Origin of the sequence: Janibacter alkaliphilus, assembly GCF_013408565.1 — a bacterium.
Classification (GTDB): domain Bacteria; phylum Actinomycetota; class Actinomycetes; order Actinomycetales; family Dermatophilaceae; genus Janibacter; species Janibacter alkaliphilus.
In genome coordinates, this window is record NZ_JACBZX010000001.1 from 1,732,913 (window position 1) to 1,787,874 (window position 54,962).

At 70.3% G+C, this 54,962-nt stretch carries 59 protein-coding genes (2 of these 59 running past the window's edge); 34 read left to right on the top strand and 25 right to left on the bottom strand.

Features of this window, described 5'->3' with window-relative positions:
* A protein-coding gene (meaB, locus tag BJY28_RS08460) for a methylmalonyl Co-A mutase-associated GTPase MeaB (protein ID WP_179462623.1) crosses the window boundary here: on the top strand, nt 1-216 show its final stretch. It extends 801 nt beyond the left edge of the window; 216 of the gene's 1,017 nt are visible here — the last part of the coding sequence; its start codon lies off the left edge, out of view; it ends in the stop codon at nt 214-216.
* 96 nt (nt 217-312) lie between these two features.
* On the opposite strand, the gene BJY28_RS08465 is transcribed toward meaB, so the two are convergent.
* Both BJY28_RS08465 and BJY28_RS08470 read right to left on the bottom strand, forming a co-directional pair.
* The gene (locus BJY28_RS08465) at nt 313-2,037 is read right to left on the bottom strand and encodes a BCCT family transporter (protein WP_179462624.1); all 1,725 of its coding nucleotides are present in this window, start codon (nt 2,035-2,037) and stop codon (nt 313-315) included.
* Between the two features lie 210 nt (nt 2,038-2,247).
* Nucleotides 2,248-3,759, bottom strand: coding sequence for a CPBP family intramembrane glutamic endopeptidase (locus tag BJY28_RS08470; RefSeq protein ID WP_179462625.1), 1,512 nt, complete (start codon nt 3,757-3,759; stop codon nt 2,248-2,250).
* Nucleotides 3,760-3,908: 149 nt separating this feature from the next.
* Between BJY28_RS08470 and BJY28_RS08475 the strand changes: the two genes are divergently transcribed.
* The 8 genes from BJY28_RS08475 (at nt 3,909) to rplQ (ending at nt 10,219) form a co-directional block, all read left to right on the top strand.
* On the top strand, nt 3,909-6,035 hold the full coding sequence (locus BJY28_RS08475) for a hypothetical protein (RefSeq protein ID WP_179462626.1): 2,127 nt from the start codon (nt 3,909-3,911) through the stop codon (nt 6,033-6,035).
* A gap of 228 nt (nt 6,036-6,263) precedes the next feature.
* Nucleotides 6,264-6,485 (top strand): translation initiation factor IF-1, encoded by a 222-nt coding sequence (infA, locus tag BJY28_RS08480; RefSeq protein ID WP_114202802.1) that lies wholly within the window; start codon nt 6,264-6,266, stop codon nt 6,483-6,485.
* Between the two features lie 107 nt (nt 6,486-6,592).
* On the top strand, nt 6,593-6,706 hold the full coding sequence (gene rpmJ / locus BJY28_RS08485) for a 50S ribosomal protein L36 (protein ID WP_179462627.1): 114 nt from the start codon (nt 6,593-6,595) through the stop codon (nt 6,704-6,706).
* 280 nt (nt 6,707-6,986) lie between these two features.
* Nucleotides 6,987-7,364 (top strand): 30S ribosomal protein S13, encoded by a 378-nt coding sequence (rpsM, locus tag BJY28_RS08490; RefSeq protein WP_179462628.1) that lies wholly within the window; start codon nt 6,987-6,989, stop codon nt 7,362-7,364.
* Nucleotides 7,364-7,762 (top strand): 30S ribosomal protein S11, encoded by a 399-nt coding sequence (gene rpsK / locus BJY28_RS08495; protein ID WP_179462629.1) that lies wholly within the window; start codon nt 7,364-7,366, stop codon nt 7,760-7,762. Before rpsM ends, rpsK begins: the two co-directional genes overlap by 1 nt.
* Before the next feature lie 19 nt (nt 7,763-7,781).
* A complete protein-coding gene (rpsD, locus tag BJY28_RS08500) occupies nt 7,782-8,390 on the top strand; it encodes a 30S ribosomal protein S4 (protein ID WP_179462630.1) in 609 nt (202 codons plus the stop codon).
* 164 nt (nt 8,391-8,554) lie between these two features.
* Nucleotides 8,555-9,592: a DNA-directed RNA polymerase subunit alpha gene (locus tag BJY28_RS08505; protein WP_179462631.1), complete on the top strand. Its 1,038-nt coding sequence runs from the start codon at nt 8,555-8,557 to the stop codon at nt 9,590-9,592.
* A gap of 57 nt (nt 9,593-9,649) precedes the next feature.
* Complete coding sequence (rplQ, locus tag BJY28_RS08510; protein WP_179462632.1) at nt 9,650-10,219, top strand: 50S ribosomal protein L17; 570 nt, start codon at nt 9,650-9,652, stop codon at nt 10,217-10,219.
* Nucleotides 10,220-10,308: 89 nt separating this feature from the next.
* On the opposite strand, the gene BJY28_RS08515 is transcribed toward rplQ, so the two are convergent.
* Nucleotides 10,309-10,890: a winged helix-turn-helix domain-containing protein gene (locus tag BJY28_RS08515; protein WP_179462633.1), complete on the bottom strand. Its 582-nt coding sequence runs from the start codon at nt 10,888-10,890 to the stop codon at nt 10,309-10,311.
* A gap of 235 nt (nt 10,891-11,125) precedes the next feature.
* Here BJY28_RS08515 and rplM point away from each other — a divergent pair, with 235 nt between their 5' ends.
* The 3 genes from rplM (at nt 11,126) to truA (ending at nt 13,131) form a co-directional block, all read left to right on the top strand.
* Nucleotides 11,126-11,569, top strand: a complete 444-nt coding sequence (gene rplM / locus BJY28_RS08520) for a 50S ribosomal protein L13 (RefSeq protein WP_179462634.1) — start codon at nt 11,126-11,128, stop codon at nt 11,567-11,569.
* A gap of 29 nt (nt 11,570-11,598) precedes the next feature.
* A complete protein-coding gene (gene rpsI / locus BJY28_RS08525; protein ID WP_179462635.1) occupies nt 11,599-12,108 on the top strand; it encodes a 30S ribosomal protein S9 in 510 nt (169 codons plus the stop codon).
* 165 nt (nt 12,109-12,273) lie between these two features.
* The gene (gene truA, locus BJY28_RS08530; RefSeq protein ID WP_179462636.1) at nt 12,274-13,131 is read left to right on the top strand and encodes a tRNA pseudouridine(38-40) synthase TruA; all 858 of its coding nucleotides are present in this window, start codon (nt 12,274-12,276) and stop codon (nt 13,129-13,131) included.
* 19 nt (nt 13,132-13,150) lie between these two features.
* On the opposite strand, the gene BJY28_RS08535 is transcribed toward truA, so the two are convergent.
* Nucleotides 13,151-14,293, bottom strand: a complete 1,143-nt coding sequence (locus tag BJY28_RS08535; RefSeq protein ID WP_179462637.1) for a glutamate--cysteine ligase — start codon at nt 14,291-14,293, stop codon at nt 13,151-13,153.
* A gap of 111 nt (nt 14,294-14,404) precedes the next feature.
* Here BJY28_RS08535 and glmM point away from each other — a divergent pair, with 111 nt between their 5' ends.
* The gene (gene glmM, locus BJY28_RS08540; RefSeq protein WP_179462638.1) at nt 14,405-15,754 is read left to right on the top strand and encodes a phosphoglucosamine mutase; all 1,350 of its coding nucleotides are present in this window, start codon (nt 14,405-14,407) and stop codon (nt 15,752-15,754) included.
* A 110-nt stretch (nt 15,755-15,864) separates the two neighbouring features.
* Here the strand turns inward: glmM and BJY28_RS08545 are convergent, their stop codons facing one another.
* Both BJY28_RS08545 and BJY28_RS08550 read right to left on the bottom strand, forming a co-directional pair.
* A complete protein-coding gene (locus BJY28_RS08545) occupies nt 15,865-16,263 on the bottom strand; it encodes a hypothetical protein (RefSeq protein WP_179462639.1) in 399 nt (132 codons plus the stop codon).
* Nucleotides 16,264-16,532: 269 nt separating this feature from the next.
* Nucleotides 16,533-17,030, bottom strand: coding sequence for a carbonic anhydrase (locus BJY28_RS08550; RefSeq protein WP_179462640.1), 498 nt, complete (start codon nt 17,028-17,030; stop codon nt 16,533-16,535).
* A gap of 171 nt (nt 17,031-17,201) precedes the next feature.
* Here BJY28_RS08550 and BJY28_RS08555 point away from each other — a divergent pair, with 171 nt between their 5' ends.
* From BJY28_RS08555 to BJY28_RS08570, 4 genes are read left to right on the top strand one after another with little or no spacing between them, the layout of a single operon-like run.
* A complete protein-coding gene (locus BJY28_RS08555; RefSeq protein ID WP_179462641.1) occupies nt 17,202-18,515 on the top strand; it encodes an extracellular solute-binding protein in 1,314 nt (437 codons plus the stop codon).
* A gap of 47 nt (nt 18,516-18,562) precedes the next feature.
* On the top strand, nt 18,563-19,453 hold the full coding sequence (locus BJY28_RS08560; RefSeq protein WP_179464020.1) for a carbohydrate ABC transporter permease: 891 nt from the start codon (nt 18,563-18,565) through the stop codon (nt 19,451-19,453).
* 1 nt (nt 19,454) lies between these two features.
* On the top strand, nt 19,455-20,309 hold the full coding sequence (locus BJY28_RS08565) for a carbohydrate ABC transporter permease (protein ID WP_179462642.1): 855 nt from the start codon (nt 19,455-19,457) through the stop codon (nt 20,307-20,309).
* Nucleotides 20,310-20,336: 27 nt separating this feature from the next.
* Nucleotides 20,337-21,647: an ABC transporter ATP-binding protein gene (locus BJY28_RS08570; RefSeq protein ID WP_179462643.1), complete on the top strand. Its 1,311-nt coding sequence runs from the start codon at nt 20,337-20,339 to the stop codon at nt 21,645-21,647.
* A gap of 224 nt (nt 21,648-21,871) precedes the next feature.
* On the opposite strand, the gene BJY28_RS08575 is transcribed toward BJY28_RS08570, so the two are convergent.
* A complete protein-coding gene (locus BJY28_RS08575; protein ID WP_179462644.1) occupies nt 21,872-22,810 on the bottom strand; it encodes a PfkB family carbohydrate kinase in 939 nt (312 codons plus the stop codon).
* Nucleotides 22,811-22,813: 3 nt separating this feature from the next.
* Nucleotides 22,814-23,794, bottom strand: a complete 981-nt coding sequence (glpX, locus tag BJY28_RS08580) for a class II fructose-bisphosphatase (RefSeq protein WP_179464021.1) — start codon at nt 23,792-23,794, stop codon at nt 22,814-22,816.
* Between the two features lie 123 nt (nt 23,795-23,917).
* Here glpX and BJY28_RS08585 point away from each other — a divergent pair, with 123 nt between their 5' ends.
* On the top strand, nt 23,918-24,514 hold the full coding sequence (locus BJY28_RS08585) for a DUF4245 domain-containing protein (protein ID WP_179462645.1): 597 nt from the start codon (nt 23,918-23,920) through the stop codon (nt 24,512-24,514).
* Between the two features lie 24 nt (nt 24,515-24,538).
* Here BJY28_RS08585 and BJY28_RS08590 read toward each other — a convergent pair whose 3' ends face one another.
* From BJY28_RS08590 to BJY28_RS08605, 4 genes are read right to left on the bottom strand one after another with little or no spacing between them, the layout of a single operon-like run.
* The gene (locus BJY28_RS08590) at nt 24,539-24,811 is read right to left on the bottom strand and encodes an exodeoxyribonuclease VII small subunit (protein WP_179462646.1); all 273 of its coding nucleotides are present in this window, start codon (nt 24,809-24,811) and stop codon (nt 24,539-24,541) included.
* Between the two features lie 32 nt (nt 24,812-24,843).
* Complete coding sequence (xseA, locus tag BJY28_RS08595; protein WP_179462647.1) at nt 24,844-26,070, bottom strand: exodeoxyribonuclease VII large subunit; 1,227 nt, start codon at nt 26,068-26,070, stop codon at nt 24,844-24,846.
* Complete coding sequence (locus BJY28_RS08600) at nt 26,067-26,585, bottom strand: YbjQ family protein (RefSeq protein ID WP_179462648.1); 519 nt, start codon at nt 26,583-26,585, stop codon at nt 26,067-26,069. Before BJY28_RS08600 ends, xseA begins: the two co-directional genes overlap by 4 nt.
* Nucleotides 26,585-26,905, bottom strand: coding sequence for a YbjQ family protein (locus BJY28_RS08605; protein WP_179462649.1), 321 nt, complete (start codon nt 26,903-26,905; stop codon nt 26,585-26,587). Before BJY28_RS08605 ends, BJY28_RS08600 begins: the two co-directional genes overlap by 1 nt.
* Nucleotides 26,906-27,075: 170 nt before the next feature.
* Between BJY28_RS08605 and BJY28_RS08610 the strand changes: the two genes are divergently transcribed.
* A complete protein-coding gene (locus tag BJY28_RS08610) occupies nt 27,076-28,131 on the top strand; it encodes a 4-hydroxy-3-methylbut-2-enyl diphosphate reductase (protein WP_425485703.1) in 1,056 nt (351 codons plus the stop codon).
* A 69-nt stretch (nt 28,132-28,200) separates the two neighbouring features.
* Here the strand turns inward: BJY28_RS08610 and BJY28_RS08615 are convergent, their stop codons facing one another.
* Nucleotides 28,201-28,737 (bottom strand): hypothetical protein, encoded by a 537-nt coding sequence (locus BJY28_RS08615; RefSeq protein WP_179462651.1) that lies wholly within the window; start codon nt 28,735-28,737, stop codon nt 28,201-28,203.
* 112 nt (nt 28,738-28,849) lie between these two features.
* Here BJY28_RS08615 and BJY28_RS08620 point away from each other — a divergent pair, with 112 nt between their 5' ends.
* Together BJY28_RS08620 and BJY28_RS08625 are read left to right on the top strand one after the other, a co-directional pair.
* Nucleotides 28,850-29,464: a TetR/AcrR family transcriptional regulator gene (locus BJY28_RS08620; protein WP_179462652.1), complete on the top strand. Its 615-nt coding sequence runs from the start codon at nt 28,850-28,852 to the stop codon at nt 29,462-29,464.
* Between the two features lie 276 nt (nt 29,465-29,740).
* The gene (locus BJY28_RS08625) at nt 29,741-30,925 is read left to right on the top strand and encodes a D-alanyl-D-alanine carboxypeptidase (RefSeq protein WP_179462653.1); all 1,185 of its coding nucleotides are present in this window, start codon (nt 29,741-29,743) and stop codon (nt 30,923-30,925) included.
* A gap of 38 nt (nt 30,926-30,963) precedes the next feature.
* On the opposite strand, the gene BJY28_RS08630 is transcribed toward BJY28_RS08625, so the two are convergent.
* Nucleotides 30,964-32,181 carry a DNA recombination protein RmuC gene (locus BJY28_RS08630; RefSeq protein ID WP_179462654.1) on the bottom strand — a complete coding sequence of 406 codons (1,218 nt, stop codon included), beginning with the start codon at nt 32,179-32,181 and terminating at the stop codon, nt 30,964-30,966.
* Between the two features lie 135 nt (nt 32,182-32,316).
* On the opposite strand from BJY28_RS08630, the gene BJY28_RS08635 reads away from it, so the two are divergent.
* From BJY28_RS08635 to BJY28_RS08675, 8 genes are all read left to right on the top strand, one after another.
* Nucleotides 32,317-33,576: a PQQ-dependent sugar dehydrogenase gene (locus BJY28_RS08635; protein WP_179462655.1), complete on the top strand. Its 1,260-nt coding sequence runs from the start codon at nt 32,317-32,319 to the stop codon at nt 33,574-33,576.
* A 79-nt stretch (nt 33,577-33,655) separates the two neighbouring features.
* Nucleotides 33,656-34,216: an NUDIX domain-containing protein gene (locus BJY28_RS08640; RefSeq protein WP_179462656.1), complete on the top strand. Its 561-nt coding sequence runs from the start codon at nt 33,656-33,658 to the stop codon at nt 34,214-34,216.
* A gap of 69 nt (nt 34,217-34,285) precedes the next feature.
* Nucleotides 34,286-35,911 carry a dihydroxyacetone kinase subunit DhaK gene (locus tag BJY28_RS08645; protein WP_179462657.1) on the top strand — a complete coding sequence of 542 codons (1,626 nt, stop codon included), beginning with the start codon at nt 34,286-34,288 and terminating at the stop codon, nt 35,909-35,911.
* A 19-nt stretch (nt 35,912-35,930) separates the two neighbouring features.
* Nucleotides 35,931-37,037 (top strand): redox-regulated ATPase YchF, encoded by a 1,107-nt coding sequence (gene ychF / locus BJY28_RS08650; protein ID WP_179462658.1) that lies wholly within the window; start codon nt 35,931-35,933, stop codon nt 37,035-37,037.
* 169 nt (nt 37,038-37,206) lie between these two features.
* On the top strand, nt 37,207-39,162 hold the full coding sequence (locus BJY28_RS08655; protein WP_179462659.1) for a DNA methyltransferase: 1,956 nt from the start codon (nt 37,207-37,209) through the stop codon (nt 39,160-39,162).
* On the top strand, nt 39,159-41,609 hold the full coding sequence (locus BJY28_RS08660) for a DEAD/DEAH box helicase (protein ID WP_218875256.1): 2,451 nt from the start codon (nt 39,159-39,161) through the stop codon (nt 41,607-41,609). Before BJY28_RS08655 ends, BJY28_RS08660 begins: the two co-directional genes overlap by 4 nt.
* Nucleotides 41,609-43,387 carry a DUF262 domain-containing protein gene (locus BJY28_RS08665; RefSeq protein ID WP_179462660.1) on the top strand — a complete coding sequence of 593 codons (1,779 nt, stop codon included), beginning with the start codon at nt 41,609-41,611 and terminating at the stop codon, nt 43,385-43,387. The genes BJY28_RS08660 and BJY28_RS08665 overlap by 1 nt, the downstream gene beginning before the upstream one ends.
* Nucleotides 43,388-43,659: 272 nt before the next feature.
* The gene (locus tag BJY28_RS08675; protein ID WP_179462661.1) at nt 43,660-43,980 is read left to right on the top strand and encodes a HigA family addiction module antitoxin; all 321 of its coding nucleotides are present in this window, start codon (nt 43,660-43,662) and stop codon (nt 43,978-43,980) included.
* A 42-nt stretch (nt 43,981-44,022) separates the two neighbouring features.
* On the opposite strand, the gene BJY28_RS08680 is transcribed toward BJY28_RS08675, so the two are convergent.
* The 6 genes from BJY28_RS08680 to BJY28_RS08705 form a co-directional block, all read right to left on the bottom strand.
* On the bottom strand, nt 44,023-44,604 hold the full coding sequence (locus tag BJY28_RS08680) for a hypothetical protein (protein ID WP_179462662.1): 582 nt from the start codon (nt 44,602-44,604) through the stop codon (nt 44,023-44,025).
* A 25-nt stretch (nt 44,605-44,629) separates the two neighbouring features.
* Nucleotides 44,630-45,064, bottom strand: a complete 435-nt coding sequence (locus BJY28_RS08685; protein WP_179462663.1) for a VOC family protein — start codon at nt 45,062-45,064, stop codon at nt 44,630-44,632.
* Nucleotides 45,061-45,573, bottom strand: coding sequence for an SRPBCC family protein (locus tag BJY28_RS08690; protein WP_179462664.1), 513 nt, complete (start codon nt 45,571-45,573; stop codon nt 45,061-45,063). Before BJY28_RS08690 ends, BJY28_RS08685 begins: the two co-directional genes overlap by 4 nt.
* 86 nt (nt 45,574-45,659) lie before the next feature.
* Entirely contained in the window at nt 45,660-45,962 is a 303-nt protein-coding gene (locus BJY28_RS08695; RefSeq protein ID WP_179462665.1) for an antibiotic biosynthesis monooxygenase family protein, read from the bottom strand.
* Nucleotides 45,959-46,321: a cupin domain-containing protein gene (locus tag BJY28_RS08700; protein WP_343037023.1), complete on the bottom strand. Its 363-nt coding sequence runs from the start codon at nt 46,319-46,321 to the stop codon at nt 45,959-45,961. The genes BJY28_RS08695 and BJY28_RS08700 overlap by 4 nt, the downstream gene beginning before the upstream one ends.
* Complete coding sequence (locus BJY28_RS08705; RefSeq protein WP_179462666.1) at nt 46,318-46,986, bottom strand: helix-turn-helix transcriptional regulator; 669 nt, start codon at nt 46,984-46,986, stop codon at nt 46,318-46,320. The genes BJY28_RS08700 and BJY28_RS08705 overlap by 4 nt, the downstream gene beginning before the upstream one ends.
* A 66-nt stretch (nt 46,987-47,052) precedes the next feature.
* Between BJY28_RS08705 and BJY28_RS08710 the strand changes: the two genes are divergently transcribed.
* Nucleotides 47,053-47,850, top strand: a complete 798-nt coding sequence (locus BJY28_RS08710) for a class I SAM-dependent methyltransferase (protein WP_179462667.1) — start codon at nt 47,053-47,055, stop codon at nt 47,848-47,850.
* Between the two features lies 1 nt (nt 47,851).
* Here BJY28_RS08710 and BJY28_RS15845 read toward each other — a convergent pair whose 3' ends face one another.
* From BJY28_RS15845 to BJY28_RS08725, 3 genes are all read right to left on the bottom strand, one after another.
* On the bottom strand, nt 47,852-48,112 hold the full coding sequence (locus BJY28_RS15845) for an Ada metal-binding domain-containing protein (protein WP_179462668.1): 261 nt from the start codon (nt 48,110-48,112) through the stop codon (nt 47,852-47,854).
* A 1-nt stretch (nt 48,113) separates the two neighbouring features.
* A complete protein-coding gene (locus BJY28_RS08720; protein ID WP_246313376.1) occupies nt 48,114-48,845 on the bottom strand; it encodes a 2OG-Fe(II) oxygenase in 732 nt (243 codons plus the stop codon).
* Between the two features lie 119 nt (nt 48,846-48,964).
* Nucleotides 48,965-50,005, bottom strand: a complete 1,041-nt coding sequence (locus BJY28_RS08725; RefSeq protein WP_179462669.1) for a hypothetical protein — start codon at nt 50,003-50,005, stop codon at nt 48,965-48,967.
* A gap of 163 nt (nt 50,006-50,168) precedes the next feature.
* Here BJY28_RS08725 and BJY28_RS08730 point away from each other — a divergent pair, with 163 nt between their 5' ends.
* Both BJY28_RS08730 and BJY28_RS08735 read left to right on the top strand, forming a co-directional pair.
* Entirely contained in the window at nt 50,169-50,714 is a 546-nt protein-coding gene (locus tag BJY28_RS08730) for a DUF4352 domain-containing protein (RefSeq protein ID WP_179462670.1), read from the top strand.
* A 43-nt stretch (nt 50,715-50,757) separates the two neighbouring features.
* Entirely contained in the window at nt 50,758-51,303 is a 546-nt protein-coding gene (locus BJY28_RS08735) for an SRPBCC family protein (RefSeq protein WP_179462671.1), read from the top strand.
* A 147-nt stretch (nt 51,304-51,450) separates the two neighbouring features.
* On the opposite strand, the gene BJY28_RS16850 is transcribed toward BJY28_RS08735, so the two are convergent.
* Together BJY28_RS16850 and BJY28_RS16855 are read right to left on the bottom strand one after the other, a co-directional pair.
* Nucleotides 51,451-52,065, bottom strand: a complete 615-nt coding sequence (locus BJY28_RS16850) for a pyridoxal-phosphate dependent enzyme (RefSeq protein ID WP_343037024.1) — start codon at nt 52,063-52,065, stop codon at nt 51,451-51,453.
* A 39-nt stretch (nt 52,066-52,104) separates the two neighbouring features.
* Nucleotides 52,105-52,632, bottom strand: coding sequence for a pyridoxal-phosphate dependent enzyme (locus BJY28_RS16855; protein WP_343037025.1), 528 nt, complete (start codon nt 52,630-52,632; stop codon nt 52,105-52,107).
* 198 nt (nt 52,633-52,830) lie between these two features.
* Between BJY28_RS16855 and BJY28_RS08745 the strand changes: the two genes are divergently transcribed.
* Both BJY28_RS08745 and malQ read left to right on the top strand, forming a co-directional pair.
* A complete protein-coding gene (locus tag BJY28_RS08745; RefSeq protein WP_179462672.1) occupies nt 52,831-53,775 on the top strand; it encodes a universal stress protein in 945 nt (314 codons plus the stop codon).
* 103 nt (nt 53,776-53,878) lie between these two features.
* On the top strand, nt 53,879-54,962 hold the 5' portion of the coding sequence (malQ, locus tag BJY28_RS08750; RefSeq protein WP_343037026.1) for a 4-alpha-glucanotransferase. Its footprint extends 1,010 nt past the window's final position; only the first 1,084 of its 2,094 coding nucleotides appear in the window; the start codon lies at nt 53,879-53,881; its stop codon lies off the right edge, out of view.

Consider the following 54,962-nt stretch of genomic DNA (forward strand, 5'->3'; position numbering starts at 1 on the left):
CGGGCCGAGCAGCAGCGGGACTGGATGTGGGCGATGGTCGACGCCGAGCTGCGCGACCGGGTGCGCCGCGCCCCGTCGGTGCGCGCCGAGCTCGACGGGCTGGTCGCCGGCGTGCGCTCGGGGGAGACCAGCGCCGTCGAGGCGGCCCAGCGGATCCTCGTGGACTTCGCCGGGGACCTGCACGCGGACCTGCGCCAGGACCCCACCGGCCCCTGACCCCCCTTCGACAGTCCTAGGAGAGTCCGACAGGACCTCGCGCGCGCCCGGTCCTGGGCGACAGTCCTAAAACTGTCGATGGGGAAGGGGGGCGGGTCAGGTGCGCGAGCCGGAGCCGGTGCCGGTGCCGGTGTCGGCGCCTCGGCCATCGCTCGCCGTGGCACCCTCGGCGTCGTCGAGGTGCTCGGCGGGGTCGTAGCCGATCTCGCCGCGCTCGATGGCGTCGCTGCCGGCCGCCTCGGCCTCGTCCGGGATGCCGTGCACCTCGGTGACGAAGCGCAGGTTCTCCTTGCGCAGCGCGATCATCAGACCGATCCCGGCGATGAACATCAGCGTGAACATCGGCAGCCCGACCACCGTGATCACCTGCTGCAGGGCCTCCAGCCCCTGGTCGCCGGCGACGATGATGAGCACCGCGGCAAGCGCGCCCTGGGAGACGCCCCAGAAGACCCGCTGCATGACCGGGCCGGCCTCGCCGTCGCCGGTGCACAGCATGTCGACGACCAGCGCCGCGGAGTCTGCGCTGGTGGCGAAGAAGATCGCCACGATGACCACGGTCAGCCCCTGCAGCAGGGTCGTGCCGGGGAAGTTCTCGAAGAACTCGAACATCGCCAGCGGCACGCTGTCGGCGACCGCGGCCGAGATCTCGCCCCCGCCACCGCCGATGCCGTCGATGCTCATCGCCGACCAGCCGAAGGTGACGAACCACAGCAGGGTGAAGAAGGAGGGCGCGAAGAGGACGCCGAGGACGAACTCGCGGATCGTGCGCCCCTTCGAGATCCGCGCCAGGAAGATCCCCATGAAGGGCGCCCAGCTCACCGTCCACGCCCAGTAGAAGACCGTCCAGCCGCCCTGCCAGCTCCACCCCTCCTCGGTGGTGGCGTCGGCGAGCGAGTCGTTCCACAGCGCCAGCGAGGGCAGCGCGGTGAGGTAGTTGCCGAGCGTCTCGAAGACCTCACGGAAGAGGAAGAGGGTCATCCCGCCGGCGACGAAGACGAAGATCATCAGCGCCGTCGCCATGCCGATGTTGATGTTGCTCAGCAGCTTGATGCCGTTGTCCAGGCCGGCGACGATCGAGGTGACCGCCACCGCGGTGAGCACGCCGATGATGAGCACCTTGAGGGTGGTGCCGTTCTCCCAGCCGAAGAGCTCGTTCAGCCCGGCCCCGATCTGCGAGGTGCCCAGCCCGATCGAGACGGCCACGCCGAAGAGCGTGCCGAGGATCGCGGTGATGTCGATGGCCCGGCCGATCGGCCCGTAGATGCCCTCCTTGAGGAAGGGGTAGAAGACCGAGCTCACCCGCACCGGCAGCTCGTAGCGGTGGATGAAGTAGGCGAAGGCCAGGCCGGGCAGCGCGAAGATCGCCCAGGTGTGCAGCGACAGGTGGTAGAGCGCGAAGTTCATCGCGTCCACGGCGGCCTCGGCGGAGTACGGCTCGACGTCGGCCTGCGGCGGGGTGGAGAAGTGCGAGATCGGCTCGGCCACGCCCCAGAACATGAGGATGGTGCCGATACCACCGGCGAAGAGCATCGTGAACCACGAGATGAAGCTGTACTGCGGCGGGTCGTCCCGCCGGCCCAGCCGCACCTGGCCGTACGGGCCGAAGGCGACGAAGAGCAGGAAGACCAGCCAGGCGGTCACCCCGAAGATGAAGTACCAGCCGAGGTTGGTGACGATCCACTCCCGGCCGGTGCCGAAGACCTCGCTGGTCTGGGTCGGGAAGAGGAGCAGCAGGGCGAGGATGAGCACCATCAGACCGGCCGAGACGAAGAAGATCGTCGGCTGGGTGCGTAGCCCGAGGCGGCGTGCGAGGGCGTCCATGGCGTGGCGTGCCTTCCGTGTCCGGCGGTGACACGCACCGGCCAGGGGCGGGCCGCGCGGCGCGTCGTGAACCCGTCAGTCCTTTCACGAGCGGCGCCCGGGCTTCAACCGAGGACCGCGGAAGGGCGCTGATCGTGACGCTTTCGTGCTGTGGGGGACAACGGGTGTGCTGCGGCGCCCGGCGGTCCTGCTGCCGCTCCGACGCCGGTCTCAGCCCTCCGCGGGCCGTCCCGGGCGGGCCGGGGCGACGCCGACCCGCTTCGCCACCTCGACGAGCACGAGGGTCATCCCGGCGGTCGCGACCAGGCTGATCAGCGACGCCGCCGCGTTGCCGCTGGTCTCCCCGGTGACGTAGGCGCTCTCCAGGCCGCCGAGCAGCAGCAGGCCCACGGTGATGACGAGGTTGTTCACCACGTGCAGGGCGGTCGCCGCCTCGATCCCGCCGGTGCGCCAGGTGAGGTAGCAGGTGGCGGCGGCCATCCCGCCCAGGTCGATCAGCGTCCAGGGGTCGGGGGAGCCGTGCGCGGCCGCGAAGAGGCCGGTGGACAGCACGGTGCCGACGACGATGGCCACCACCGGGTTGCGGATCCACGCACCCACCCCCTGCAGCAGCGCCCCGCGGAAGGCGACCTCCTCGCCGGCGGCCTGCAGCGGCGTCGTCAGGAGGGTGATGACCAGCAGCCACCCGAGGTGCTCGGGCCGGCTGCTCGTCTCACCACCGCCGAGCAGCCAGGCCATCGCCAGGTAGCCGCCCCACAGCAGCAGCGTGACCAGCCCGGCCTGCGCCAGCCAGCGCCAGCGCAGCCGTCCGGTCACCGACCAGATCCGGCCCGCGGGTCGCCAGTGCCCGACGCGGGTGGCCAGCAGCACCGCGGGGATGAGCGCGGCCAGGGTGAGGTTGTTGAAGAGCATCGTCCGGGGGTCGAGCAGGTCGACGTCCTCGATGCCCTCGATGGACATCATGTCCGGGTCGGCGATCAGCCAGGCGGCGCCGATGATGCAGGAGAACGCGAGGTAGCTGCCGATCCCGACGGCCAGCGCGAGGAAGGGCCGCCACCAGCGGTAGCCGCTGGTGCGCATCTGGTGCACGTAGGGGCGGGGTGTCCCGTCGTCGGGCAGGGGCGCCCAGCCGCTCGGCCCGGGCGAGACCATCGGCGGCGGGGGAGCGGGCATGCCCGGCGGCACGGGGGTGGCCGGCCAGGAGGACGGCACGGCGGCTGTCCCGGGAGGCGCGGGCGTGGCGGGCCGCGCCTCGGGGCGCTGCGCCGCCCGGGCGCCGGCGGCCCGGGCCAGCCCGGTGACGAGCAGGTGCGGCCCCTCGGTGGCAGTGAGGGCAGCCCCGGTGAGCCGGGCGAAGGGGTGTCCCTCCAGCCCGAGCACGGGCGCGGCGTCGACCGTGCCCTCCAGCCGCCACCGGCTGCCCGGCGCCCGGGTCAGCTCCTCGCCGCGGCCACCGACCTCCGGGCCGGCGAGGCTGCCGAGCAACGGGATGCCCAGGTGCAGGGCGTCGCCGATGGTCGCGTCGTGCACCTCGGCCGGCTCGCCCGGCGGCGGCGCCATCAGCCAGACCCCGTCGACCTCCGCGCCCAGCCGGACCCCGGCGATCGCGGGCTGCAGCAGCGCCCCGGGAGCGGCGTCCTGCAGCGCCTGCCAGGCCCGGGAGGCGGGCCCGGTCGGCCAGGCGGCGGACCCGACGAGCAGGATCAGGGGTGCCGGAGCCATGGGCGGCAGCCTAAGTGACCCCCAACCGGCAGTAGCGACGCCGTCCTCGTTCCAAACTAGGAGAGTCGCTCTGATAGCCAGTTGGGGGGAGGTTGAGATCCGTGAGCTGAACTCCACTTCTCGTCGTGTTCAACGACTAACCTATCCCTGTGAGCCAGCCGACTGATACGCGCGTTCGTCTAGACCGCCTCGCCGATGACCTCTCGCCCAACGGGCAGGTGCAAACCACCACCTTTCACAAGGCGATGGATGGGATCGAGGTGCCCAAGTCTCTGCCTGACTGGTACGTCTATCCCAACCTTGCCCTGGACGGGGAAATATTGCGTGGCCGTGTACTCCTGGTGGACGCGGCAGGAGCGGTCGGCAAGAGCGCAGCGGCCACAGCGTTTTCGGCCATCCTGGGGTGGCCACTCGTTCACACAGAACGTGCGCAAGTAGGGTCCTTCTCGCTGAGTGGAATAATTCAAGAGTCAATGGGGATCGACAGTGACTTTCTCGCGCGAGTGAGCTCGGGCACCTCCGGGTTGGTTATTGACGCCTTGGATGAAGCTCTGATGAGAGCTGGCTCAGATAACTTCTTTGCCTACATGGACAACATTGCGAGCGTGGCGGCCAGCATTCGATCCGAAAAGCCGGGCATCATCCTTCTTTCCCGCACCGAAACGGCTGACCTTGTTGCCGATCACTTGAGTGAGAAGGATGTCGCCTTCATTCGATCGAGATTGGACTTCTTTGGCAAGGCGGAGGCGGAGCAGTACGTGCGGAAGTACATGCGCAGACGCCACTCAGAAACTTCAGACGCTAAGTACAACGCCGCCATGTCTCATCCTGCGATATTCGATAAGCTGTTGCGCAAGCGCATGGTAGGTTTGGGCAAGCTGGTTGCCCCGAACTCGGATATTCGGCAGGAATGGAGGGACTTCGAGGACTTTCTTGGGTACGCTCCGGTTTTGGACGCAGTTGCTGAGTCGGTTGCTGTGACTAATCCTGCCCTCGAACTCTCGGCCGGATCGAACGGGTCCAGTTCGCAGTTCCTGCGCAAAGTTCTGAGCGACATACTTGTCCGAGAGCAGTCCAAAGTGGAGTCGGGCCTCATCGAGAAGTTGCGAGTGACGCTTTCGCCGGGTCTCGACATGGCATCCGTTGAGAACCTGTACTCCCCGGATGAGCAAGTCTCACGCCTGGCCGCTCGAGCGGCCGGCGTTGAGGTCAGCGTGGAGCTCCCGGCGTCCCTGCCTTCAGAGCTAGGGGCGACCTACCGCGACGCCGTTGAGATGTTCCTTTCCGACCACCCCTTCATGCGCGGCAAAGACTTCGCCTCGGTTGTCTTTGCTGACTACGTTATCGCGTGTGCAGAGAGTCCGGCTGCGCTCGTGTCCGTTGACAGGCAGAGCGCATCCCCTCGGGTGGGTCCGTTCTACTGCAGGTTCTTGGCGCCTGCGGAAGCTGATACGCACACCAGCATCGACGAGAAGGTCATCGCGAGGCTCCTTGCATCTTGGAGGGCGGAGTCTGACGTCGTTCAGGCTCAGGGTTTCGCGATTTTCTCTGCGGGGGACGGGGAGTGTCGCTTGACACTGGTCAGAGGTGATATGGCTCATGGCGACCGAGGGGGTTTCGCAGCCGATCCGCTCGAGTTCCGCGTCTCGAACTTTTCCAGTCTTCTGGAGTTAAAGTCCCCTATCGCTAACATATCCGTGGTCGGAAACATGGGAGTGCACTTCTCCTCTGATTCGGAGGAGTTGATTCTAGGTGACCACGTGGTGGTCGTCGTCGATGAGGTGGAGGTTGACGCGAAGTCGATCAGGGTTGCGTCCAATGACGAAGCGCCGGCCATTTTAGTGGCCTTCTCAGAGTTGAAGGCTAATCGCCTTGAGAGAGTCGGCGGTTCTGAAGCGCTGAAGATTTCTTCTCCTGATTCGCCTGGCAGGCTACGGTCATACACCTTCGAAGTCGAGTCAGGCCACAGGATGGTCACGTACTCACAGTATGTAGACTTGAGGGCGATATTGCTTTCATTCGGCAGGTCGGCCGCAGGAGATCCTGCCGTCTACTACGAGAAAATCGACCAGGCGATCGTGAAAGACAACTCTAGTCGGCGCGCGCTCTTCCAGTATCTCGTGGATCGGGGAGTAATCTATCGTGATGAGCAGTTGTACCGACTGCGCCGCGATAGTCTCTCAGCCCTGGGTTTCGGGGTTTCGGAAATCTACCGTGGAGAGCCAGGTCCTGCGGTCCTTGAGTTCTTGGCTGGGATTCCGGGCAACGCCGAGTAGGCCGCGCGGGGGCCTGGGCCAAACCGCTGGCACTGGCCCCTATCACTGCTCGAGGAGCAGTGATAGGGGCCAGGCGCGAGGCAGCCTAGGTCAGCGGGATTCGCCAGATGATGGACCCCTGCCGTAGGATTGAGCGTCGGTCACGTGTGCCTGCCCTCGTCGGCGGTGCGCGTGGACGATCCCGGTCGTCCTCACCCAGAGGATGACCATCCGACGGATTGAGAGGGTATGGCCAAGAAGGACGGTGTCATCGAGGTCGAGGGCACGATCATCGAAGCACTCCCGAACGCGATGTTCCGGGTGGAGCTGACGAACGGTCACAAGGTCCTCGCCCACATCTCGGGCAAGATGCGGCAGCACTACATCCGCATCCTCCCCGAGGACAAGGTCGTGGTGGAGCTCAGCCCCTACGACCTGACCCGCGGCCGCATCGTCTTCCGCTACCGCTGAGCGGGGCGGGTGGACGGCCCGGCCGCACCCCTTCGTCAGCACCTGCACGACCGCACGACCCGGTGCCGCTCCCGGCTCCGGGACAGATCGATGAAAGATGCCAAGGCATGAAGGTTCAGCCGAGCGTCAAGAAGATCTGCGACAACTGCAAGGTGATCCGCCGCAACGGTCGGGTCATGGTGATCTGCAGCAACCCGCGCCACAAGCAGCGCCAGGGTTGAGCGCAGGCCGCCACGGCCCCCGCGGAGGGTGACCAGGCAGCTCGCCTGATCGTCCCGACGACGCACGACAACTGCACACGCACGCAGCACCCGGCCCCTGAAGAAGGCGCCACCGGAGCCCCGCTCCGGTCCGCCGGATCGACGGGAGGCATCGCCTCCCGCAGGACGTCACCCTCGGCCCGGAGGCCGAGGACCGGGAACCCCGCGCTCATGGCGGGGAGCCATCCCCGGACCGGTGCTGCTCCAGACCTCCGGAAGAACAGAGAAGGACAACCACACGATGGCACGTCTTGTCGGAGTGGACCTGCCGCGCGAGAAGCGCGTCGAGGTCGCACTCACCTACATCTTCGGTGTCGGGCGGACCACCGCTCAGAAGGCCCTCGCGGCCACCGGCATCGACCCGAGCACCCGGGTCAAGGACCTCGGCGACGACCAGCTCGTCGCGCTGCGCGACCACCTCGAGGCGAACGTCCAGATCGAGGGTGACCTGCGTCGCGAGGTCGCCGCCGACATCCGCCGCAAGGTGGAGATCGGCACCTACGAGGGCCTGCGTCACCGGCGCGGCCTGCCCGTGCGTGGCCAGCGCACCAAGACCAACGCGCGCACCCGCAAGGGCCCGAAGCGCACCGTCGCCGGCAAGAAGAAGGTGGGTAAGTAATGCCTCCCAAGTCCCGTACCGGCGCCAAGTCGCGCCGCAAGATCAAGAAGAACGTGTCCGTGGGCCAGGCCCACATCAAGAGCACGTTCAACAACACGATCATCTCGATCACCGACCCCACCGGTGCGGTGATCTCGTGGGCCTCGGCCGGCCAGGTCGGCTTCAAGGGCTCGCGCAAGTCCACCCCGTACGCGGCGCAGATGGCTGCCGAGGCGGCCGCCCGCCGGGCCATGGAGCACGGCATGAAGAAGGTCGACGTCTTCGTCAAGGGCCCGGGCTCCGGTCGTGAGACCGCGATCCGCTCCCTGACCGCCACCGGCCTCGAGGTCGGCGCGATCCAGGACGTCACGCCCTCGCCGCACAACGGTGTCCGCCCGCCCAAGCGCCGGCGCGTCTGAGAATCGGGAGAGATAGCACATGGCTCGTTACACCGGCCCCATCACCAAGAAGTCCCGACGTCTCAAGACCGACCTCGTCGGCGGCGACAAGAACTTCGAGCTCCGTCCCTTCCCGCCCGGCCAGCACGGCCGCCGGCGGATCCAGGAGAAGGAGTACCTGACCCAGCTGCAGGAGAAGCAGAAGGCCCGCTTCACCTACGGCGTCATGGAGAAGCAGTTCGTCCGGTACTACAAGGAGGCGGCCAACCGCCCCGGCAAGACCGGCTCGAACCTGCTGACGATCCTCGAGTCCCGGCTCGACAACGTCGTCTACCGCGCGGGCCTGGCCCGCACCCGTCGGCACGCCCGTCAGCTCGTCACCCACGGCCACTTCGAGGTCAACGGTCGACGCACCGACGTGCCCAGCCAGCGGGTCGAGCAGTACGACATCGTCACCGTGCGCAAGCAGTCCGTCGAGAGCTTCCCCTTCCAGCTGGCCCGCGAGACCTTCGGCGAGCGGCCCGTCCCGGCGTGGCTGCACGTCGTCCCGGGCAGCCTGAAGATCCTCGTGCACCAGCTGCCCACCCGTGAGCAGATCGACACCACGCTCACCGAGCAGCTGATCGTCGAGCTCTACTCGAAGAACTGACCTGCTGGGCCGCTGCCCCCTTCGTCCCTCGTCACGGGGTCGGCGAAGGGGGCGGTGGCCCGCCCAGGGTCGGTGCGCGGACAGAGACGCACCGACCGCCGGTTCGTGACCGGCACCTTCACGAGGCGTCATATAGCGGTCGCCCGTGGGAAGGAAGATTCACCGTGCTCATCGCACAGCGCCCCTCTCTCAGCGAGGAGGTTGTCGCCGACAACCGCTCCCGGTTCGTCATCGAGCCGCTGGAGCCCGGCTTCGGCTACACCCTCGGCAACTCGCTGCGTCGCACCCTGCTCTCCAGCATCCCCGGTGCCTCGCTGACCTCGATCCGCATCGACGGGGTCCTGCACGAGTTCTCCACGATCCCCGGGGTCAAGGAGGACGTCACCGAGATCATCCTCAACCTCAAGGGTCTGGTCGTCTCCAGCGAGAACGACGAGCCGGTCGTGATGTACCTGCGCAAGACCGGTGCCGGCGCGATCACTGCCGCCGACATCAACCCGCCGGCCGGCGTCGAGGTGCACAACCCCGACCTGCACATCGCCACCCTCAACGACAAGGGCTCCGTGGAGATGGAGCTCATCGTCGAGCGCGGCCGCGGTTACGTCTCCGCGCAGCAGAACAAGTCGCTGGAGCAGGAGATCGGCCGGATCCCGGTCGACTCCATCTACAGCCCGGTGCTGGCCGTGACCTACAAGGTCGAGGCCACCCGTGTCGAGCAGCGCACCGACTTCGACCGCCTCGTCGTCGACGTCGAGACCAAGCACTCGATGGCCCCGCGCGACGCCATGGCCTCGGCCGGCAAGACCCTGGTCGAGCTCTTCGGCCTGGCTCGCGAGCTCAACGTCGAGGCCGAGGGCATCGACATGGGCCCCTCGCCGACCGACGCGGCCCTGGCCGCCGACATGGCGCTGCCGATCGAGGACCTCGACCTGACCGTGCGGTCCTACAACTGCCTCAAGCGCGAGGGCATCCACACCGTGGGCGAGCTCGTCGGCCGCAGCGAGGCGGACCTGCTGGACATCCGCAACTTCGGCCAGAAGTCGATCGACGAGGTCAAGGCCAAGCTGCACGAGATGAGCCTTCAGCTCAAGGACAGCCCGGCCGGCTTCGACCCGAGCGCGATCATCGCCGCCGGCTACGGCGACGAGTACGACGAGTCCGGCGACGAGGACGCCTCGTACGCCGAGGACGAGCAGCTCTGACGCACCGCCGCCCGACCTGATCGAGCGATCGGGTCAGACCATCCAAGGAGAATGACAATGCCCACCCCCACCAAGGGTCCCCGGATCGGTGGCGGTCCCGCGCACGAGCGGCTCATCCTCGCGAACCTCGCGCAGAGCCTCTTCGAGCACGACCAGATCACCACCACCCAGGCCAAGGCCAAGCGCCTGCGTCCGCTCGCCGAGCGGCTCATCACCTTCGCCAAGCGCGGGGACCTGCCCGCCCGCCGCAAGGTGATGTCCGTCGTCAAGGACAAGGGCGTCGTGCACCGCCTCTTCGTCGAGGTGGCCCCGGACATGGCCGACCGCGAGGGCGGCTACACCCGGATCACCAAGATCGCGCCGCGCAAGGGCGACAATGCCCCGATGTGCGTCATCGAGCTGGTCCGGGAGCCGGTCAGCGCCAAGCCGAAGCGTGCCGTCGTCACCGAGGCCGAGTCCGCCACCAAGCGGGCCGCCAAGGACGAGGAGGCTGCGGCGCCGGAGGCTGCCGAGGAGGAGACCACCGAGGTCGCCGCCGAGGAGAGCACCGAGGCTCCCGCAGAGGAGACCACGGAGGCCGACGAGAGCACCGGGTCCGACAGCGCCGAGGCCGACGACAAGGCCTGAGCGCCGCTCGCGACACCTCGAACGGGGCCGCCCACCACACCCGGTGGGCGGCCCCGTTCGTCGTGTCGTGGGGTATGGGCGGGGAGTGCTCAGCCGGTCGGGCGCACCCGGGTCAGCGGGTCCAGCGGGGTGAGCAGGGTGTAGGCGGCCACCCGGCGTGCCCCCGGGGTGCCGGCGCCGATCCGCCGGTAGCGGGAGAGCACCGCCTCGAGCTCGGCGGTCAGGGCCACCAGCTGCTCGTCGTCGACGAGCACGAGGTGATCGGTCAGGCCGCAGCCCTCCTGCCACACCTGCGGCCACCCGGCGGCACCGTCGACCCAGGCGTGCGCCCGCTGGGCAGCGTGGTCGACGAGGTCGTGGTCGAGGTAGAGGTCGTCGGCCGCCTCCTCCGGGTCGAGGTGGGTGACCGTGAGGTCGTCCGTGACGGCCTCGTCCTCGCTCATCGCCCACACCCGGGTCCGGCCGTCGCCCGTGCCGGTGTCGGTGACCAGCCCGGCCCGCTCGAGCGCGCGCAGGTGATAGCTCGTCACGCCGCTCGTGGTGACCAGTGCGCGGGCCAGGGCGCTCGCCGAGGACGAGCCGCTCACCCGCAGGTGGGCGACGATCCGGGAGCGCATCGGGTGCGAGAGCAGCCGCCAGCTCTCGTCGGACGGGGGGCCGGGGCGGGACATGAATTGCAGAATAGTTTGGCGATCGCGGCCAGGCAACCGGGGTCGCGCCCAGCGGTGTCATCAGATGGCTTGCGGCGCAACGGATCTGGTGACTCTTGAGGATTTCCGCGGTGCTCCCTTCGTCCGTAGACTGGTGCATCGTTGTGCTGGCCGCCCCCTGGGTGCCCGACCGTGACGCCCACGGAGCCGTCAGCACGGACGACCGAGAACCCACGACACAGCAAAGGCAAGAACTGTGCGCACCTACTCCCCGAAGGCGGGCGACATCACCCGTCAGTGGCACGTCATCGACGCCACCGACGTCGTGCTCGGCCGCCTCGCCAGCCAGACCGCTCAGCTGCTGCGCGGCAAGCACAAGGCGACCTTCGCCCCGCACGTCGATGGTGGTGACTTCGTCATCATCATCAACGCCGACAAGGTCGCCCTCACCGGCGCCAAGCTCGAGCAGAAGCGGGCCTACCGTCACTCCGGCCACCCCGGTGGTCTGAAGTCGACGAGCTACACCCAGCTCCTCGAGGAGAACCCGGAGAAGGCCATCGAGAAGGCGGTCCGCGGCATGCTGCCCAAGACCAGCCTCGGGCGTCAGCAGCTCGGCAAGCTCAAGGTCTACACCGGCCCGGAGCACCCGCACGCCGCCCAGCAGCCCACCCCGTACACGATCTCCCAGGTCGCGCAGTAAGCGCCGGGGACAGGACGTTAGGACACACCGTGCCTGAGACCACCGAGACCACCATCACCGACGACGAGGGCACCGAGGAGCTGTCGTCGTACACCTCCGAGTCCTCCGGCCCGGTCGGTGACGCCGAGCCGGCGCGCCGCCCGTCCGCCTCGGCCCCGGGCTCCGGCACCGGCCGCCGCAAGCAGGCCATCGCCCGCGTCCGGATCGTCCCGGGCACCGGCGAGTGGAAGATCAACGGTCGGACCCTCGAGGAGTACTTCCCGAACAAGGTCCACCAGCAGATCGTCGCCGAGCCGCTCACCCTGCTCGAGCTGGACGGCGCCTACGACGTGATCGTCCGGGTCAGCGGCGGTGGCCCCTCCGGCCAGGCCGGCGCGGTCCGCCTCGGCGTCGCCCGCAGCCTCAACGGCGTCGACGAGGAGCTGAACCGCCCGGCGCTGAAGAAGGCCGGCTTCCTCACGCGGGACGCCCGCGTCCCCGAGCGCAAGAAGGCCGGTCTCAAGAAGGCCCGCAAGGCGCCGCAGTACAGCAAGCGCTGATCGAGCTGGCGCGCGCTGCGCGCTCGTCTCCAACGAAGGGGTCCCGTCCACCAGGGCGGGACCCCTTCGCCGTGCCCCGCGGCTGGTGGGTCTGTGGCGAGGGCGGGTGGGGCGAGAGGGGAGAGGGCGAAGGGGAGAGCCGCCTCCGCGGGTAGTGTCGCCGCCATGCAGCCGGTGCCCGAGACGACGCGCGTCCGGCTCGACCTCGGCTACGACGGCACCGACTTCTCCGGGTGGGCCGCCCAGCCCGACCGGCGCACCGTCCAGGGCGAGCTCACCGAGGCGCTGCGCACCGTCACCCGCACCAGCGAGCTGGCTGTCACCGTCGCCGGGCGCACCGACGCGGGTGTGCACGCCCGCGGCCAGGTCTGCCACGTCGACCTGCCGACCCCCGTCTGGGAGGCGCTGCCCGGTCGCTCCGGCCGCGAGCCGGGAGTTGCCCTGGTCGCTCGCCTCAACGGCACCCTCCCCGGCGACATCCGCGTCGCGGCTGCCGCGGCTGCTCCGCCCGCGTTCGACGCCCGCTTCGCCGCGACCTCGCGCCGCTACCGCTACGTCATCGGGGACGACGGGTGGCGGGCCGACGCGCTGCGACGCCGTGAGGTCGTCCGGCTCGGCGGGCTTCTCGACGTGGCCGCCATGGACCAGGCAGCCGGCCGCCTCGTCGGGCTCGCCGACTTCGCCGCCTTCTGCAAGCGCCGGGAGGGGGCCACGACGGTCCGCACCCTGCTCTCCTACGGGTGGTCCCGCGAGGACGACGGCCTCGTGGTCGGGTCCGTGGTGGCTGACGCCTTCTGCCACTCGATGGTCCGGGCCCTCGTCGGCGCGCTCGTCCCGGTCGGCCTCGGTCGCGAAGACCTGGGGTGGCCGCGCGAGGTGCTGCTCGCCGGGGTGCGCGACCCCCGGGTGAAGGTCATGCCCGCCCACGGGCTGAGCCTGGAGGAGGTCACCTACCCGCCGGCCGGAGAGCTGGCCGCCCGCGCCGACGAGGCGCGCAATCGGCGCTCGCTGCCGGGAGACTGACCCCTCGCGGCGATCGCTCTCAGGGGCGGGGGAGCGGGTGCCCGGCGCGCATCTCGTCCACTAGCGAGCGGGTGACCGCGACGAGGTCGCCGTCGTGGGTCTCGGCGACCTCGCGCTGTCGCTGATAGCTGGCCCCGGCGCGCAGGATGTCCTCCACCGAGCGCAGCTCGTCCTCGCAGCCCAGCCGGCGCGCCACCGGCGTCAGGCGCTCCAGCAGGTCGTGCAGTTCGTCGGTGACCAGCCGCTCCCGGTTGCGCTCGTCGAGGATGATGATCGCGTCGGTGCCGTAGCGGGCCGCCCGCCACTTGTTCTCCTGCACGTGCCACGGCGGCAGGGTCGGCAGGGTGCCGCCGTCGGTCAGCCGGTCGTCGAGGTGCACGACGAGGCACTGGGTCAGTGCGGTGATCGCCGCCATCTCCGAGACGGTCGGCACGGCGTCGGCGATCCGCACCTCCAGGGTGCCCAGGTGCGCGGCCGGGCGCAGGTCCCAGCGGATCTCCTTGAGGTCGTCGATCACCCCGGTGACCAGCAGGTCGTCGACGTAGCGCTCGTACTCCGCCCAGGTCTCGAAGTGGAAGGGCAGCCCGGCCGTCGGCAGCTGCTGGAAGAGTTGCGCCCGGGTGCTGGCGTAGGAGGTGTCGCTGCCGCCGAAGAAGGGCGAGGACGCGGTCAGCGCCTGCAGGTGCGGCTGGTAGGGCAGCATCCCCACGAGCAGCGGCATCGCCTTGTCCCGGTGGGTGACCCCGACGTGGGTGTGCAGCCCGTAGATGACCATCTGCCGGCCCCACCAGCGGGTGCGGTCGATGAGCGTGGCGTAGCGCTCGCCCTCGCTGACCTCCTGGGACTGCCAGCGGGCGAAGGGGTGGGTGCCGGCCGAGACCAGCTCCAGCCCCAGCTCGTCGGTGACCCCGCGCAGCGCGGCCAGGCTCGAGGTGAGGTCGGCCATCGCCTCCGGGACGCTCTCGCACACCCCGGTGACGATCTCGACGGTGTTGCTCAGCAGCTCGCGGTGCACCCGCGGGGCGAGGTGCTCGTCGGCCTCGCCGATCCGGCGGACGACGTCCGGGGCCAGCGGGGTGAGGTCGAGGCTCTCGCCGTCGAGCAGCGCGAGCTCCCACTCGACGCCGAGGGTCGGCCCGGTGGAGGGGGTGAAGTCGATCATCGAGCGCCTTCCGTGACGGGCGCGGGGACGGGTCGCAAGGCCCTCAGCCTAGACGGACGGCTATCGTGAGGCGCTGCTCGCCCCACATCTGCAGGGAAGGTACCGCCACCCATGGCACGACTCTTCGGCACCGACGGTGTCCGCGGCCTCGCCAACGGCGACGTCATCACCGCCGACTTCGCCCTGGCCCTGGCCCAGGCCGCGGCGCACGTGCTGCGCCTGGAGACCGACCCGGTGCGCCGGCGCCCGCTGGCCGTCGTCGGCCGGGACCCGCGGGCCTCGGGGGAGTTCCTCGTCTCCGCGGTGATCGCCGGTCTCGCCTCCGAGGGGGTCGACGTCTACGACGTCGGGGTGCTGCCCACGCCGGCGGTGGCCTTCCTCACCGCGGACACCCAGGCCGACTTCGGGGTCATGCTCTCGGCCTCGCACAACGCCATGCCGGACAACGGGATCAAGTTCTTCGCCCGCGGCGGCCACAAGCTCCCGGATGCCGTCGAGGACGCCATCCAGGACCGGATGGCCCAGGCCCCCGCCCGGCCCACCGGCGCCGACGTCGGTCGGGTCACCGACATGCGCGGCGCCCCGGCCCGCTACGTGCGCCACCTGCTGGCCGCGGTGCCGCACGACCTGGAGGGCCTCAAGGTCGTCCTCGACTGCGCCCACGGCGCCGCCAGCGAGGTCTCCCCGGAGGCCTTCCGGCTGGCCGGGGCGAAGGTGTGGACGATCGGCAGCTCACCCGACGGGCTGAACATCAACGACGGCTACGGCTCCACCCACCTCGAGGAGCTGCAGGCCGAGGTGGTTCGGCGCGGCGCCGACCTGGGCATCGCCCACGACGGCGACGCCGACCGCTGCCTGGCCGTGGACGCGGCCGGCGAGATCGTCGACGGCGACCAGCTCATGGCGATCCTCGCGCTCACCCTCAAGGACCACGGCCGGCTCGCCCAGGACACGCTGGTGGCGACCGTGATGAGCAACCTCGGCCTGCTCAACGCCATGCGGGACGCCGGCATCGAGGTCATCCAGACGAAGGTGGGCGATCGCTACGTCCTGGAGCGGATGCGCGGCGGGTCCTACTCGCTCGGCGGCGAGCAGTCCGGCCACGTCGTGCTGCTCGACCACGGCACCACCGGCGACGGGGTGCTCACCGGGCTGATGATCGCCTCCCGCCTGGCCGAGACCGGACGCTCGCTGGCCGACCTGTCCGGCGTGATGACCCGGCTGCCGCAGGTGCTGGTCAACGTCAAGGGCGTCGACAAGGACCGGGTGGAGATCGACGAAGGGGTCCAGGACGCGGTGGCCCAGGAGTCGGCGGCGCTCGGCGACGGCGGACGGGTGCTGCTGCGCAAGTCCGGCACCGAGCCGGTCGTGCGGGTGATGGTCGAGGCCGGCACCGAGGGGCGCGCCGACGAGGTCGCCCAGCGCCTGGCCGGCGTGGTCAGCGAGCGCCTGGCGCTCTGAGCGTCGGCGCCCGGCTCAGCGAATGGCGGGGTTGCTCACCTTTATGGGTGCGCAACCCCGCCAGTCAAAGCGGTGGCGTCCGGTAGTCGGAACCAGACGCCCTGGCTTGATCAGGCATACCTCTTGCAGGTGTAGTACTTGATGGCGTTGCCGTTTGAGGGGTTTACCTTGTAGTAGGCCTTAGCCGATCGGCACTTGCGAGACTTCCCGTTGGTGAAGAGCTCGTAAACGAACCCTCCGACGAACCAGTCGACGCCCTTGCACGCCAGCTTCCACCACGACTTGCAGACTCTGATCATCTTCGCCTTCGTCCCAGTCAAGGCAGTCGCCTTGCCGATTTCGGCGACGTTGGCATCTTCACTGGCAGTCGTCTCAGCGGACAGTGACTGATTGACTTGCGGCTGAGACGGCGCTCCAGGTCCATCACCTGACGACTGGGTCGCTGACGCCGAGGTGGCGGTCGCGAGCGCTAGAGAGCATGCGACGAGAAAAGATATGAAGAACCTCATGGATGATCCCCTTACCCATTGCACAGCATCGAGACTGTCCCGATGAGATATGGAAGCCAAAGTTCTTGGCCGTTGGCCACAGGCGAAGGAATATCTTGACGGAATCTTGGGCGACTCTTTACCGTTATTTGGCCGGACCCTGAACCACCAGATCGACAGAAATCGTCAGGTGACGTCCGAGGGCTTCCGCAATTGATTGCCGCGAGTGAGTGCCGTTGCCGGCGGGGTTCGGTCTGGCGCTGCGCGATCGGGTCTGGTTGTCGGCGAGTTCAGCAGTGATGGCTGAGCCGCCCGCTGTCGACGTCGTAGACGAAGCCGCCGATCTCGGCGCGCTCGCCGATCAGCGGGTGGCTGCGCAGCTTCGCCACGTCCTGGGCCAGCCGGACCTGCTGGTCGGCGACGACGTGGAAGGGCTGCCAGGCGGCGTCCTGCCCGGCGGAGCCGGAGATCAGCTCGCGCACCTCGTCCTCGGAGCGGGTGGTCATCGCGCACCGGGTGTGCGCGACGACGAGGATCCGACGGATGCCCAGCAGGTGGACACCCAGGACCATCGCCTCCAGCGCGTCCGGGGTGACCTGCGCGCCGGGGTTGCGCACCACCTTCGCGTCGCCGAGGGAGAGGCCCAGCATCGCCAGCGGGTCGATCCGGCTGTCCATGCAGGTCACGACGCCGATCCCGGCGGCCGCGGCACCCTCCAGGCCGGTCGTGGTGAAGGCGTCGGCGTAGCCGGCGTTGGCGGAGATGAGGTCGTCGAATCCGGTGCTCACGCGGTCATGATCGCACCCCTGTCGGGTCACGATCAGGTCGCGGTCAGATTCTGTGCGGGTCCGGGGTGACGCAGACCACTCTCATGGGTGTAGAAAGGCCCCGACGTCAGTGCTGCCGTGCCCGCCGACGGGTAGAGGGTGTGCTGGGGTCTTGGACGAAAGGACCAGACAGTGACTGGACGACGAGGACGCCGCACGGCGACCCTGGCGGCGGTCGTCACCGGCGCGGGCCTGGTGCTCGCGGCATGCGGGGGATCGGCTGACACGTCTGACGACAGCAGCACGCTGACGTGGTACATCAACCCCGATGCGGGCGGCGCGGATCCCAACGGCGGTGGTCAGGCGCAGCTCGCGCGTGAGTGCAGCGAGGCCTCTGGCGGAGCATACGAGATCAGGGTTGAGTTGCTCCCGAACAGCGCCACTGATCAGCGTCAACAGCTACTTCGCCGCCTCGCCGCAAACGACAAGGGGGTCGACCTCATGTCGATGGACCCGGTTTTCGTTGCGGAGTTTGCAGAAGCGGGATTCCTTGACGAGGTGCCGAGTGAGTTGACCGAGGAGTTCACCGCGGATGCTGTATCGGCAGCCGTGGAGAGCGCGGGTTGGAAGGGGCAGCTCTACGCATCCCCCCTGTGGGCGAACACCCAGTTGTTGTGGTATCGAAAGTCAGTGGCCCAAGAGGCAGGTCTGGACATGAGCCGACCGGTCACCTGGGATCAACTTATTGATGCCGCGGCCAAGGTGGACACCGACATCGGCGTACAGGCGTCGCTGTACGAGGGCTACACCGTGTGGATCAACGCCATGATCGAGGGAGCTGGCGGCCAAATCGTGCAGAATCCGGGTGCAGACGCGGCCGACCTGACCTTCGGCCTGGAGTCGCCCGAAGGCAAGGAAGCCGCAGCCGTAATTGAGTCCTTCGTTGACCAGAACGTCGGTGGCCCGGCCCTGGGCTCGACGGATGAGACGACGACTCTAGACGGCTTCCGTCTGGAGACGAGTAGTTTCATGGTCAACTGGATCTACGTCTACTCGTCACTGAAAGATGCTGACCCAGCGGTCTTCGACGACCTCGGATGGGCCCGCTACCCCCGGACCGTCGAGGGTGAGGAGTCCAAGCCGCCGCTGGGCGGCATCGAAATGGGCGTCAACCAGGCCTCCGAGAATAAGGACGCGTCATGGGAGGCAGTTCAGTGCCTTACCTCGCAGGAGAGCCAGAAGGCCTACATGCTCGGCAGTGGCAACCCCGCCGCCCGCAAGGCCGTCTACGACGACCCGGAGGTCCGCGAGCAGTTCCCGATGGCCGACCTCATCCGTGAGTCCCTGGACGCCGGCGCTCCCCGCCCGCTGACCCAGTACTACGGCGACGTCTCCTCGGGCATCCAGCGCGAGTACTCCCCGCCCGGGTCGGTCGACCCGGATACCACGCCGCAGCGCACCACGAGGCTGCTGCAGGACGTGCTGAACGGAGATGCGCTGCTGTGAGCACCACGACCACCGAGGCGCCCGAGGAGCGCCCGCAGAAGAACCGGATGTCGGACCGGGCGAAGGCCGAGCAGCGCCTCGGCTGGAAGCTGGCGATGCCCGCCTTCATCGTCATGGTGGCCGTCACCGGCTACCCGATCCTGCAGGCGATCTGGAACAGCTTCTTCAGCTACCGGCTCACCGACCCGGACAACCGTGAGTTCACCGGCCTGAGCAACTACATCGTCTCGCTGACCGACCCGGTCTTCTGGACGTCGATGAAGATGACCGTGCTGGTGACCGTCTTCACGGTGGCCGTCGAGCTGGTCTTCGGCTTCATCATCGCGCTGGTCATGCACCGCATCGTCATCCCGCGGCGCACCCTGCGCACCCTGGTGCTCATCCCCTACTCGATCATCACCGTGGTCTCGGCGTTCACCTGGTTCTTCGCCTTCTCGGTGGACACCGGCTTCGTCAACCGCTGGCTGGAGTGGCTGCCGTTCATCGAGCAGGACTACAACTGGTTCGGCGGCTTCTGGTCCTCCTTCTTCGTCATCTCCCTCTCGGAGATCTGGAAGACCACGCCCTTCATGTCGCTGCTGCTGCTGGCCGGCCTGGCCCAGGTGGACGGCTCCATGGAGGAGGCGGCCAAGGTCGACGGCGCCAGCTGGTGGCAGGTGCTGGTGAAGGTGATCCTGCCGAACATGAAGGCGGCCGTCATGGTGGCGCTGCTCTTCCGGACGCTGGACGCCTTCCGCATCTTCGACAACATCTTCATCATGACCGGCGGCGCGAACGACACGACATCGTTGTCGGTCTTGATCTATCGACAAACCATCGACAGGACGGAGATCGGGTTGGGGTCGGCGCTGTCCGTGATCCTCTTCCTCTGCGTCCTGGGCATCGCGGCACTCTTCGTCAAGGGCTTCAAGGTCGACCTCGCCCAGGGAAGGAACTGACATGGCGCAGAACGCCAAGGGCACCGGCCTGTGGAGCCTGCTCGCGGTCCCGATCATGCTGTGGACCATCGTGCCGCTGCTGTTCATGGTCGCCCTCTCCCTCAAGAGCGCGGACACCCTGGCCGACCCGGACCAGAACATCCTCGGCAACTTCTGGCCCAAGGACCCGACCTGGGAGAACTACGAGCTCATCTTCACCGGCGGGGCGTCGGACCTCTTCACCCCGGCGCTGCGCAACTCGCTCATCGTCTGCCTGCTCTCCACCCTCATCTCGGTGGTGCTGGCGATGTTCTGCGCCTACGCGATCTCGCGGCTGGAGTTCAAGGGCAAGCGGCTCATCCTCACCACCGCGCTCGCGGTGAGCTTCTTCCCGGTGGTCGCGATGGTCACGCCGCTCTTCGACGTGTGGCGCCAGATCGGTCTCTTCGACACCATCCCCGGCCTGATCATCCCCTACCTGGCGCTGACCCTGCCGCTGTCGATCTGGACGATGTCCGCCTTCTTCCAGCAGATCCCGTGGGAGATGGAGCAGGCGGCCCAGGTGGACGGGGCGAGCAGCTGGCAGGCCTTCCGCAAGGTGATCGTGCCGCTGGCCGCGCCGGGTGTCTTCACCACGGCGATCATCACCTTCTTCACGGCGTGGAACGACTTCGTCTTCGCCATCTCGCTCACCTCCGACCGGGCACGCACGGTCCCGGCGGCGCTGGCCTTCTTCACCGGCGCCTCGCAGTTCGAGCAGCCGACCGGCGCCATCATGGCCGCCGCGGTCGTCGTGACCATCCCCGTCGTGATCCTCGTGCTGTTCTTCCAGCGCCGGATCGTCGCCGGTCTGACCTCGGGCGCCGTCAAGGGCTGACGCCCTGCCCACGAAAGAGAGAGAAACATGGCTGAGATCACCCTCAAGAACGCCGTCAAGAAGTACGGCGACGGGTACCCGGCGATCAACGACGTGAGCCTGGACATCAAGGACGGCGAGTTCATGATCTTCGTCGGCCCGTCCGGCTGCGGGAAGTCCACGCTGCTGCGGATGGTCGTCGGGCTGGAGGACATCACCAGCGGGGATCTGCTCATCGACGGCAAGCGGGTCAACGACCTCTCGCCCAAGGAGCGCAACCTCTCGATGGTCTTCCAGAACTACGCGCTCTACCCGCACCTGTCGGTCTTCGAGAACATCGCCTTCCCGCTGCGTCTGTCCAAGGGCACGCACAGCGAGGAGGACATCCGCAGCAAGGTCAACGCGGCCAGCGACATGCTGGAGCTGGGCGAGCACCTCGAGCGCAAGCCGGCCAACCTCTCCGGTGGTCAGCGTCAGCGGGTGGCGATGGGCCGGGCGATCGTCCGGGACGCCGACGCCTTCCTCTTCGACGAGCCGCTGAGCAACCTCGACGCCAAGCTGCGTGGGCAGATGCGCACCGAGATCGCCCGGATGCAGCGGCGCCTCGGGGTGACGACGATCTACGTCACCCACGACCAGACCGAGGCGCTGACCCTCGGCGACCGGGTCACCGTGCTGAAGAAGGGCGTGCTGCAGCAGTGCGCCTCGCCGCGCGAGCTCTACGACCAGCCGGTGAACCTCTTCGTGGCTGGCTTCATCGGCACCCCGCCGATGAACTTCCTGCCGGCGAAGGTGCACGGCAGCGAGCTCGAGCTGCCCTTCTGCCGGGTGCCGTTCCCGCGCGCGCTGGCGCCGAAGGTGGAGGGCAAGGACCTCGTCATCGTGGGCATCCGGCCCGAGCACATCAAGGACGCCAGCCTCGGCGACGACGTGCCGAACGGGGTCCGCTTCACCGAGCTGGTCGACGTCACCGAGTGGCTGGGCAACGAGCAGTACGCCTACATCCCCTTCGAGGCGGACCCGGCGGTCCAGGACAAGCTCGACGAGCTGGACCGCGACCTCGACGGCGAGGGCATGCGCACCCAGATGGTGGTCAACCTCGACGCGCGCAGCCGCATCCGCGAGGGCGACGACGGTGACTTCGTCTTCGACCCGAGCCTCATGCACGTCTTCGACCCGGAGTCGGGGGAGAACCTCACCCGCGACGAGGAGCGGGCCGCCGAGATCGACCGGCAGTCCGAGGAGGACCGCAAGCGGGCGCTGGAGCGGGCCCGCAAGCGTGACGCCCCGGCGGGTGACGGCGCCTCCGGCGACGGTGGTGGGTCCGGGTCGTCGACGGCGGACAAGCAGTCCGCCTGACGCGACCTCGCTCGACCCTCGGCCCTCCGGTGACTCACCGGAGGGCCGAGGTCTGTCTGGGTGGGTGGGCCTTCGGGGACTGGCTGGCGGCAGCGCAACTGCCCGGGCATTTCACAACCAAGCTCGCAACTGCCCGGGCATTTCACATCCAAGCTCGCAACTGCCCGGGCAAATTCGCAGAGTGACCCGCAACAGCCTGGGTAATTCGCGGCCCGCCGCGCGGCTCAGGTCAGGCCGAGGTCGGCCCGGGTCGGTGGCTGCGCGCCCGGCCGGGAGACGGTGACCGCCGAGGCGACCACCCCACGGGCGACGGCGGCGGTGATGTCCGCCGCGTCCGCCTCGGCGAGCCGCTGCGCGGCCGCCCGGTCCCCGAGCAGCCCGGCGTCCAGCAGCGCCGACAGCAGCCCGGAGGTGAAGGAGTCGCCCGCGCCGACGGTGTCCGCCACCTCGACGGCCCGCCCGGGTACCCGGACCTCGCCGGAGGCGTGCACCGCGACGGCGCCGTCCGGCCCGAGGGTGGCCACCGCCAGGCTCGCCCCGAGGTCCACCCAGCGACGCAGCACCTCGATCGCGTCCTCGGCGACGAAGCCGTCCAGGTCGCGGTCGAGCAGCCAGGCCATGTCCTCGTCGCTGGCCTTGACGACGTCGCTCACCGCGATCCGCTGCTCCATGGCGGCGAGCGCGGCCCCCGGCTCACCCATGAGGCTGGGCCGCGCGTTCGGGTCGTAGGAGACCGTCACCTGCTGCTGCGCCCGGGTCATCGCGGCCAGCACGTCCTGCCCGGGCTCGCCCAGCAGGGCGCCGATCGACCCGGTGTGCAGGTGGCCGGAGCCCTCCCCGGCCGGCGGCGAGACGTCGGTGAGGTCGAAGGTGTAGCGGGCGCCACCGGCGTCGTCCAGCTCGGCGGTGGCGGTGGAGGTGCGGTCGGCGGCCTCGCTGCCCGGCACCAGGGCCACACGGTCGGCGGCCAGGTGCGCGGTGATCCGCTGCCCGCGCTCGTCGCGCCCGATCTGGGTGGCCAGCTCGACCGGGTGCCCCAGCCGGGCCAGGCCTACCGCGACGTTCAACGGGCTGCCGCCGACGTGCTCGTCGACGCTGCCGTCCCGCCGGTGGACGATGTCCACCAGCGCCTCGCCGACGACGAGGACCGGCTGGTCCGTCACCGCTCAGCCCACCGGCCCCGGCGAGATGCTGCGCACCTTCGTCAGGTTGTGCTGGGTCTCGATGAGGCGGGTCGTGCCGGAGCGGCTGCGCATGACGATCGAGGTGGTGGTCGCCCCGCCGGCGCGGTAGCGCACCCCGTCGAGGAGCTCGCCGTCGGTGATCCCGGTAGCGACGAAGAAGCAGTTGTCGGTCTGCACCAGGTCGTCGGTGGTCAGCACCCGGTCCAGGTCGTGCCCGGCATCCACGGCGCGCTGCCGCTCCTCGTCGTCCACCGGCCACAGCCGCCCCTGGATGACCCCGCCGAGGCACTTGATGGCGCAGGCGGTGATGATCCCTTCGGGGGTCCCGCCGATGCCCAGCAGCAGGTCGATGCCGGTGCCGGGACGGGCGGCGCTGATCGCGCCGGCTACGTCGCCGTCGGAGATGAAGCGGATCCGTGCCCCGGCGTCACGAACCTCGCGGGCGACCGCCTCGTGCCGCGGCCGGTCGAGCATGACGACCGTGATGTCCTCGGGCTGCTCACCCTTCGCCTTGGCCACCCGGCGGATGTTCTCGGCGGCGGGCAGCCGGATGTCGACGACGTCGGCGACCTCCGGGCCGGCCACCAGCTTGTCCATGTAGAAGACCGCGCTCGGGTCGTACATCGCGCCCCGGTCGGCGACCGCGAGCACGGCGACCGCGTTGGTCATCCCCTTCGCGGTCAGGGTGGTGCCGTCGATCGGGTCGACCGCGACGTCGCACTCCGGGCCCTCGCCGTCGCCGACCTCCTCACCGTTGAAGAGCATCGGCGCCTCGTCCTTCTCGCCCTCGCCGATGACGACCGTGCCGTTCATCCGCACGGTGGAGATCATCGCGCGCATCGCCTCCACGGCGGCCCCGTCGGCGGCGTTCTTGTCACCGCGGCCCACCCAGCGGCCGCCGGCGAGGGCCGCGGCCTCGGTGACCCGGACGAGCTCCAGGGCCAGGTTGCGGTCCGGGGACATCCCGCTCGAGGTGCTGCTGGTGGAGGCGCTCACGACTCTCCTAGACGGTCGGCGACGGTGGCTGGTCCTGCTCCGTCCGAGCCTATCGGCCCGGCCCCAGCCGCGCGTGCGACCATGGCCGCCATGAGCGAGACGTCCGTGCCCTCCCGGGGGGCCAGCCACTACGCCAAGGGCACGGCGGCGAACATGGCCCGCTCGATGGTGGTCATCGCGGCGATCACGCTCTTCGTCTTCTTCGTCGTCGGCCGTACGAGCAGCGTCACCCCGGCGACCGTGGACGTCCCCGGCGCGGCCCAGCAGCACGCCACCCAGGCGCAGCAGCCCTTCGCCTACCCCACGGACCTGCCCGAAGGGTGGACCGCCACCAGCGTGCGCTACGTGCGCAGCAAGGGCGACCTGCTCATGTGGAACGCCGGCTACACCACCCCGGACGGGCAGTACGTCTCGGTGCAGCAGGCGGTGGACGCCCCGCAGGACTGGATCAACACCCAGACCAACAACGGGGCCCGGACCGGCACGTGGACCGACGCGGACGGCACCGAGTGGCTGCGGCGGGACCGCGAGGGCAAGGTGCAGCGCAGCCTCGTCGACGACCCCAGCGGCACCGGCGAGCTGACCACGCTAGTGACGGGGACCGGCAGCTGGAGCCAGCTGGAGCTCTTCGCCGACCACCTCACCGCGGTGGACCCGGCAGCCGGTAGCGCGCCGAGCTCGTCCTGACCGACCCAGGCTCAGTCCTCGGGGTCAGTCCTCGCCGTCGGCGGACGCCGACCCGTCCTCGCCGGACCCGTCGTCGCCGGTGAGGCTCTGCTCGGCCCGGTCCAGCCACGAGGTGCAGTGCGCGGCCAGCGCCTCGCCGCGCTGCCACAGCCGCATGCTCTCGGCGAGCGGCACCTGGCCCCCCTCGAGCCGCGCGACGAGCTCGACGAGCTGGTCGCGCGCCTGCTCGTAGGACAGCTCGGCGACGTCCGCGCCCGCGGTCTCGCCCTCGGCGGGTGCGCGATCCTCCTCGGCCATGGCCTCAGCGTAGGCGCTGGCACCGACCGCGCTCACGACCCGGCCACCCGGACCGCGAAGTCGCCGTCGGCGACGGTGACCCGCAGCAGCTCCTCGACCTCCAGGTCCTCGCGGGAGTCGACGACCGCGCCGTCCCGGCGCTGGATGACCGCGTAGCCGCGCTCGAGGGTGGAGGCGGGGGAGAGCACCCGGGCCTGGGCGCGCAGGTGGTCCACCCGGTCGCGCTCCCGGGTCAGCCGCACGTCGGCCTGGCGGCGGACGCGATCGCGCAGCGTGGTGACGTGCTCGCGCTGCACCCGGACCACCCCCGCCCGGTCGGTGAGCACCGGCCGGCTGGTCAGGCCCTCCAGCTGGCACCGCTCACGGTCCAGGCGCACCCGGGTGCTGCGGCGCATCCGGTCCAGGGCCTGATCCAGGCCGTCCCGCTCGGCGGCGGCGTCGGGGCTGACCAGGGTGGCCGCGTGGGTGGGGGTGGAGGCACGGACGTCGGCGACGAGGTCGAGCAGCGGCTGGTCGCTCTCGTGCCCGATCGCGCTGACCACCGGGGTGCGGGCCTGGGCGACGGCGCGGACCAGCGCCTCGTTGCTGAAGGGCAGCAGATCCTCGACGCTGCCGCCGCCGCGGGAGATGACGATGACGTCGACGTCGTCGAGCGCGTCCAGCTCGGCCAGCGCCGCGCTCACCGCGGTCACCGCCTCGACGCCCTGCACCGCGACCTGACGGATCTCGATGGGCAGGCTGGGCCAGCGGCGGCGGGCGTTCTCGACGACGTCCCGCTCGGCGGCGCTGGCCCGTCCGCAGATCAGCCCGACCCGGCGGGGGAGGAAGGGGAGCGGGCGCTTCCGGGAGTCGTCGAAGAGCCCTTCGCTGCGCAGGTGCTGACGGAGGTACTCCACGCGGGCCAGCAGCTCGCCGACCCCGACCGGCCGGATCTGGCGCACATCCATGCTCAGCGAGCCGCGCTGGGTCCAGTAGCTCGGCTTGGCCTGCACCACGACCCGGGCGCCCTGGGTGAGCGGGGCGGGCATGGCGTCCAGCGCGGTGACCCGGACGCTGCAGGAGAGGGACATGTCGACGTCCGCGTCGCGCAGCGTGAGGTAGGCCGTGCGGGCCCCAGGTCGCCGGTTGAGCTGGACCACCTGCCCCTCGACCCAGGTCACCGACATCCGCTCGACGTAGTCGGCGATCTTCGCGCTGAGCAGCCGGACCGGCCACGGGTCCTCGGCCGTGGTGTCGGCGGCCTTCTCCGGGAGGCTCATCGCCCGGCCCGCGGCGAGGCGACCGGCAGCAGGGCGGTGCCGTAGGCGAGCATCTCGACGACCATCGCGCCCTGCCGGCCGGACTGCTGGGTGCCGCCGCCGATCTCGCTGGTCTCCAGGCGTACGTTGGCCACCGATGTCGCGCCCATCCGCTCGGCCTCCTGGAGCATCCGCACCACCGCCAGCCGGCGGGACAGGTCGACCTGCTCGGTGAGGCTGACCGCCGACCCGCCGACGAGGGTGCGCCAGCTCGTCGCCCAGCGCGAGGGGAAGTCGGCCGCGTAGGCGACCGTCCCGGTCACCAGGGTGGTGCCGCCGGGATGCCCGGGCGCCTCGACGTTCGGCCCGAGCAGGTGCCCCAGCCGCGGCTCCTCGCCGGCCAGCTGCTCCTGCACCCGCCGTCGACGGCGGAAGCCGACGATGACGGAGTAGCCGAGCAGCGCCGTCGGCAGCAGGAGGAAGGGGGCCAGGCACAGCAGCCCGACGACGACCCCGGCGACCGTGTCGCCGCTCATCAGGCCTGCTCCAGCACCACGGCCGTCCCGTAGGCGTACAGCTCGGCCGCGCCCGCGGCCACCGAGGAGGTGGTGAAGCGCACGTTGACCACCCCGTTCGCCCCCATCTGCTGCGCCTGGTGCACCATCCGGCCGATCGCCTCGTTCCGGCTCTCGGTGAGCAGCTCGGTGTAGGCGACGAGCTCGCCGCCGGCGAGGTTCTTGAAGCCGGCGAGGATGTCCTTGCCGAGGTGCTTGGCGCGCACGGTGTTGCCCTGCACGAGCCCGAGGGTGCGAGTGACCCGCGCCCCGGGCACGGACTCGGTGTTGCTGAGGAACATCACGACTCCTGGTCGGTCGGCGGCCGCTCGCGGCCGGGAACCCCGCCAGTCAAGCAGGCAGCGGTGACGGCGACCGGGGCACGACGCGCCGACGCGCCCGGTTCCCGCCGAAGGGGTCCGGTCCGTGGCCGGCGGTGACGATCAGGGGATGTCCAGGCGTCTCACCTACGATGGTGGACATGACTGACACGGCTCAGACGCACAGCGACGCGCCCGAGCAGGCCAAGCGGGTGCTGCTGGCGGCCCCGCGCGGCTACTGCGCCGGCGTCGACCGCGCGGTCGTCGCCGTCGAGAAGGCCCTCGACCTCTACGGGCCGCCGGTCTACGTCCGCAAGCAGATCGTGCACAACAAGCACGTGGTGACCACGCTGGAGAAGCGCGGCGCCGTCTTCGTCGACGAGACCGAGGAGGTCCCGGAGGGCTCGACCGTCGTCTTCAGCGCGCACGGGGTCGCCCCGGTCGTCCACGACGAGGCCAAGAGCCTCTCGTTGAAGACCATCGACGCCACCTGCCCGCTGGTGACCAAGGTGCACCGCGAGGCGGTCCGCTTCGCCAAGGACGACTTCGACATCCTGCTCATCGGCCACGAGGGTCACGAGGAGGTCATCGGCACCTCCGGCGAGGCCCCCGAGCACATCACCCTCGTCGACGGGCCGGACGACGTCGCCAACGTCGAGGTCCGCGACCCGGAGAAGGTCGTCTGGCTCTCCCAGACCACCCTGTCGGTGGACGAGACGATGGAGACCGTGCGGCGGCTGCGGGAGAAGTTCCCGGCGCTGCAGGACCCGCCGAGCGACGACATCTGCTACGCCACCCAGAACCGTCAGCTCGCGGTGAAGCAGATGGCTGAGGACTGCGACCTCATGCTCGTCGTCGGCTCGCGCAACTCCTCCAACTCGGTGCGCCTGGTCGAGGTGGCCGTCGAGCACGGCTCTCGGGACGGTCATCTGGTCGACTACGCCGACGAGATCGACGAGTCCTGGCTCGACGGGGTGCGTACCGTCGGGGTGACCTCGGGCGCCTCCGTTCCGGAGATCCTCGTCCGCGAGGTGCTGGAGTACCTGGCCGCCCGCGGCTACGGCGACCCGGAGCCGGTCGTCGCCGCCGAGGAGTCGCTGCTCTTCGCGCTGCCGACGGAGCTGCGCCGCGACCTCAAGGCCGCCGGGATGAGCGACAAGATGAAGCACGACGCCGGCTCGCTCGCCGACGCCGGCCAGCTGCACTGACGCCCGACCATCGCACCGTGGCGGTGCCTCCGGTGCGGTGGCTCGTGGCGCCGGCGCGGCGTGCGCCGTTCAGCTCTGCGCCCTGCCGGGGACGAGGGTGTAGCTGAGCGACCACACGGCGTCGATGACCAGGGCCGCGCTCCACACCCCTGCGGCACCGAGGAAGGTCTGCTCGGCGGCCGGGGTGCCCACCAGCAGCGCGGCCAGGGTCATGAGCCCGGCGCCGATCGCCCACGACACGACGTGCCGGACCAGCTGCACCCGCTCGTGCGCCGCCTTCGCCGGACCGCGCTCCGGGACCCGCTCGGGTGCCGGACCGTCGGCGAAACGATGCGCGAAGCGGACGTCGGCCCAGCGCATCATCGAGTGACCGAAGCCGACCGACACCCCGATGTAGATCGCCGCGAGGACGTGGGCGAACGAGGGCTCGGCGCCGCCGCGCAGGTCGATGACCGCCGCAGCCAGGGTGATGAGGTCGACCAGCGGGGCGCAGACGAGCAGGGCCGCGCCCAGGCGTGGGCTGCGCAGCGGGTAGCGGGCGGTCAGCCCGGCCAGCAGGAAGACCCAGAAGAGGACCTCGCTGGTGATGATGACGGCGTACAGCACGGCCGGCTCCCTTCGTCGTGGCGTCGTCCGGGTGGGTGACCGGCGGACGATCCCTGTTTTCCGTACGACTGTGCTGAAAAATAATATAGCACGCTCGTGCTATAAAGGCGAGATGCCGAAGATCGTCGACCACGAGGCCCGTCGCGGGCTCATCGCCGCGGCCTTCGCCGACGTCGCGCGCCGCGACGGGATCGCTGCGGCCTCGGTGCGGACCGTGGCCGCCGAGGCCGGTCTCTCGCCCGGAGCGCTGCGGCACTACTTCGACTCCCAGGCGGGGCTGGTCAGGTTCGTTGCCGAGCACCTCACCAGCGGGGTGGCGGTGCGGGTGCAGGACCGGATGGCTCTGGTGGAGGTGACGGACCGGGCGGATCCCGTCGAGATCTCCGGTGTGCTCGAGGAGATCGTGCCGCTGGACGAGAGGCGACGGGCGGAGTTCGACGTCTGGCACGCGATGGCCGTCGGTGCCCGCAGCGACCCGGCGCTGGCGGCGCTCAGCGAGGACTCGTGGCGGAGCATCCGTCGGGTGTGCCGCTGGGTGGTCGAGCGCACCGAGGTCTCCACCTCGGACGCAGAGGCGGCTGTGGTGGATCTGCATGCCCTCGTTGACGGCCTGGCCCTGCAGCTCTCGCTCTACCCGGCGCTGGTGACGCCCGAGGAGGCACGTTCCGTGCTGCGTCGGCGGGTGGGTTCGCTCGCCGACACGACGCCCAGATCGCGTCCGCGGTAGCCGCGCACTGCTCATGAGATGAGCGCTCGCTCGCAGGCCCGTGGGAGGGGCGGAGGTGCCACACTCGACGCGCCCCTTCCCCTGACACCCCCGGGAGCACCTGTGCGCCGTCGCACCCCTGCTCGTCCTGCCCTGTCATCGTCTCGCCGTCGCTCCCTCGGCCGGCTGCTGACCGGAGGTGTCGCGGCGGGGGCGGCATCCGCGCTGGCACTCGGCCCGGCCGCTGCGGACACCCCGCCCGAGGACCTCGAGCGTGCCGAGTCGGTCACCGGGCGGGTGTCCCCGGCCGAACCGGCAGCGCCGGCGCCGCAGGTGCGCCGCGGCGCCGCGGTCTCGGCGGCCGACCTCGCTGCCCGGCTGGACGCGGCCGCCGGGCCGCTCACGCCCGGCTTCGGCGGGATCGTCACCGACACCCGTACCGGACGCACCGTCTGGCAGCACCAGAGCACCTGGCGGCGCGCCCCGGCGTCGACGATGAAGGTGGTCACCGCGACCACCGCGCTGCGCACCTTCGGCTCCCGGCACCGCTTCGTCACCCCGGTCTCGCGGGCCGGCACCAACGGCGACTACGTCTACCTGCGCGGCGTCGGCGACCCGACGATGAGCAGCTGGCGGCTGGACTCGATGGCCCGCTCGGCCGCCTGGCGGCTGAAGAAGGCCGGCACGACCTCGGTGCGGCTGCGGGTGGACGACACCCTCTTCCCGGCGCCGACGAACGCGCCCGGGTGGGAGCCCGGTGACGTCGGCCGGTACGTCACCCCGGTGCGGGCGCTGGTGCGCGACCAGAGCGACGTCAGCGACACCTCGATGGACGCCGGGAGCTACTTCCGGTCCCGGCTGGAGCACTGGGGGGTCGACGTCACCCAGCTCAAGCGGGCAAAGACGCACTGGCAGGCCGAGACGATCGCCGAGGGCACCTCGCCGCAGCTGCGAGACATCGTCGGCGACATGCTCCGGGTCAGCCAGAACGACTACGCCGAGTCGCTGCTGTGGGCTGCCGGGATGCGCGCCGGCGCGCTTCGGACGTGGTCGGGGGTCACCGAGCACTCGAAGGCGATGGTCGGCGGCTACGGCGTGCCCACCGACGGGCTGACCTTCTCCGACGGCTCCGGTCTCTCTCGCAGCAACCGCCTGAGCGCCCGTGCGCTCAGCGTGCTGCTGCTGGCGCTCTACGAGCACCCGTCGCTGAGCCAGGTGATCTTCGCCGACGACGCCATGCCGATCTCCGGGCGCACCGGGACCCTCAGCAACCGCTTCGGCAGCTGGCCGGCGACGTGCGCCGTGGGTCGGGTGCGGGCGAAGACGGGATCGCTGCGTGATGCCACCGCGCTCGCCGGGGTCGCCGAGGGCACCGACGGGGTGGAACGGGTCTTCGTGGCGCTCAGCCACGGCCCGGACAACACGGCGACGGTGCGGCACCGCATCGACGTGCTGGCGGCGACCGCGACCACGTGCACCTGACCCGGAGGATCGCCGCGGGCAGCCGCCTTGCCGAGCCGTCAGGCGCTCGCGGATCCGTCGCGGCGATCCGGTCTGCCCCCCGGCCAGGAGGCAGACGCCTCGCTGGCCGGCCGAGCATCCTCGATGAGCTCGTCGGCGCTGAGCCCGCGGGGCACCCGGTCGAGCAGGTCGAGCTCGGGCAGCGGGTCGCCGGGCACCCCGAGCTCGTGCATCCGGCGGGCGCTGACGAGCACCCGTGACTCCAGCGTGCCGACCAGCCGGTTGTAGGCCTCGACGCTGCCCTGCAGCGAGCGCCCGAGCCGGGCGGTGTGCCCGGCCATCGTCGAGAGGCGCTGGTAGAGCTCGGTGCCCAGGCCGAGCAGCTCGCGCGCCTGGTCGCCGAGCGCCTCCTGCTGCCAGGTGAAGGCCACGGTGCGCAGCAGGGCGAGCAGGGTGGCCGGCGAGACGAGCACGACCCGGGAGCGCATCGCCTCCTCGTGCAGAGCGGGGTCTCGGCCGAGAGCTGCCGCCAGCGTGGCGTCCGCGGGCACGAAGCAGACGACCATCTCCGGGCTCGCCTCCACGGCGGTCCAGTAGGCCTTGTCGGTCAGCGCGCGCACGTGCCGACGCAGGTCGGCGGCGTGCTCGGCGAGCAGCGCGTCCCGCCGCTCGGCGGGGGTCTCCTCCCGCTGCGCCTCCAGCCAGCGGCTCATCGGAGCCTTGGCGTCGATGACCAGGTGCTTGTCGCCGGGAAGGTGGACGACGACGTCCGGTCGGACCGCGTCGCCGTGGGCGTTGACCCCGCCGGCCTGCTCGTCGAAGTCGCAGCGCGGCAGCAGCCCGGAGACCTCGAGCACCCGGCGCAGCTGCACCTCGCCCCACTGGCCGCGCACCGAGGACACCCGCAGCGAGCCGGCCAGCGAGGCCGCCTCGCGACCGACCTGGGCGGTGCCTGCCTCGACCCGGCCCAGCGCCTCGCGGACGGTGGCGAACTGGTCGGTCCGCTCCCGCTCGATCATCCCCACCTGCTGCTCGACCCGGTCCAGGGCGGCCCGCAGGGGCAGCAGCGCGGCCGCGGTCTCGGCGTCCTCGCCCAGCTGGGCCTCGAGATCGACCACGCGCTCGCGCAGCACGTCCCGCTCGGCGCCGGCGCGCGCCAGCTCGGCCGCCGTCTGCGCGCCCTGCTCGGCACCGTGACCGCGCAGCCAGGAGGCGGCGACGACGGCTCCGACGACGAGGCCGAGGAGCAGTCCCAGCAGCAGGCTCGTGATCTCCATGCGGACAGCCAAGCAGCCGGGTCCGACAGCCCGAGGGAGGTGACGCCGCTGCGCCAGGAGGGACTGTGCCGGAGCGCCGAAGGCGGTGGGGCGCGAGCAGGCCGGTTGTCGGTGGTCCGTGGGTAGCCTCGGGACATGTCCGCCGCCCGCCGCACCCACCGCCCGTCGTCCCGGCGCGCCCGCCTGGCGACGCTGGCGTGCGCCGCGCTCGTGGCGGTCACCCTGACCGCCTGCAGCGACGGTGGTGGTGGCACCAGCGACGGTGGCAGCGCCACGTCCACGGCCGACGACGGTTCCGCGACGACGAGCGCCTCCTCCGGGCAGGGGGCCTCGAGCGGTGCCGGCGAACCGTTGGAGGGCACTCCCTTCGCCGTGGAGGAGGTGGACTCCTTCGACGAGCCCTGGGCGATGGCCTTCCTCCCCGGAGGAGACCTGCTCGTCACCGAGCGCAGCGGGACGATGCACCTGCGTGACCAGGCCAGCGGCGAGCGTGCCGAGGTCGCCGGCGTCCCCGAGGTGGTGCACTCCGGCCAGGGCGGTCTCGGCGACGTGCTGCCGGGTCCCACCTTCGCCGACGACGGCACGGTCTACCTCAGCTGGGCCGAGGAGGCCGAGCAGGGCAACCGCGCCGCGGTCGGCCAGGCGCGCCTCGTGACCGACGGTGACGAGCCGCGGCTGGAGGGGCTGGAGGTGATCTGGCGGCAGCAGCCGAGCGTCGACGGGGACGCCCACTACAGCCACCGGCTTGCGATCGACCCCGAGGCGGAGCACCTCTACGTCTCCTCCGGGGACCGGCAGGAGCAGGACCCGGCCCAGGACACGAGCAACACCCTGGGGACCATCGTGCGGCTGGACCTCGACGGCGTCCCGGTGGCCGACAACCCACTGGCCGACGAGGACGGCGCGGCGCCGGGGATCTACAGCTACGGTCACCGCAACCCGTTGGGGCTCGAGCTCGCGCCGGACGGCCGGCTCTGGTCCAGCGAAATGGGGCCCGAAGGGGGCGACGAGCTCAACCTCGTCGAGGCCGGCGGCAACTACGGCTGGCCGGAGGCGTCGAACGGCAGCGACTACGGCGGCGGCGACATCCCGGACCACGCCGAGGGCGACGGCTTCGTCGCGCCCGCGGTCTCCTGGGACCCCAGCATCTCGCCGGGCAGCCTGATGATCTATGACGGCGAGCTCTTCGCGGACTGGGAGGGCGACGCCTTCCTCGGTGGGTTGTCCGGGGAGTCGCTGACCCGCGTCGCGCTCGACGGCGCGCAGGCCACCGAGGAAGAGACCTGGGAGATGGGGGAGCGGATCCGGGCGGTCGAGGCCGGTCCGGACGGAGCCATCTGGGTGCTGGAGGACGCCGGCAGCGGACGGCTGCTGCGGCTGACCCCGGCCGGCTGACGGCCCCCCTGCCGCCCACGTCATGCGTCGGGGAGGGCGGGGGCCGGTGACGGTCGGCCCCGGCGGCTACGGTGGGGACATGGCGAGCGACGACACCGGCGGGCAGCCGCGCACCGGCGTCGACACCGCGACCGAGGAGGGGCGCCGCGCCTTCATCCGCATCCTCAACTCCCGGCTGCCGACGAAGCGGCTCATCGCCCAGGGCGTGCTGCGGACCAGCGACGACGAGGTGCTGCTCTGCGAGCTGACCTACAAGAAGGACTGGGACCTGCCCGGCGGCGTCGTCGACCCGGGGGAGTCGCCCGCCGACTGCGTCGTGCGCGAGGTCCGTGAGGAGCTCGGGCTGGACGTCACCGCGGGCCCGCTCATCGCGGTCAACTGGCTGCCGCCCTACCGCGGCTGGGACGACGCCCTGCTCTGCCTCTTCGACCTCGGTCTCGTCGAGAAGTCACTGACCGACGGCCTGAGCCTGCAGCGACGTGAGATCAAGGCGGTGCACTGGGCCGGGATCGAGGACGTCGCCGCCCGGGTCGCCCCCTACACCGCGCGGATGCTCGCCGAGGTGGCCATGGGCCAGGTCGAGGGCACCCGCTACCTCGAGGACTCGGGCGCCCGCGGGCGCCAGGAGGGCAGCGGCTGAGGCGGTCGCCACCAGCCGGCAGCACCAGCGGGGCAGCAGCCCCGGAGCACGACCGGAGAGAAGGCGGGCATGGACCAGTTCATCAACAGCACCGACGAGGTCGTCACCGAGGCCATCGACGGGCTGCTGCGCACCGGCGAAGGGCGCCTGGCCCGCCTCGACGGGTACCCGCACCTCAAGGTCGTCGTGCGCACCGACCACGACCCCGAGCAGGTCGCCGTGATCTCCGGCGGCGGCTCCGGGCACGAGCCGGCCCACGCCGGATTCGTCGGCGCAGGGATGCTCACCGCCGCCGTGTGCGGCGAGATCTTCGCGTCACCCTCGGTGGACGCCGTGCTGGCCGGCATCCTCGCGGTCACCGGCGAGGGCGGCTGCCTGCTCGTGGTGAAGAACTACACCGGGGACCGGCTCAACTTCGGCCTGGCAGCCGAACGCGCCCGGGCGAGGGGCCTCGAGGTGGAGATGGTCATCGTCGAGGACGACATCGCCCTGCCCGACCTGGCGCAGCCGCGCGGCATCGCCGGCACGGTGCTCGTGCACAAGGTCGCCGGGGCGCTCGCCGCGGACGGCGCCGACCTGGCCGCCGTGGCAGCCGCCGCTCGCGAGGTGGCCGAGGGCGTGGCCTCGCTGGGGATGTCCCTGGACACCGGGACCGTGCCGGGATCGCCGAAGGAGGAGCGGATCGAGGCTGGCAAGGCTGAGCTCGGGCTGGGCATCCACGGCGAGCCCGGGGTGGACCAGATCGACTACGACGGGGCGCGGGCCGCGATGGAGACGGTCATCGAGCGGCTGGAGCCGACCCTGGAGACCGGGCCGTGCGCCGCGCTGCTCAACAACCTCGGCGGGTCGACCCCGCTGGAGATGGCCGTCCTCGCCGACGAGCTGGCCCGGGCGGCGCAGGGGCGGCTGCGGCTGCTCGTCGGCCCGGCACCGCTGATGACCTCGCTGGACATGCGCGGGTTCTCGCTGTCGGTGCTGCCGCTGACCGAGCAGATCGAGCAGGCGTTGCGCCGCGAGGTGGGGCCGCCGGCCTGGCCCGGCTGCCACGAGGTGGGCGAGGTGGCGGTCGTGGACGTGCCCGACGGCCTGGAGCCGGAGCGGGCACCGGCCTCGGAGGATCCCCGCACCCGCGCGGTGATCGAGACCGTCTGCCGGGTGCTCGTCGATGCCCGCAGCGACCTCAACGCCCTGGACGCCAAGAGCGGGGACGGCGACACCGGCAGCACCCTGGCCGGGGCCGCGCAGGCGCTGCAGGAGCGGCTGGACGACCTGCCGCTGGCCGACGCCGAGGAGTGCCTGCGGGCGCTGTCGGCGGAGATGACCCAGAGCATGGGCGGCAGCTCCGGGGTGCTGCTGGCGATCTTCTTCGCCGCCGCAGCCGACGCCGCGGCCGAGACCGACGTGACTGCCGCCCTTCGCGCCGGTCTGGAGCGGGTCGAGGAGGTCGGCGGGGCCAGCCCCGGTGACCGGACGATGATCGACGCTCTCGACCCGGCGCTGCGGGCGCTGCCCGACGGGATCGACGCGGCGGCGCGGGCGGCCCGGGAGGGCGCCGACGGCACGGCCGAGATGGGTTCGGCCGGGGCTGGCCGCGCGCAGTACGTCGGCCAGGCGCACCTGAGCGGCCACGTCGACCCCGGGGCGGAGGCCGTGGCGCGGGTGCTCGAGGGGCTGGCGGCGCAGCAGGCCGGCTGACGGCTAGACTCTCGCTCCCGTGGCACTCACCATCGGAATCGTCGGTCTCCCCAACGTCGGCAAGTCGACGATGTTCAACGCACTGACGAAGAACAACGTCCTCGCTGCGAACTATCCCTTCGCGACCATCGAGCCCAACGTCGGCGTCGTCCCGCTGCCGGACGAGCGGCTGGGGGTGCTCGCCGAGATGTTCTCCAGCGCCAAGGTGCTGCCGGCCACGGTCTCCTTCGTCGACATCGCCGGGATCGTCCGCGGCGCCAGCGAGGGGGAGGGGCTGGGCAACAAGTTCCTCGCGAACATCCGTGAGGCGGACGCGATCTGCCAGGTGGTGCGGGCCTTCGTCGATGACGACGTCACCCACGTGGACGGCCGCATCGACCCCTCCTCCGACATGGAGACGATCAACACCGAGCTCGTGCTCGCCGACCTGCAGACCCTCGAGACCGCGGTCCCGCGGCTCGAGAAGGAGGTCAAGGGCAAGAAGACCGACAAGGCCGTGCTGGACACCGCGCTCGCCGCCCGGACCGTGCTTGAGGGTGGCGACACCCTCTTCGCGAAGGGGGAGGCCGCCGGGGTCGACGTCGAGATCGCCCGCCAGCTGGGGCTGCTGACCACGAAGCCCTTCCTCTACGTCTTCAACGTCGACGAGGACCAGCTCACCGACGAGGCGATGCAGGCCGAGCTGCAGGCGCTCGTCGAGCCGGCCGAGGCGATCTTCCTCAACGCCAAGCTCGAGTCCGAGGTCGCCGAGCTCGACGACGAGGACGCCCGCGAGCTGCTCGAAGGGGTCGGCATCACCGAGCCGGGGCTGGACCAGCTGGCGCGCAAGGGCTTCAACACCCTCGGTCTGCAGACCTACCTCACCGCCGGGCCCAAGGAGGCCCGCGCCTGGACGATCCCGCAGGGCGCCGCCGCCCCCAAGGCCGCCGGGGTCATCCACACCGACTTCGAGCGCGGCTTCATCAAGGCCGAGGTCGTCTCCTACGACGACCTGGTCGCCGCCGGGTCGATGCTCAAGGCGAAGGAGGCCGGCAAGGTCCGTATGGAGGGCAAGGACTACGTCATGGCAGACGGGGACGTCGTGGAGTTCCGGCATGGAGGGCCGTCTGGGAGCGGCAAGAAGTGAGCTGGCTCCAGACCTCACTCTCCACCGTGCGCCCCCGGCGAGCCGTGACCCGAGCGCCGGATGTCAGTGGTCACTGGTCTACTGATCTTGAGCGTGCGCACAGGAGCGACGGTCTGTACCGGACCGCGCCGCACCTCCCCGAATCTGCATGCCTACAAGGGGGCGCATCGTGGACGAACTGACTGAGCTGGAGTCGCTTCCGGTCGAGCGGCTGATCGAGATGATCAGGGAGAAGACCGGGGCGGGAGTCAACCTGTCGTTCCCCGGCAAGGTCCTGGCGCGCCAGCTCGGCCGTCGCGTGCGTCCTCGCAACCAGCGCACCGTTAAGGCCTTGAGCGCGGGCGACGAGCACGGCCGTTCGCGCAACCTGGTCATCGAGGGGGACAACCTGCAGGCCCTCGCGTCGCTGTACCGCGAGCGTGGCCAGATCGACATGATCCTGACCGATCCGCCGTACAACACCGGCGGCGACTTCCGCTACAACGACAAGTGGGACCAGGACCCGAACGACCCTGACATGGGTGAGTTCGTGGGCAGCGACGACCCCGCGAAGCACACCAAGTGGATGAAGTTCATGTACCCGCGGCTGCAGATGATGCGGGCCATGCTCAAACCCTCCGGTGTGCTCGCCATCTGCATCGACAGTCGCGAGCTGTTCCACCTCGGTCAGATGCTCGACGAGCTCTTCGGCGAGGACAACCGGTTGGCGATCATCAACTGGCAGAAGATGACGTCGCCCAAGAACCACGACAAGGGCGTGTCGACAGCGACGGAGTACGTGCTCGTCTATTCGAAGAACTCGTCACTCGCGCGCACCGGACGACTCACGCATTCTGAGGCCACGGCTTCCTCCTACAAGAACCGGGACAACGACCCGCGCGGGGCCTGGACCTCCACCGACGCCACCCTCATGGGTGGCCCCACGCACCCAGGGCAGGTGTACGGAATCCAGAACCCGTTCAGCGGGAAGGTCCACTACCCACAGGTGGGAAGGTGCTGGAGGAACGAACGGGAGAAGATGCGTTCTGCGGCGGAAAAATGGGGCGTCGACTACGAGGACCGGGACCTCGACGACGGACTCCGGCCGGCGCTCGTCATCAAAGGTGTCGTCGACCCGCTGTCGCCGAAGGTCTCCAAAGACCCCGCAGTGGTCGCGGCCAGGGAGGCGGCCCTCGAGGTTAGAGAGGGCCCGTGGCCGCAGTTCTACTGGAACAACAGCCGCGAGAGGAAGACAGGCGAGGGCGAGCTCCGCTACAAGACGTATCTAAGCGACGTTGCGGTCGGGGTCGTCCCGACCACGTTTTGGGCCGACGACGACTTCGAAACCGTGGACTTGGGGTCAGCCTCTTGGGAACACGAGGAGTCGGCCACCTCTGATGCAGGCGTAAAGGAGCTCAATGCAGTCGTCGGCCGTGGGCACGGCTTCGAGACGGTCAAACCGCTAAGGCTGATCACGAAGATCATCCAACTCTGGTGCCCGAACGATGGCGTCGTCCTGGACCCCTTCGCCGGCTCGGGGACCACCGGGCACGCGGTACTGATGCTGAACAGAGAGGCGGGCACGACGCGCCGGTTCATCTTGATCGAGCAAGGCAGACCGGATAACGGTGACTCATACGCGCGCACACTGACGGCCGACCGTATGCGCAGGGTGGTGGACGGTGCTTGGGCAAGCAAGAGGAAGCGCCCGCCCCTGGGTAGTGGATTCACCTTTAAGTCACTTGAGAAGAAGGTCGATGCCAAGACGCTGTTGATGATGGAGCGCGACGAGATGATCGACACGGTGATCGCGTCCCACTCCAGCACCGGAAGCCGACGCAACGCTGTGCTCATCCCGCTCGGCGACAACGAGGAGCCCTATACCTACCTGGTGGCGAGGAATGCAAGCAACGAAGGCATTTATCTCGTGTGGTCCGGTGCGGGCTCAAACACTGACCTGACGGAGGAGGCCTACGAGGAGATCACCGAGGAGGCCGAGGCGGCGGGGCTGGCGGACGTGTACCACGTCTACAGCCGCCGGAACCTCATCGTCACCGACGACGTGGTCTGGTACCAGATCCCGGACCGCATACTGTCCGACTTCGGGCTGGACGTCCGGACAGAGTCCTTCACCGAGGAGGGATGACCTTGGCCATGGAGCTATTCCAGTTCCAGCAGGACGCGGCCTCCCAGATGGCCGATCGTTTCGTCGACTACGCCGACGAGCCCATCGTGATGGGCAGGCGAGCGAGTGCGCGGGACGTGCCGTTCTACCAGGCGCTCTCGTCCATCACCGGATCTGGCAAGACCGCGATCCTGGCCCAAGCGGTCAGCGAGATCGTCGCCCTGTCGGAGATCCCGCCGGTCATCCTGTGGCTGTCCAAGGGCAAGGTCGTCGTCCAGCAGAGCTATGCGAACCTGGCCGACGGCGGTAAGTACGACCACCTCCTGCCGGACATCACGGTGAGACTGCTCAGCGAGTACGACCCCGAAGATGTCGCCAACTCGTCGGAGGCGCTGCTCTACTTCGCTACCGTCGGCACGTTCAATCAGAGGGACCGCGAGAACAGCAATCTGCGGATCTTCGCGTTCGACACCGACGACATCGAGTCGACCCGATGGGAGGCTCTCAAAGCCCGCGAGACCGCCGACGGTCAGCGGCGGCCGCTTGTGGTCGTATACGACGAGGCGCAGAACCTCAGTGACCAGCAGACGACGCTGCTGCTCGAGCAGCAGCCGGCTGTGTTCCTCCTCGCCAGTGCGACCCTGAGGTTCCCGGCACAGTTCGACACGGAGGTCATTCAGCCGCTGCGCCAGCAGGGCGGGTACAAGGACGAGGACCTCATCACTTCGGTGCGATCCTCGACCGTGGTCGCCTCAGGCCTCGTCAAGGGAATGATCTCTCTCGATGGCCTCAACGCACCCATGGAAGAGACTGTCTCTGAGATGCTCTCGGACATGCGGGAGGCGGAGGAGGACGCGAAGGCCGAGGGCCTCTCGTTCGTGCCGAAGGCGATCTACGTCTGCAACACCAACGTGCTCGCTCACGACGCCAGCCAGACCGACGATCCCAAGCAGCCGTTCGACCAGCGGCAGGCACCTCCGATCCTCATCTGGCGCTACCTCACCGAGCAGTGCGGCGTGCCCGCCGAGGAGGTCGCCGTGTACGCGGACCTCAAGACCCACAAGGACTTCCCGCTTCCTGCGGACTTCACACTGTTGAGCGGCGGAGAGCGAGACTACGAGGAGTTTGTCGCCGGCGACTACCGGCACATCATCTTCAACCAGACGCTTCAGGAGGGCTGGGACGATCCCAGCGTCTACTTCGCTTACGTCGACCGAACTATGGACTCGTCGGTGCAGATCACCCAGGTCGTCGGTCGGGTCCTGCGTCAGCCGGGAGCGACACACTACGAGTCCGATCACCTGAACACGGCGCACTTCTACGTTCGGGTCGACCGTAACGATTCCTTTTCGCAGGTCGTCGACGAGGTGCGTCGCGGCCTCGGCGGAGACGCGCCGGAGGTGCGTATTCTCACCTCGCCGCCGGGGTCCGAGGAGCCGGAGAGCCTGGTGCCCAAGGAATGGCGCACGGTGCCGCGTACGGCCATCGATAACAAGCCGACGCTCCGTCCTGTCGAGAAGGTGCTGGCGAAGGTCCACGACTACTCGCAGGACGCGCTGAACACGCGGGGCAAGGGCCGGCGTCGTACTGTCCGTCAGGAGATCGGCTCTGACGAGGCGGCCGACACCGAGTGGGTGGACTTCGAGCAGTCCAACCGTGTCAATGCTCGCTGGGTGTTCCGGCGCGAGGTGGCTCGCAGATACCGGCCGGCCCTGATGGTGATGAACACGGACGAGTCCAAGTTCGACGCCAGGGTCGGGGTGGGCAGCAGCGCCTACTCGGCGCTGGCCGAAAACGCCGCCGACGCCGTCGACGAGTACCTGCGGTACGCGGTGGTCAAGCAGCTAAAACCCAAGCCGTACGCGGTCGGTAGCACCCTGGTGCGCCGCAGCGGGATGGACACCTTCAGGAACGCACTCCACGAGGGGTATGACGGGCTCAACGAACTCGAAAGGCGCTTCGCCCGCGCGATTGACGAGACCGGTCTGCCGTGGGCGCGCAACCGATCGCAGACCGGATACAAAATACCGCTCGTCTCCATCGGCCAGACGGTCTGGTTCTTCCCCGACTTCCTGGTGTGGACGGGGGAGAGGGTGATCTGCGTCGACACGAAGGGCAGCCACCTCGTCGAGAGCGAGGGTCGCCGGAAACTCCTTTCCATCCGGCCCCACATGGACGTGCCGACCACCGTCGAGGTCAAGTTCGTGTCTGAGGGCACATGGAAACCCGACGGAACACCTGACGGCAAGGACGGCTTCTCCCTGCTGGAACTCGGGAGCGGGCGTGACTTCAAGCAGCTCCCGTTCGACGACCTCGAAGAGCTCGCCAGATCGTTCCGGGCAGACGTTTCCTGGCCCGAAGGCGTTGCTGTCGAGAGTGATGCGCCGGGGCATGGCGAGTCAAGGCGAGGCAGTCGAGCTGAGACGTCGACCACGTTGGACACCTTGAACGAGCGAAAGGGTCCCTGATGATCAAGTCGGCGAACCAATACCCGGTTCACACGCTCTTCAGTCACGAAGGCAATGTGCTGTATCGGATCCCTCCCTACCAGCGCGAGTACTCTTGGTACAAGGCTCAGTGGGAAGACCTCTTTGAGGACTTGATCGAGGCTGACAGTTCGCACTTCCTGGGTACCGTAATCACCCTTGACCAGACGACTGACACTTTCGAGGGTAACATTCTGCAAGTCATCGACGGCCAACAGCGTCTGACGACCCTGACGCTCCTGCTGGCGGCAGTGCACTCGGTGCTCAAGGAGCACATCGAGGAGCTCGACGACGACGCCCGGACCGACGTCACTAACCTCGGACGTAAACTGGTGCGGAAGGCCGACGGTCAGCCCAGGGTGACGCCCCAGAAGCAGGGCCTCAACCTGTTCGACTACCTGAAGGTGCTCGAGGAGGCTGGTCTGCCCGTCGAGGGCGAGCGGAAGCCATACTACCCCAGCCGCCGAATCGCAAAGTGTTACCGCTACTTCCGTTCGGCCATTGAGAGGCTGGCCGAAACGGAGGAGCTGACCGAGACGGAGGCCGCGTTAAAGGTTCATGGAGCAGCCTTGCGGGCGGTCATCGTGAAGATCGAGGTCGCCAGCCATGCCGACGCCTTCGTCCTCTTCGAGTCTCTGAATAACCGAGGCATGCCGCTCTCGCCGGTGGATCTGATCAAGAACCATCTCCTGGCTGAGTCCGAGAAGAGGCAGATCATGAACGTCGACCAGGCGTTCAAGCACTGGAACGACATGCTGACGAGCCTCGGCGACAGTTACTCCACCCAGGAGCGTTTCCTGAGGCACTACTACAACGCCTTCAAGTCGGAGCTGCCCGATGTGCCCAATGCGTCTGTGGCTACCAAGTCGAAGTTGATCCGCATCTATGAGGAGCTCCTCGAGCAGAACCTGACAAAACTCGTCGACGCCCTTGTTGACGCGAGCAAGATCTACGGCCGCATCAACTGCGTTGTAGAGCTCGACCAGCCGACGTCGCTCGACAGGTCGTTCCAGCGGCTACTGCGCGCACAAGGCGCACCATCGTACGTTCTGCTGATGTGGCTCATGTCGAAGCAGGACGATCTGGAAATCACTGACCTTCAGCTTGAGTTGGTGGCCGATCTGCTCACGAGCTTTTTCGTCCGACGCAACCTGACTGGATACCCGCAGACCTATGCGCTCACAAAGGTCTTCATGACGACCATCGAAGCCTTCGGCGAGGCTAGTGGCGAGGATGTTGTTGGGGTCGTACGGGGGAAGTTGAGCGCGGTCTCGTCTTCAGACGAAGAGTTCCGCGCTAGGTTGCAGGGTCGCATCTACGAGGAGAACACGGATGTCGCGCGGTTCCTTCTGACTACGCTGGCGGAGGACGCGATGACCAAGGAGACCAAAGTCGACCTGTGGTGTCAGGAGAAGAACCACTACGTCTGGACCATCGAACATATTCTTCCGCAGGGAGAGAATCTGCCTGACGCATGGCAGTCGATGCTCGGCGGCAAGGATGTGGCCGCCCAGGTGCAGGAGGAGCAGAGGCACCGGCTCGGGAACCTCACGATAACGGCCTACAACAGCAACCTGGGCAACAAGTCCTTCGTCGAGAAGCGGGACCGCAAGGACTCCAAGGGGAGGCGCATCGGTTACCGCAATGGGCTCTCGCTGAACGCTGAGCTCGCCACGAGAGACTCTTGGGCTGCCCGCGACATCGAGGAGCGCACGAAGGCGTTGGCGGACATGGTCGTCGCACGGTTCCCTATCGCTTGAACCGCCCTTCGGGCGCGATAGGCCAGAGCGACGATCAGGATGCACGGAGGACGTCTCAGTGGTTGACGACGGATAAGATCGACGCGGCGCGTGTGGTGAGCGCTCGGCCGGGGGTGAGGTAGACGCGTGAGTTTATGCGTGCCGCCCAGGACCTCCGGGTCCCTCCCGGCAACCGACTGGAGAAGCTCGTGGGCGACCGTCGCGGCCAGCACAGCACCGGGTGGATGTGCGATGGCGACTGTGCTTCGTCTGGAGCGAAGGAGGTGCTGACGATGTCGAGCTCGTCTACTACCACTGAGGCCGAGCAGATCGTGCCGATCCACCCGCGTGAGATCCTCATGGAGGACTTCATCGAGGGCTTCGGGATCACCCAGAACAAGCTCGCCGTCGCGATCGGTGTTCCGCCCCGTCGGATCAACGAGATCGTGCACGGCAAGCGAGGGATCACGGCAGACACCGCGATCCGGCTGGCACGGTACTTCGGGACGTCCGAAGAGCTCTGGATGCACCTCCAGTCGAGCTATGAGCTGCGCCTGGAGCGGCGCGCTCTCCGGGACAAGGTTGCGGCCATCACGCCCCTGGGTGCCGCCTGACCGGAGCCGGCGCACCCTCCCTCTGAGGTGGCAGCGCCAGCCTCAGCCGACCCCGCGGTACCGCTCGTGCGCGGCCCGCAGCAGCCGGTAGAGGTCGCGGCGCGGCAGCTCGTAGGCGGTCCACACGCTGACCAGCCCCTCCGGCGTGGTGATACCCCGGCGCTGCGCCGCGGCCGGGGTGAAGCGGTAGGTGACCTGTCGGGGCGAGGGCGGGCGAGCGGCCGGGCTGCGCTGGAAGAGCACCTCGTCGATCTCGTGCCACCCGAGCGTCGCGACGGGACGAGCATCGCCACGGCGATGCTCGGCGAGCCCCACGGGCGTGACGACGAGCACCTCACGCTGCCGCCAGCGCCGCACCACCGCCCACGGTGCCAGCAGCAAGCAGGCGACCGCGCCGACGACGACCGCCCACAGCCGCAGGTTGAGCACGAGTAGCAGCACGACGTCGGCATCGGGCTGCCGGAGCGTGCCGTAGACCATCCACCAGGCGAGGACGCTCAGTCCGGCGCCGACGGGCAGGGTCAGCGCGAGCAGGAGCAGCAGGGCGCCGCGCGACGCCGGGATGACGAGCTGCCCGGTGTGCGCGAGCTCGCGCAGCAGGTCCTCGGTGGTGGGGCGTCGCACGCGCTGCAGTCTGCCAGCGCGGCGCTCAATCCCCGTGCTCTGCGGCGGGGGAGGACTCCCCGTCCACCAGGCTGCGCAGCACGCAGAACTCGTTGCCGTCCGGGTCGGCGAGCACGGTCCACGGCTCGTCACGGGCCTGGCCGACGTCGACGCGGGTCGCGCCTAGCGCGAGGAGGCGGGTCACCTCCACCTCGTGGGTGACGTCGACCGGGGTGAGGTCGAGGTGCAGCCGGTTCTTGGTCGTCTTCGGCTCCGGCACCAGGGCCAGGACGATCGACGTCGGCACCGCGCCTCGCTGCATCGCCGCGCGCCGCTCGTCGCGATCCAGCGCGGCCGGGGCGATCTCGAGGTGGTCGGTCTGACGATCGACCACCACCCAGCCCAGCGCGGCGCACCAGAACCTCGCGGACGCCTCCGGGTCGGTGCAGTCGAGGTTGATCTCGCCGAGTCGCGAGGTCACCGCGGAGCGCCGCTCCCGCCCTCGACGGCGGACCTGACCGCCGCCAGCGTCTCCCGCATCCCGGCGCGCAGCCGGGTGGTGAAGGCCTCCTGGCCGCCGAAGGTGGTCTCGGCCAGCTCCAGCGAGACGTCGGAGATGCCGTCCGGGGTCTCCCGGCGCTGCACGAGGCGGGTGCCGCCCCCTTCGCCCGGTCCGGTGACCGGCTCCAGCGTGAACGACCACACCACCCTGGTCTCGGCGATGCGGAAGGCGAGCGCCCGCCCCGGCTCGAAGCGCTCGATCGTCCCGTGGGTCGTCCACGCCAGGTCGTCGAGGACGTTGCGGTTGGTGAACTCGGTGCCCTCCGCCACCTCGTCGAAGCCCTGGCGCAGCCGCACCGACTCGACCTGGGGGCTCCACTCCGGCATCCGCCGTACGTCGTGCACCACCGCCCATACCTGCGCCGGGTCGGCCGCGATCTCGACGCTCTCCTCGATCAGCGGGTCGTACGGCTGGTCCTCGGTGACCATGGGGCTCCCTTCGTCGGGCTCGTGCCGAGGCTAGCGGCCGCTCACGCACCGGCGCGACGGCCCCGCGCCGGTCCCGGCGCCCGAGCTCACGACTGCGCCGGGAGCACGCTCTCCAGCACCTCGTACGACCACAGCTCCCACCCGTCGGCGTAGGTGACCGAGCCCGGGTCGCGTGCCGGGCGGCCGGCGTACCAGGCGTCGTACGCGGCGGTGTCGCGCCACTGGGTGACCACGAGCCAGGTGGGGCGGTCGTCGGTCGGGCGCATCACCTGGAAGCCCTCGAAGCCGTCGACGTGCTCGATCCGGTGCGGGCGCTGCGCGAAGCGCTCGGCGAACTCCTCGCCGTGACCTGGGGTGATGTGCATGGCGTTGATCTTGACGACGCTCATCGGCGTGTCCTCTCTTCTGGGTGGGGTGGCTTGACGAAGGTGAGCAGCACGGCGGCGTCGGTGGTCGCGACGAGGTCGTGGCGCTCGTCCGGGATGAGCAGGTAGCTGCCCCGGTCCCCGGCGTAGGACCGGTCGGCCGTGCGGAGGGTCACCGACCCGGCGAGCACGAGCAGGGTGGCCTCGCCCGGGTTGTCGTGCTCGCTGAGCGCCGACCCCTCGGTGAGCGCGAGCAGCAGCTGCTTGAGGGTGCCGTGGGTGCCGGTGACGACGTCGCTGGAGCGGCCGGCCGAGGACGTGCGCGCCTGCTCGAGGTGCGCCTCGGCCAGGGCAGCCAGGTCGGTCATCTGGTGGTGGGTCACGGGGTGTCTCCTCCGGTCGGGGTGAGGGTGACCAGGCAGCGGTCCGGTCGGGCGAAGGGGGTGAGGCGGTGGGCCACCCCGGTGCCGGCGGTGACCCCGGCGAGCATCCCGTCGTGCAGCCGGCACACCACGTCGGGGTGCTCCTCGGCGACATCGAGGAAGGGGCAGTGGCGCAGGGTGATCCGGGTCGGGTCCGCAGGTTCGCGCTCCGGCGCGAAGCCGTGCTCGGCGAGCAGTTCCTCGGCCGCCCGAGAGGCGCGCTCCAGCGGCGAGTGCCGGGAAGGTGAAGGCCGCGACGGTGAGGTCCGGGGGGTCTCGGCGCGATCGGCGCGCTGGTCCTGGGCCCAGCGGCGCCCCACCTCGTAGGGGTCGGGCGGCCCGTCGCCCGCCTCCGCCGTGGTGCGCGCCAGCAGCCGGGCGAGCAGGCCGTGGGCGGTCGGACCGGAGCGGTCCATCCCGGCCACCGCCTCGTACGTCATCGCGGGCCGGCCCCGCCCTTCGGCCGTCGCGGTCCGACGTCGAGCCAGCCCGCGCTCGACGAGATCCTCGAGCCGCCGCCGGGTGGTCTCGGTGCTCCAGCCGAGCTCCTGCGCCACCGCGCGCACCGTCACCGGAGCGTCGGCGGCACCGATCAGCTGCTGCAGCCCGGTCTGGTGATCCGTCATGCGAGACATTTTACCTCACGCTATATGATGTAAAAGAACACCGGACACCCACGAGAGGCGGACACCATGGCACCCACCCGACGCACCCCCCAGCAGCAGCGCGGCCCCGACCGCATGCAGGGCCACTGGCTGCTGGCCAGCCTGGGCAAGCGGGTGCTGCGACCCGGTGGGGCGGCCCTGTCGCAGTGGCTGGTGGCCCGTGCCGAGCCGTCCGGGCAGGACGTCGTCGAGCTCGCGCCCGGTCTCGGACGCACCGCCTCGGCGATCCTCGCCACCGCGCCGCGCAGCTATGTCGGTGTGGACAGCGACCCGGTGGCGGTCGCACGTGCCGGCGAGGTGGTCGGCGACGCCGGGACCGTCGTCGAGGCGGACGCCTCCGCCACCGGCCTGGGAACGGCCAGCGCGGACGTCGTCCTCGGTGAGGCGATGCTGACCATGCAGGGGGACAAGGGCAAGGAGGCCATCGTCGCCGAGGCGGCGCGCCTGCTCCGGCCCGGTGGTCGGTACGCCATCCACGAGCTGGCGCTCACCCCGGACGACGTCGACGAGGCGGTCACGACCGAGGTGCGCACCTCGCTGGCCACCGCGATCAAGGTCAACGCGCGACCGCTCACCCAGGCCGAGTGGTCGCAGCTGCTGGGGCGGCAAGGCTTCGAGGTTCGGGCGGTGCGCACCGCCCCGATGGCGCTGCTGGAGCCGAGTCGGGTGGTGGCGGACGAAGGGGTGCTCGGCACGCTGCGGATCCTCGGCAACCTCGTGCGTCGACCGGAGGCACGACGCCGGGTGCTGCGGATGCGGGCCACCTTCCGGGAGCACCAGGACTCGCTCGCCGGGATCGCGATCGTGGCCCGGGTGCCCTCCTGAGCTATTCCGCTCGCCAGGCGGCGTACCGCTCGGGCAGGCACACCGCGCACGGGCGGAAGCCCGCCGCCCGCGCCGTCTCCTCCTCGGCGAAGAACACCCGGTTCGCGACGTAGCCACCGCGGGCGATCGCCCGCAGCGCCGAGGGGCAGTCCAGCCGTCCGTAGATGCGGCCGGCCCGGTGCCCGCCGAGCGTGCCCTTCGTCGCGCTGGGGTAGGGCTGCCGGTCGCTGCCGGTGAGGGTGTAGCGGCGGGTCACGGGCACCTCACGCCGCGTCGTGGAAGACGAGGGCGAGGGTGTGGCGCTCGCCGGACCGGATCACCGAGACCCCGTGCTTCACCAATGCGGCCGACCAGCCGCGGGCGGAGCGCACCGGCCGGTCCCGGGTGGTGAAGAGGTAGCCGTGCCCCTGCGGCAGCGTGAAGGCGGTGCCCCGGGACTGCGCCCGGGGACGCTGCTCGAGCAGCAGGAACTCCCCGCCGGTGTGGTCGACGCCCGGCTCGTCGAGGTTGATGACCACCTGCAGCGGGAAGACGAGCTCGCCGTAGATGTCGCGGTGCAGCGCGTTCCAGTCGTCCTGGCCGTACCGCAGCAGGATCGCGGTCGACTTCTCCTGCCCGGCCGCATGGCACATCGCCAACCACTCGTCCAGGGTGTCGGGCCAGACCGCCTCCCGGCCCAGCCGCGACCACCACTCCCGGGCGATCGGCAGCAGCCGCGGGTAGAGCGCCTGCTTGAGCCGCTCGACCGGCTCGGGGTAGGGGGTCTGCAGGTACTTGTACTGCCCCCGGCCGAAGCGCACCCGCCCCATGTCCACCGTCGAGCGGAAGGCCTCCTCGACGTCGTAGAGCGCTCGCAGCTCGGCCGCCTCCTCCCGGGTCAGCAGCTGCGGCAGCAGCGCCCCGCCGTACTCGTCGACCTCGCGGGTGATGCTCTCCCAGTCCCCGGTGGCCACGCGCTGCGCGTAGCGATCTGTCATCGTCGTGCTCGTGGTCATCTCGTCCTCTCCTGCCCGAGCCGGCGCTGCCGGCGCGACCCGTCGATCTCGTGCGTCGTCCAGAGGACGTCCGGGACGGCTCTGCTGTGAGATGCGGCGCGGGTCAGCCCGGGGACGTCTCACCCAGACCCTCGGGTGCCCTCCCGGATCGTGCGGACCACGAGCAGCACGGCGCCGCCACCGAAGAAGGCCAGTGCCAGCCCGCCGGCGACGGCTGCCGGGCCGGCGCGAGCGCCCCACACCGAGGCGTCGGTCACCGCGGTGAGCAGCATCGCCGCGCCCATGAGCGCGAAGGCGAGGCACCCGCCGATCCCCAGCCACCGGGCGAGCGGCGAGCCCTCCGGGAGGACGAGCAGCGTGGCGGTGATCAGCAGGGCCACGGCGAAGGCGAGACCGGTCACCCCGATCGCCGGGTTGCCGAGCGCCAGCAGGGCGACGCTCGTCGCGGCGAAGGTGAGTCCGATGAGGACCATGAGCACCGCGTGCCGGCGGGTCGTGCGCCGATGGTCCATCGTGGCGAGCGCCAGGCCGAGCGGTGGGGGAGCCTGGCTGCGGCTCGCCGGACCCGGGGTCACCTGGCCCGCCCTTCCGGAGCTCGCGTGGCTGGCCGGTGCCAGATGGCGGTCTCGGGCCGAGGCAAGCAGGTCCCGCAGCGCCGGCGCGGACCAGCCGTAGCCGGACCGCAGCGGCACCCATCCCTGGGCGCGGGGGTCGAGCCCTGTCAGCCGCGCCACGTCCGGGGTGAGGCGGTAGGCCGGGGTCTCGGTGGTCCCGGGTCCTGGGGACGCCACCTCGGCGACGTCCTCCCAGCGCACCCAGCCGTCGGGCTCGGGTCGGCCACGTCGGTGCTCGACGAGACCCGCCGACGACACGATCAGCACGGCGCCGCGCCGGGCGCGCCCGATCGTCCACACCGCGACGGGCAACGAGACCAGCAGCACCAGGGCGAGCGCGACGGTGAGCGGCCGCAGGATCAGCTCCCCGCCGCGCTGATCGAGCACGTCGACCATGACGGTCAGGAGGACGACGACCAGGGCGGACCCGGCGACGACGCTGGCCAGCGTCGCGCCGACCACCCACGCCGCTCGAGGTTCCCGCAGGGCGACCCAGCCGGTGCGCTCGAGCTCCGCGAGAGCGCGGTCGAGGTCGGGCGCGGCCATGGGCGGCAGCCTAGGCGCGGCGACCACGATCGCCCCGGTCGTGGGGGCAGGCGGTGGTTCGCCGTGGCGCGCCAGCCAGCCGCGGTGCCCTACCGGAGCCAGGTGACCTGTGGCACAACGCTTCCGGTGGCGGCCGAGGACGATCCGGGTGAGGGTGGGGGCCATGGGGACATCACCGATCACGACCACGACGAGGTGCCGGCGCGCCGCCTTCGGCCTCGCCCTCGGGGCCCTGCTCGTCGCCGGCTGCGGCGAGGACACCGAGGGACCGAGAGGCTCCGACGGTGAGATGGAGCTGCGTGTGGGCGAGAGCATCGACCTCGACGACCTCGCGGGCTTCCAGGACAGAACCGTCACGCTGAACGCGATCGAGCCGAACGCCACCTGCGAGCGCAGCAGGACGGACGCGGGCATGCGCTGGGTCGTCCTCGACCTGACGGTGGAGAAGCCGTCGGAGGACACCGGCCCCGTCAGCGTCGCGTCCAACGACTGGTCGTATGTCGACGGCTCGGGCACGGAGGTGGAGACCGACGGCATCAGCTTCGCCCTGTGCCTCGCCCCGGAGGACCAGCCCAGCCTCGAGTTCGAGGGCGAGGACACCGCGGAGATGCCGCTGTACTTCGAGGTGCCCCGCGACGCCACCGAGCTGCGCAGCACCGTGAGCTACTCCAACCCCAGCGGCACGCTGGTGGTCCCGCTCCCGACGTGACCGGGGGCTCGACGGCGCCGCGTCCGGCCGGTTGACTGGGGTCATGAGCAGCGACCAGCCCGACAGCACCGATCAGCAGAGCGCCGATCAGCAGAGCGCCGATCAGCAGAGCGCCGCGCAGCAGGGTGGCGGCGAGGACGGGGCGAAGGTGGTCACCGCCACCCGCGAGATCGCGGCCCCGGCGGCCACCCTCTTCGAGCTCGTCGCCGACCCCGCCCGCCAGCCGGAGTGGGACGGCAACGACAACCTCGCCGAGGTCGTCCGCGGCGAACGGGTGCGGGCGGTCGGCGACGTCTTCTCGATGCTGCTGACCAACGACAAGGTCCGCGACAACCACGTCGTCGACTTCACCGAGGGCCGGGTCATCGCCTGGCGCCCGGCCAGCGAGGGTCAGGACCCGGCTGGGCACGAGTGGCGCTGGGAGATCGAGCCGATCGACGCGACCCGCAGCCGGGTGACGCACACCTACGACTGGCGCGAGCTCACCGACGAGGCGCGGATGGCCAAGGCCGCCTCGACCACCGCCGAGAACCTGCGGGCCTCGCTGGACCGGCTCGCCGAGGTCGCCGAGGTCGCCGAGACAGGCTGAGCCCATCGGTCGAGCCCCCGGCTGGGGCAGGACCCGCGTCGCGAGAGAACCTCTCGCTCGCCGGACAAGCCTTGTCCCGCATCCGAGCCTTTATCGGGTTACCCGATAAAGGGGTGGCGGGTGGGGCGGTTGGGGTGGCGGGTGGGGTCAGTCGCGGGAGGAGAGCACCTCGGCGACGTAGTCGACGTCCTTGTCGCCGCGGCCGGAGAGGTTGATGATGACGACCTCGTCGGGCGACATGTCCGGCACGACCTGCATCGCGTGCGCCACGGCGTGCGAGCTCTCCAGCGCCGGGATGATCCCCTCCAGGCGGCACAGCGCGGAGAAGGCGTCCAGGGTCTGGGCGTCGGTGACCGAGACGTACTCCACCCGTCCGCTCTCGCGCAGGTGGGCGTGCTGCGGGCCGATGCCCGGGTAGTCCAGGCCGGAGGCGATCGAGTGCACCGGGGACGGCTCGCCGTCGGCCTCCTGCAGCACGACGGTGGCCATCCCGTGCAGGGTGCCGTCGCTGCCCTTCGTCATCGTCGCGGCGTGTCGGTCGGAGGACAGCCCCTCGCCGGCCGGCTCGACCCCGGTGATCCGCACTGACGGGTCCTCGAGGAATCCGGAGAAGAGGCCGAGGGCGTTCGAGCCGCCGCCGACGCAGGCCATGACGAGGTCGGGCAGGCGGCCCTCCTTCTCCAGGATCTGCTCGCGGGCCTCGGTGCCGACCACGGACTGGAAGTCGCGCACCATCGAGGGGTAGGGGTGCGGCCCGACCACCGACCCGATGCCGAAGAAGACGTCCTCGTAGTCGGCGGCCTAGGTGGCGAAGGCGGAGTCCACCGCGTCCTTGAGGCAGCGCCCGCCGGTCTCGACGGGGACGACCGTGGCGCCGAGCAGCTCCATCCGCACGACGTTGGGGTGCTGCTTCTCGACGTCGATGGCGCCCATGTGGATCTCGCACTCCAGCCCGAGCAGCGCCGCTGCGGTGGCCAGCGCGACCCCGTGCTGGCCGGCGCCGGTCTCGGCGATGAGCTTGCGCTTGCCCATCCGCTTCGCCAGCAGGCCCTCGCCGAGGCAGTGGTTGATCTTGTGGCTGCCGGTGTGGTTGAGGTCCTCGCGCTTGAGGTAGACCTGCGCGCCGCCGAGGTGCTCGGTGAGACGGCGGGCGAGGAAGAGCGGGGAGGGGCGACGACGTACTCGCGCAGCAGCTCGCGGTACTCCGCCATGAAGGTGGGGTCGGTGCGCGCCTCCTCGTAGGCGGCGGCGACCTCGGCGATCGGCTCCACCAGGTGCGGCGGCAGGTGCGCCCCGCCGTAGCGACCGAAGTACCGTGCTCGTCGGCATGGGTGAAGGGCGGCATCGTCGGCTCCTCGTGATCCAGGGTGCGGCGGCCGCTGAGGCGGCGACCGTGCCAGGACGATAGCGCCCCGACCCTGTCCCGAAGGAGGCCTCCGCCGATCTCGTCGAGCCGACCCGGCCCCGCGGGAGGAGCCGCCAGGACGGGGCCCGGGCACGGACCGGGAAGGCGTGCCAGGATGGAGCATGGCTACCGTGCAGCACGCCCAGGAGACCCCGGAGAACGCCGTCGTCGTCGCGATCGACGGCACCCGCAAGGACGAGGCGGTGGTCACCTGGGCCGCCGCGTCCGCGCAGCGCCGCGGGGTCGCCCTGCACCTGGTGAGCGTCGCCGACATCGGCGTCTCGGCCTTCGGCGGGCCGGAGTCCGCGGCCTCCGGCGGGGTCGTCGACCAGCTCCTGGAGTCCGCCGACCACGCGCTCGGCGAGGCCGTCGACCGCGTCCGCGAGCTCGCCCCCGAGGTCGAGGTCACCGCCTCGTCGCAGACCGGCAGCCCCTCGCGCGTCCTCGTCGACGCCGCGCAGCGGGCGGCGCTGGTCGTCGTCGGCGCCAGCCGGCAGTCGCGCCTGGAGCGGGCCGTGCTCGGCAGCGTCTCCGGCGCGGTGATCAACCACGCCGACTGCCCGGTCATCCTCGTGCCCGAGGGCAGCGGCGGCGGCCCGGCCCGGGTGATCGTCGGGGTCGACGGCAGCAGCCACTCCCAGGCCGCCACCCGGGCGGCCCTGGACGTCGCCCGGCACGCCGCCGTGCCGGTCACCGTCGTCATCGCCTGGCACGTCGAGGTTGTCGACGGCGTCGTCGTCACCGAGCCCGGCACCCCCCACTGGGAGAAGGTGGAGACCCGCCACCGCGAGATCGCCGAGCGGGTGCTGGCCGCCGCCCGCGCCGAGGTCGACGCCGGGCGCACCACCGTCGAGGGCATCGAGGCCACCACCGACCGGCCGGTGGAGGTCACCGTCGAGGTGCGTCGCGGCCACTACGCCAAGGCCCTGCTCGAGGGCACCAGCGACGACGACCTCGTCGTCGTCGGCACCCGCGGCCGCGGCGGCTTCAGCGGGCTCATGCTCGGCTCGGTCAGCCAGCGGGTGCTGGAGACCGCCACCTGCCCGGTGCTGGTCATGCGCGGCTGAGCGCCGACCTCAGCGACGGCCCCGCACCTGCGGACCAGGGCTCGAAGGCGGTCCCGCGGGGCGAAGGTGACGTGGCCGCCCCCGGTGAGCGAGAGTGGCCCCCGTGACCGACGCGCTGTCCCCTGTCCTCGCCCAGCTCGCCGAGGCGAAGGGGGTGAGCACCACGTGGTGGGACTGGCACGGCCAGCAGCGCGAGGTGCCCGCCGCCTCGGTGCGCACGGTGCTCGCCGCCCTCGGCGAGGACGCCACCGACGACGAGGCCGCCCGGGCCAGCCTGGACGAGGTCCGCGACCGCCCGTGGCGACGCACCCTCCCGCCGACGGTGATCCACCGCGCCGGCCGCACCGACCAGGTGCTCGTGCACGTCCCGCACGGCAGCGCGGTCGCGGTGCGGGTCGACCTCGAGGATGGCGGCAGCCGCCCGCTGGAGCAGGCCCGGCACGACGTCGACCCCCGGACCATCGACGGCACGTCCATCGGCGAGGCCGCCTTCGTCCTGCCGGCCGACCTGCCGCTGGGCTGGCACCGGCTCGTCGCCGACACCGACGCCGCTCCGCTCGACCCGATCAGCGCCACCGCCACGCTGGCGGTCGTCCCGGACCGGCTGCGGCTGCCCGCGGGCGCGCCGCTGACCGGGCTGCTCACCCAGCTCTACCAGGTGCGCAGCCGGCGCAGCTGGGGCATCGGCGACCTCGGCGACCTGGCCCGGCTGGGGGAGTGGGCGGCCGGCGCGCACGACGCAGGCTTCGTCGTCGTCAACCCGTTGCACGCCGCCGAGCCGTGCCCGCCGATCGAGCCTTCGCCCTACCTGCCGACCTCCCGCCGCTTCGTCAACCCGATCTACATCGACCTCGGCTCCCTGCCCGGCGCGGACCGGCTCAGCGACGCCACCCGCGCCGAGATCGACGCCCTGGCCGAGCGCGGTCAGGCCCTGACCGGCGACGAGCTCATCGACCGGGACGCGATCTGGACGCTCAAGGACGAGGCGCTGCGCGCCGCCTTCCGCGAGCTCGGCGAGGGCCAGGCCGAGGACGTCGCCCGGCTGCACGCCGTGGAGGGGGAGGCGCTCGTCGACCTCGCCACCTGGTGCAGCATCGCGATGGCGCACGGCACCCGGTGGCGGCAGTGGCCGACCGAGCTGCACGACCCGCGCTCCCCGGAGGTGCTCGCTCACCGGGAGCGGCACC

Coding starts and splice junctions, on each gene's coding strand:
- BJY28_RS08665 (WP_179462660.1), top strand. CDS start 41,609: ATGATCAAGTCGGCGAACCAATACCCGGTTCACACGCTCTTCAGTCAC.
- truA (WP_179462636.1), top strand. CDS start 12,274: ATGCAGCCGGTGCCCGAGACGACGCGCGTCCGGCTCGACCTCGGCTAC.
- BJY28_RS08570 (WP_179462643.1), top strand. CDS start 20,337: ATGGCTGAGATCACCCTCAAGAACGCCGTCAAGAAGTACGGCGACGGG.
- glpX (WP_179464021.1), bottom strand. CDS start 23,794: ATGTCCCCGGACCGCAACCTGGCCCTGGAGCTCGTCCGGGTCACCGAG.
- BJY28_RS08690 (WP_179462664.1), bottom strand. CDS start 45,573: ATGGTCACCGAGGACCAGCCGTACGACCCGCTGATCGAGGAGAGCGTC.
- rpmJ (WP_179462627.1), top strand. CDS start 6,593: ATGAAGGTTCAGCCGAGCGTCAAGAAGATCTGCGACAACTGCAAGGTG.
- BJY28_RS08585 (WP_179462645.1), top strand. CDS start 23,918: ATGAGCGAGACGTCCGTGCCCTCCCGGGGGGCCAGCCACTACGCCAAG.
- BJY28_RS08515 (WP_179462633.1), bottom strand. CDS start 10,890: ATGTCCCGCCCCGGCCCCCCGTCCGACGAGAGCTGGCGGCTGCTCTCG.
- BJY28_RS08675 (WP_179462661.1), top strand. CDS start 43,660: ATGTCGAGCTCGTCTACTACCACTGAGGCCGAGCAGATCGTGCCGATC.
- rplQ (WP_179462632.1), top strand. CDS start 9,650: ATGCCCACCCCCACCAAGGGTCCCCGGATCGGTGGCGGTCCCGCGCAC.
- BJY28_RS08645 (WP_179462657.1), top strand. CDS start 34,286: ATGGACCAGTTCATCAACAGCACCGACGAGGTCGTCACCGAGGCCATC.
- rpsD (WP_179462630.1), top strand. CDS start 7,782: ATGGCTCGTTACACCGGCCCCATCACCAAGAAGTCCCGACGTCTCAAG.
- BJY28_RS08565 (WP_179462642.1), top strand. CDS start 19,455: ATGGCGCAGAACGCCAAGGGCACCGGCCTGTGGAGCCTGCTCGCGGTC.
- BJY28_RS08620 (WP_179462652.1), top strand. CDS start 28,850: ATGCCGAAGATCGTCGACCACGAGGCCCGTCGCGGGCTCATCGCCGCG.
- BJY28_RS08730 (WP_179462670.1), top strand. CDS start 50,169: ATGGGGACATCACCGATCACGACCACGACGAGGTGCCGGCGCGCCGCC.
- rpsM (WP_179462628.1), top strand. CDS start 6,987: ATGGCACGTCTTGTCGGAGTGGACCTGCCGCGCGAGAAGCGCGTCGAG.
- BJY28_RS08695 (WP_179462665.1), bottom strand. CDS start 45,962: ATGAGCGTCGTCAAGATCAACGCCATGCACATCACCCCAGGTCACGGC.
- BJY28_RS08560 (WP_179464020.1), top strand. CDS start 18,563: ATGTCGGACCGGGCGAAGGCCGAGCAGCGCCTCGGCTGGAAGCTGGCG.
- BJY28_RS08605 (WP_179462649.1), bottom strand. CDS start 26,905: ATGTTCCTCAGCAACACCGAGTCCGTGCCCGGGGCGCGGGTCACTCGC.
- BJY28_RS08705 (WP_179462666.1), bottom strand. CDS start 46,986: ATGACGGATCACCAGACCGGGCTGCAGCAGCTGATCGGTGCCGCCGAC.
- BJY28_RS08720 (WP_246313376.1), bottom strand. CDS start 48,845: ATGACCACGAGCACGACGATGACAGATCGCTACGCGCAGCGCGTGGCC.
- glmM (WP_179462638.1), top strand. CDS start 14,405: ATGGCACGACTCTTCGGCACCGACGGTGTCCGCGGCCTCGCCAACGGC.
- BJY28_RS08710 (WP_179462667.1), top strand. CDS start 47,053: ATGGCACCCACCCGACGCACCCCCCAGCAGCAGCGCGGCCCCGACCGC.
- BJY28_RS08660 (WP_218875256.1), top strand. CDS start 39,159: ATGACCTTGGCCATGGAGCTATTCCAGTTCCAGCAGGACGCGGCCTCC.
- BJY28_RS08635 (WP_179462655.1), top strand. CDS start 32,317: ATGTCCGCCGCCCGCCGCACCCACCGCCCGTCGTCCCGGCGCGCCCGC.
- BJY28_RS08470 (WP_179462625.1), bottom strand. CDS start 3,759: ATGGCTCCGGCACCCCTGATCCTGCTCGTCGGGTCCGCCGCCTGGCCG.
- rpsK (WP_179462629.1), top strand. CDS start 7,364: ATGCCTCCCAAGTCCCGTACCGGCGCCAAGTCGCGCCGCAAGATCAAG.
- BJY28_RS08630 (WP_179462654.1), bottom strand. CDS start 32,181: ATGGAGATCACGAGCCTGCTGCTGGGACTGCTCCTCGGCCTCGTCGTC.
- BJY28_RS08640 (WP_179462656.1), top strand. CDS start 33,656: ATGGCGAGCGACGACACCGGCGGGCAGCCGCGCACCGGCGTCGACACC.
- BJY28_RS16855 (WP_343037025.1), bottom strand. CDS start 52,632: ATGCCGACGAGCACGGTACTTCGGTCGCTACGGCGGGGCGCACCTGCC.
- BJY28_RS08745 (WP_179462672.1), top strand. CDS start 52,831: ATGGCTACCGTGCAGCACGCCCAGGAGACCCCGGAGAACGCCGTCGTC.
- BJY28_RS08600 (WP_179462648.1), bottom strand. CDS start 26,585: ATGAGCGGCGACACGGTCGCCGGGGTCGTCGTCGGGCTGCTGTGCCTG.
- BJY28_RS08535 (WP_179462637.1), bottom strand. CDS start 14,293: ATGATCGACTTCACCCCCTCCACCGGGCCGACCCTCGGCGTCGAGTGG.
- BJY28_RS08465 (WP_179462624.1), bottom strand. CDS start 2,037: ATGGACGCCCTCGCACGCCGCCTCGGGCTACGCACCCAGCCGACGATC.
- BJY28_RS08735 (WP_179462671.1), top strand. CDS start 50,758: ATGAGCAGCGACCAGCCCGACAGCACCGATCAGCAGAGCGCCGATCAG.
- BJY28_RS08590 (WP_179462646.1), bottom strand. CDS start 24,811: ATGGCCGAGGAGGATCGCGCACCCGCCGAGGGCGAGACCGCGGGCGCG.
- xseA (WP_179462647.1), bottom strand. CDS start 26,070: ATGAGCCTCCCGGAGAAGGCCGCCGACACCACGGCCGAGGACCCGTGG.
- BJY28_RS08610 (WP_425485703.1), top strand. CDS start 27,076: ATGGTGGACATGACTGACACGGCTCAGACGCACAGCGACGCGCCCGAG.
- infA (WP_114202802.1), top strand. CDS start 6,264: ATGGCCAAGAAGGACGGTGTCATCGAGGTCGAGGGCACGATCATCGAA.
- BJY28_RS08725 (WP_179462669.1), bottom strand. CDS start 50,005: ATGGCCGCGCCCGACCTCGACCGCGCTCTCGCGGAGCTCGAGCGCACC.
- BJY28_RS08545 (WP_179462639.1), bottom strand. CDS start 16,263: ATGAGGTTCTTCATATCTTTTCTCGTCGCATGCTCTCTAGCGCTCGCG.